Here is a 48,699-nt window from a genome sequence, read left to right as displayed (position 1 = left end):
CCACGGTGTCCCTGCGCGAGGGCTCGAATGGGAACCCACTGCGTCAGGCGTTCGCTCCAGGAAGAATCGATTGACGGAGCCCCGAGAGGCTGGAAGGTGTTCATGCACTGGACCGTAACACGGTGATCTAGGGTTTTCACTTAGAACCGACGGTGTCCCTGTTGCGACAGTACTCTTCAGCAGCTCGATACCGCGGTGCTCCCTCTATACTCACGGGCTGTTCCGAATTCCGGCCGGAGCAGGCCCGCGCAGGCGGGTTTGGCGCGCGAGAGGTTTCGGCATGCGTTGTCACGCAGCGCGGCATCCAAGAAGTTCCTCGTGCGCCTGGCCGGCCAACCTCCTCAACACACCTCCCATGAAGACCTTCAGCGCCAAACCGGCCGAAGTGACGCACGAGTGGTTTGTGATCGACGCAACCGACAAGGTCCTCGGCAGGGTCGCCAGCGAAGTGGCCCTCCGTCTGCGTGGAAAGCACAAGCCGATCTACACGCCTCACGTCGATACCGGCGACTTCATCGTCATCGTCAACGCCGACAAGATTCGCGTCACCGGCAACAAGGCGAACGACAAGATCTACTACCGCCATACCGGCTATCCGGGCGGCATCTACGCGACGAAGTTCAAGGACATGCAGTCGCGTCATCCGGGCCGCGCCTTGGAGAAGGCAGTCAAGGGGATGCTTCCGAAAGGCCCGCTGGGTTACGCGATGATCAAGAAGCTGAAGGTCTATGCCGGTGCCACGCACCCGCACACCGCCCAGCAGCCCAAGGCGCTGGAAGTCTAAGGAGCGGGAATGATTGGCAACTGGAATTACGGGACGGGCCGGCGCAAGTCGTCGGTGGCGCGTGTCTTCATCAAGAAGGGCTCCGGCCAGATCACGGTCAACGGCAAGCCGGTCGAGCAGTACTTCGGCCGCCAGACCTCGATCATGATCGTCAAGCAGCCGCTGTTCCTGACGAACAACGTCGAGGCCTTCGACATCAAGGTGAACGTGCATGGCGGCGGTGAATCGGGGCAGGCCGGTGCGGTACGCCACGGCGTGACCCGCGCGCTGATCGACTACGACGCCGCGCTGAAGAGCGAATTGAGCCGCGCCGGCTTCGTCACGCGCGACGCGCGTGAAGTCGAGCGCAAGAAGGTCGGCCTGCACGGCGCACGCCGTCGCAAGCAGTTCAGCAAGCGCTGACCGCCTCCTCTGCGCCTGCAAGCGAGCCGCCTCCGGGCGGCTTTTTCATGCGCGTCGTCGTCGAGTGCCGTGCTTATCAGCGGTTGCACATTCGGCTCGGCCGTGCCGGAGGCCCTCCTAAAATCGCGTGCTCGACTCCGGGATTGACATGCGTTGGAAACTGCTGCGCCGCAGGCTGTCGATCAGCGCGCCGCGCATGATCGTTCGCAGTCACCTACCTTGGCCCTTGCGCTGGATCGTCTTCGCGCTGGCGCTGGGCTTTTCGGCGGCGCTCGCCTTGTGGGCCTTCGAGTTCGGCAAGGACATCGCCGGCGTCGACCGCATCGGCAAAGCCGAGCTGCAGCGCTTGCGGCTCGACGTCGCCGAGCTGCGCAGCGAGCTCGACAAGGCCCAGAGCATCGCCAATACCGCCGAAAGCCGCATCCGCACCGAGCGCACCGCGCTCGAACGCCTGGCAAGTCAGGTTCGCTCGCTCGAGGCCGAGAACCTCGGCTTGAAGAACGATCTCGGCTTCTTCGAGCGCCTGCTGCCCGCCGGCGGCAAAGGCGATCTGGTGGTGCGTGGCCTGCAGGCCGAGGTGGTCGGCCAGGGCCGGCTGCGCTATCAGTTGCTGGTGATGCAGCAGGGCCGCACGCCGGCCGAGTTCAAAGGCCGGTACGAACTCACGCTGAGAGGGCAGCTCGATGGTCGGGCATGGTCGCAGGCGATCGGCGGGCCGGCACGATCGCTGCAGTTTCGGCAGTACCAGCGCGTGGACGGCACGCTGGAGTTCCCGCAACCGGTCACCGTCCAGGCGGTGCAGGTTCGGGTGCTCGATCCGCAAGGTGGCGTGCGGGCGAGCCAAGACCTGGCGCTGTAGCGTCGCGCCGTTCGACACCCCCATCGTTGGAGCAACACATGTTCGGCATGAACAAGCAGCCGCCGATTCGCACGCTGGTCGGCGAAGGCACGGTGATCGAAGGCGAGATCCGCTTCAGCGATGGCCTGCGCATCGACGGCCGCGTCGTGGGCAATGTGGTCGCGGTCGGCGAAGGGCGCAACCTTCTCGTCGTCGGCGAGAAAGCCAGCATCGTCGGCAGGGTCAGGGCTGGGCACGTGATCGTCAACGGCGAGGTGCGCGGCCCGGTCGAATCTGACGAGCTGCTGGAGCTTCAGCCCAAGGCCAAGATCGAAGGTCATGTGCGCTACGAGCGCCTCGAGATGCACCAGGGCGCGCAGGTCGATGGCGAGTTGCGCAGCCTCGCCTCCGCCGACGACCGCCCGCCGCTGCGACTCGCCGCGCAAAGCAACACGCCGGCAAGCGTCTCGACCCTCGGCCACAATCCCGTGCAGCAGGCGGCCGAGTGATGTGCCGCCAAGGAGCCCCCCATGAGTGCCGTCGCCGAATCCATCACCAGCCCCGCCGCGATGCCCACGCCGATCGTCTTCACCGACAGCGCGGCCGACAAGGTGAAGCAGCTGGTCGACGAAGAGGGCAATCCTGAATTGAAGCTGCGCGTCTTCGTCCAGGGCGGTGGCTGCTCCGGCTTCCAGTACGGCTTCACCTTCGACGAGGTCGTCAACGACGACGACACGCAGATGCAGAAGAACGGCGTGACGTTGCTGATCGACGCGATGAGCCTTCAGTACTTGACCGGCGCCGAGATCGACTACAAGGACGACCTCGAAGGCGCGCAGTTCGTCATCAAGAACCCGAACGCCACGACGACCTGCGGCTGCGGCTCGTCTTTTTCGGTCTGAGCCGCTGCAGCCGGACGAGCAAGCCGCCTTCGGGCGGCTTTCGTTTTTCTAGGCCGGGTAGCAGGCACCCAGCACCCGCGGTCCCGCAGCCGCGGTGACCGCGGGCCGGTTGCCCGCTTCCCGGCGAACGTGCGCACGCGCGAGCCAGGCGAAGGCGGTCGCTTCGACCTGGAGCGCCGGTACGCCGTGCGCATCGCTCGTTGTGACGCGGCAGCCGGGCAGGGCCAACTGCAGCCGCCGCAGCAATTCGAGGTTGAAGGCACCGCCCCCGCAGACGATCGCCTCGACGCTCCCCGGCAGCGACTCGCGCAAGTCGGCCGCAGCCGTCACGGCGGTCAGCTCGCACAGGCTCGCTTGCACATCGGCAGGATCGAGGCCGGGGTGTCGAGCCAGCACGCCGTCGAGCCAGGCCAGGTGGAAATCGTCGCGGCCGGTGCTCTTCGGCGCGCGGCGCGCGAAATAGGGGTGCGCACGCAAGTCGGCGAGCAAATCCGGCCGCACCCGACCTTGCGCCGCCCAACGGCCGCCATCGTCGAAGGGCTGGCCGCGATGCCGCTCGCACCAGCCGTCCATCAGCAGGTTGCCCGGGCCGCAGTCGTGGCCGCGCACGCTGCCGTCGGCACCCAGCAGGCTCACGTTCGCGATGCCGCCGATGTTGATCGCTGCGCGGTCCTCGCCGGCCCTGGCGAAGCAGGCCGCATGGAAAGCCGGCACCAGCGGTGCGCCCTGGCCGCCGGCGGCAACGTCGCGGCTGCGCAGGTCGGCGATCACGTCGATGCCGCTGCGCTCGGCGAGCCAGGCCGGATTCAGCAACTGCAGCGTGTAGCCGACGCCGTCGAACTCGCCGGGCCGGTGCCGCACCGTCTGGCCGTGTGCGCCGATTGCACGCACCGTCCCCGGCGCTGCCGCACGCAGCACCTCGACGACCTTCGCGTACACCGCCGCCACCGCGTTGGCGGCCAGCGCGGCCCGATGCAGTTCGTCGGCGCCGCACGTGTTCAGCGCGATCAGCTCGGCGCGCAGCCCACCGTCGTAGTCGTGGTGCGCGTCGGCCAGCACGCGCGGCGTGCCGTCGTCCGCGAACTCGGCGACGACGCCATCGACGCCGTCGGTCGAGGTGCCCGACATCAAGCCGATGTAACGATCCCGCATCGGCTTGCCGACGACTCGCTATTCGAAGCGCGCCGCGGCCGCCTCGGCCACCGAGGCGTCAATCGCGCCGTGGGCGAACCACTGCCGCGCGCTGGTCGCGACCGACTCGAAGCGCGACTTCGCCGTCGCCGGCAGGTTCACCGCCTCCGAAGCGCGGGCGATCGTCAACGGGTCCCGGACCGCGCCGCGCACCCGGAACTCGAAGTGCAGGTGCGGGCCGGTCGCCCAGCCGGTCGCGCCGACTGCGCCGATGTTCTGGCCCTGCTCGACGCGCGTGCCCTGGCGCACCGCGATGCGGCTCAGGTGCGCGTAGCGCGTCTCGCGCTCGCCGGCATGGCGCAGGATCACGACGTTGCCGTAGCCGTTCTGCCGGCCGGCGAAATCGACGATGCCGTCGCCCATCGCGCGCACCGGCGTGCCGGTCGGCGCGGCGTAGTCGACGCCGGCGTGCTGGCGCCAGGTGTTCAACACCGGGTGCAGCCGCATCGCGAAGCCCGAGGTCACGCGCGAGAACGCGAGCGGCGAGCCGAGGAACATCCGCGCGAGGCTCTTGCCCTGGAGGTCGAAGTAACTGCCTTTGCTCGCGACGCCGTCCTCGCGCGCGAACTCGAACCACACCGCGTCGTACGCCTTGCCGGCATTGACGAACTGCGCCGCCAGCACGCGCCCGGCGCCACCGCCCCAGGCCACCGGCTCGCCGTCGGCGGTGCGCGATTCGTACAGCACCGTGAAGCGATCGCCGCGGCGCAGCTCGCGCCGGAAGTCGATCTCGGCACCGAACAGCTCGGCCAGTTGCACCGTGACGTGGTCGGGCAGCCGCGCCTCGTCGGCCGCGGCGAACAGCGAGCTCTCGATCGTGCCGGACGCCATCCGTGCCTCGCTCTTCAACGGCACCGACTCGCTGTTCGACTGCCACGCCGATGCGCCGTCCGGCTGCGTGCGGCGCTCGACCGTGAGCCGCGTGAAATGCGTGCGCGCGCTCGCCTCGTCGGCATGCGGGTAGCGCGCGATGAGCTGCAGCAGCCGGCCGCCCTCGGCCAGCGCCTGCACCATCTTGCCGGCGCGGCCGTCGAGCAGCTTGTGCGCCGTCGGGTCGCGGCGCAGGAAGGCCGCGGCTTCCGGGTCGTCGACGCCGAGGCGCTGCAGCAGGCTGTCGACGGTGTCGGCGCTGCGGGTCAGGTCGCTGCGGTACAGCGCGGTCGCGTGCGTGCCGAGCGCCTCCAGCTGCGCTGGCACGTCCAGCGCCGCGGCCGGCGTCTCGGATACCAGCCGGCGCGGCAGCTCGGCTGCGTCGGGTGCGAGCGGCGCGATGCCGAAGGCGGTGACCGCGCTGCCCAGCAGGAGCGCGACGACGCCGCCCGTCAGCGTGCGCGGATGCCGGCGCAGCAGGCCGTCCAGGGCTGCGACCGCGCTGCGCGTCTGGGTCGCGATCGAATCGATGGTCTTCAAGGTCCGACGATCCTCGGTTCGGCGAAGCCGGCCGGGCCGGATCGCGAGGCTCGCTTCGCAAGCCGATGATTCATGGGCGTGGGTCTCGCGGCGCCGCGGCGCAGGCGGTGAAGGGTTCATCGAGACACCCCCTAAACTCGCCGCCGTTCGCGAGCGCGCGATGGTAAGGGCTCGGGGCCCCGCGGCCGTGGCTTTACCTGATGCGGTGTGCCTTCGATGACGACCCCCCTTGTCCCCCCCGTTTCGCCCGCCGCCGGACTCGACGCCGCCGGGCGGGAAGCCGTCGAAGCGGCCCTCGCGATCAGCCTGCGCGGCTGCGAGGAGCTGCTGCCGCGCGACGAATGGGCGCGCAAGCTGGCGCGCTCCCAGGCCACGGGCGTGCCGCTGAGGATCAAGTTCGGCTTGGATCCGACCGCGCCGGATCTGCATTTGGGCCACACGGTCGTCTTTACCAAGCTGCGCCAGTTGCAGCAGCTCGGGCACACCGTGATCCCGCTGATCGGCGACTTCACCTCGATGATCGGCGACCCGTCCGGTCGCAACGCCACCCGACCGCCGCTGACGCGCGAGCAGATCGAGGCCAACGCCTCGACCTACTTCGACCAGCTCAAGCTCGTGCTCGACGTCGAGCGCGCCGAGGTTCGCCGCAACAGCGAATGGAGCGACCCGCTCGGCGCGCGCGGGATGATCCAGCTCGCCGCGCGCTACACGGTCGCGCGGATGATGGAACGCGACGACTTCGCGAAGCGCTATGCGGCCGGCACGCCGATCAGCGTCCACGAATTCCTCTACCCGCTCATGCAGGGCTACGACTCGGTGGCGTTGAGGAGCGACCTCGAGCTCGGCGGCACCGACCAGAAGTTCAACCTGCTCGTCGGCCGCGGCCTGCAGGCCGAATACGGCCAGGAGCCGCAGTGCATCCTGACGATGCCGCTGCTCGAAGGCCTCGACGGCGTCGAGAAGATGAGCAAGAGCAAGGGCAACTACATCGGCATCACCGAGCCGGCGAACACGATGTTCGCGAAGGTGCTTTCGATCAGCGATGCGCTGATGTGGCGCTGGTTCACGCTGTTGTCCGCGCGTGCCGAATCCGAGATCGCGGCACTGCGCGCCGAGGTCGAGGCCGGCCGCAATCCGAAGGACGCGAAGGTGATGCTCGCCAAGGAGATCACCACGCGCTTCCACTCCCGCGCCGCGGCCGATGCGGCCGAAGACGACTTCCAGCGCCGCGCCGCCGGTGGGGTGCCGGACGTGATCCCCGAAGTCGCGCTCGCCGGTGCGCCGCTGTCGATCGGCGCGCTGCTCAAGCAGGCGAACCTGGCACCTTCGAGCAGCGAGGCGCTGCGCCTCGTGGAGCAGGGCGGCGTGCGCATCGACGGCGCGACGATCAGCGACAAGGGCCTGAAGCTCGGCCCCGGCGTGCTGGTCGTGCAGGTCGGCAAGCGCAAGTTCGCGCGGATCACGCTCACCGCCTGAGGCCGCCGCGATGCTGGCGCTCGCGCAGCGCGTCGCCGAGGCGCGGGTCGAGATCGCCGGCCGCGTCGTCGGCCGCATCGGGCGTGGGCTGCTGGTCTTCGTCTGCGCCGAGGCCGCGGACACCGAGGCCCAGGCGCCCAAGCTCGTCGACAAGCTGCTGAAGCTGCGCGTCTTCGCCGACGCCGCCGGCAAGATGAACCTCGACGTGCAGACCGTGCACGGCGGCGTCCTCATCGTGTCGCAGTTCACGCTGGCCGCCGACACGCGCAGCGGCAATCGGCCCAGCTTCTCACGCGCTGCAACCCCTGTTCACGCGAGGCGCCGATACGATCAGTTCGTCACCTGCATGAAGCAGCGTCACGGTGACGTGGCCTGCGGCGAATTCGGCGCCGACATGCAAGTGCATCTGATCAACGACGGCCCGGTCACGATCCCGATCGAGATCGGCGCCCTCTGACCGCACCGAGCCCTCTTGATGAGCAACCCCGTCCTGGTCGAACTGCGCCGCGGCAATGCGGTCGAGTCGATGCACCGCGGCGCGATCGCGGTGGTCGATGCCGACGGCGCGCTGCGCTGCGCGCTCGGCGACATCGAGCGGCCGATCTTTCCGCGCTCGGCCGTCAAGGCTTTCCAAGCACTGCCGCTGCTCACCAGCGGCGCGGCCGATCGCTACGGCCTCGTCGACGAGGAACTGGCGCTCGCCTGCGCCTCGCACAACGGCGAGGCCGAGCATGTGCGCGTCGCCGCGGCGATGCTTGCGAAGGCCGGGCTCGACGAGCAGGCGCTCGAATGCGGCGCGCACTGGCCGATGTCCGACGCCGCCGCCCGCGAACTCGCCGCGGTTGGCGGCTCGCCCGGCGCGCTGCACAACAACTGCTCGGGCAAGCATGCCGGCTTCGTCTGCCTCGGCGGCCTGCTGGGCGACGCCGATCGCCGCTGGCTTGCCGGCTACGTGCGCCACGAGCATCCGCTGATGCGCGAGGTGACGCATGCGCTGGTGTGCCTGACCGGACAGGACCTCGAACGCGCGCCGCGCGGCATCGACGGCTGCTCCATCCCCACCTACGGCATGCCGCTCGGCGCGCTGGCACGCGGCTTCGCGCGCTTCGCAAGCGGCGTCGGGCTCGCGCCCGAGCATGCGCAGGCGGCGAAGCGGCTGCGTGCCGCCGTCGCGGCGGCGCCGTTCATGGTGGCCGGCACCGGCCGCTTCGACACGCGGGTGATGGAGGCGCTCGGCGCGCGCGCCTTCGTCAAGGTCGGCGCCGAAGGCGTCTACGGCGCGGCGCTGCCGGAGCTCGGCCTGGGCCTCGCCCTGAAGATCGACGACGGCAACACCGCGCGCGCCGCCGAAGTCGTGACGGCCGCGGCGATCGAGGCGCTGCTGCCGCTCGACGACATGCAGGCACGCACGCTGCGCTCGCTGGCCGAGCCCAGGCTCGCGAACTGGAACGGCCTCGAGGTCGGCCGCCTCGCGCCCACCCCGCTGCTGCGCGACGCGCTGGCGCCGGCCACGCGGCGGCGCGCCGCAGGCCAGGCCGAGGCGATCGCGCCATGACGCTGCTGCGCCGCTGGCTCAACCGCATCGACCGCAGGCTCGACGGCGCGGCTCTGCACGCGCCGCTCGCCTTCAGCGAGAAGCTGCCCGGCGGCGGCGTGCCGGCGCTTGCCTCGCATGCGCTCGAACGCGCGGTGAGCGAGGCCCGCAAGCACGACCCCGACGCGCGCCTGAAGCATGTGCTCGCGCCCGCGGGTGTCGCGGCCGACGGTGCCGCCTCGCGCTGGGAGTTCGTCTTCGACCTGCCGTCGCGCCGCGCCAAGCTGCTCGCGCAGTGGTACCTGGACGGCGACACCCGGCACGGCCGCTTCGGCCGCGAGTGCTTAGACGCCAGCGTCAAGCCGTTTCCGCTGCCCGACAGCCCGATCGCCCGCGGCGTCGCCGAGGGCCGGATGCCCTACTCGACGCTCGCGGCCGCCTGGCGCGAGGAGCGCCGGCGCACGCCCGACCTGTCGCTGTCGATGCGGGACTCCGACGCGGTGATGAGCGACCTCCAGCGCCAGGGCCTCGCGGCCGGCTCGCGCTTCGTGCTGCGCAACGCGCTGAACGCGACCGGCGCGGCCATCTGGCTCGCGCAGGCCGACGGCTTGACCCTGCACTGCCGCTTCGCGTAACGCCTAGCGAGGCTCCTCCAGCAGCCGCCGCGGATCCGGCTCTGCCGGTCCGCCAGCGGCGCCCCCCTCGAGGGGGAGCGGCGTCAAGCCGCAACGGGGGTGGGCCAGATCAGTCGGCGTACTGGCCGGCGGCCTTGATGACGGGGCCCCACTTTTCGATCTCGGCGGCGACGAACTTCTTGTGATCGGCCGGCGCGGTGCGTGCGTCGGTGACGATCACCGCGCCGAGCGCTTCCTCGCGCTTGATGAACTCGGCATCCTTCAGCGCGACCTTTAAGGCCGCGTTGAGCTTGTCGAGCGCCGCCTTCGGCGTGCCCTTGGGCGCGTACAGGCCGTGCCAGATCGTCACGTTGAAGCCCTTCAGGCCCGACTCGTCGAGCGTCGGCAGCTTCGCGAGTGCCGGCGTCGTGAGCTTCTTGGTCGTCGTGACCGCATAGGCCTTGACCTTGCCCGATTCGATCTGCGGCGTGGTGTTGGTGGTCTGGTCGCACATGATGTCGACCTGGCCGCCGATCAGGTCGGTCATCGCGGGGCCGGTGCCCTTGTAGGGCACGGTGGTCATCTCGGTCTTCAGGCTCTGCTGGAACAGCAGGCCGCACAGGTGCGAGGCGGCGCCGAGGCCGGCGTTGGCGAGGTTGATCTTGCCCTTGTTCTCGCCGATCCACTTGGTGAGCTCGGCGTAGTTGTTTGCCGGCAGCGTGGAGCGGCCGATCAGCGTCATGGGCACCTCGTTGATCAACCCGAGGTACTCGAAGTCGTCGAGCGTCTTGTACGGAAGCGTGCGGTACAGCGCCGGCGAGGTCGCCATGCTGACGTGGTGCAGCAGCAGCGTGTAGCCGTCGGGTGCGGCCTTCGCGACCTTGCTCGCGCCCAGCGTGCCGCCGGCGCCGCCGACGTTCTCGATCACGATGGTCGCGTTCAGCGGCTTGCGCACCGCCTCGGCGAAGTCGCGCGCGACCTTGTCGGTCGGACCGCCAGCGCTGAAGGGCACGACGATCGTGATCGGCTTCTCCGGGTATTCAGCCCATGCGCCGCTCACGGCAAGGGTGGCCACGGCGGCGATAAGGGTGCGCTTCATCGGACGGTCTCCTGGTGGGGCAAGCAGGGCCGCATGCTAGGCGCGCGCCCTGGTCGCGGCCACGCGGAAAGTACGTAAGCCCGCTGCCCGCATGGATGCGTTCGGGGCGCTGGGCGCGCGGTTTGCCGGAGTACGCGCCCCTGAATCACGCGGGACCGACGATGCACCGTGCTGGCCAGCTGCCGCGCCTTGCGGCCGCGCTTGTTCCACTGACGCTCACCGTGGCGCTGGTCGCGCCTGCCCGCGGCGCGGACCCGGTGCTCGGCACCGGGGCGGCCAGCGGCAAGCGCCTGAGCAAGACCCAGTTGCGCCAGTGCCTCGAGCTGCAGGGCAAGCTCGAAGCGCAGGGCGCGCAGGCCAGGCGCGCACGCGCGGAGCTCGATGCCGCCAAAGCCGAGTTCGATCGCTTCGAGGCGCAACTGCAAAGCGAGCGCACCTCGCTCGATACCGGCAACAAGGCGGCGGTCGATGCCTACAACGCCAAGCTCGAGAAGCGCCGGCAGATGGTCGCCGACTACAACGCCAGGACACCGCAGGCCAGCGCGCAGCAGCAGAGCTACGTCGAGCTCGGCCGGAGCTGGAAGGGCGAGTGCGAGAACCGGCCCTACGACGAGGACGACTACGCCGAGCTCAAGTCGCCCGGCAGGGCCGGCAACTAGCCGACGCTGCGCAGGTCCTCGATCAGCTTGCCGTCGTTCGGCAGGCTGCCGCTGGGGTGCAGCTCGACCTCGGCGCGCAGCTTGGTGAGCTCGCGCACGCTCGTGGCGAGGCGATCGGCGAGGCCCTCGGCGGGGTCGGCGGACTCGGCCTTCAAGGTCATCCGGTCGTTCGCCATCTCGCCGCTGACCACCAGCCGCACGCGGCCGATCTCCGGGTGGCGCTTCATCAGCTCGGCGACCTGCGCCGGGTGCACGAACAGGCCGCGCACTTTCGCGGTCTGGTCGGCGCGCCCGAGCCAGCCGCGGATGCGCGGCGCGCTGCGTCCGCTCGGGCAGCGGCCGGGCAGCAGCGCCGAGAGGTCGCCGGTGCCGAAGCGCACCAGCGGGTAGTCGGCATTGAGCGCGGTGACGACGACTTCGCCGACCTCGCCCTCGCCCACCGGCTCGTGGGTGCCCGGGCGCACGATCTCGACGATCACCTGCTCGTCGAGCACCAGGCCTTCGCGCGGCTCGGTCTCGTAGGCGATCAGCCCGAGGTCGGCGGTGCCGTAGCTCTGGTAGGCCGCGATGCCGCGCTGCGCGAGCCAGTCGCGCAGCGCCGCCGGGAAGGCTTCGCCGCCGACCGAGGCCTTGCGGATCGACAGCGCCTGTCCCGCGGCCTCGGCCTTCTCGAGCGCGATGCGCAGGAAGCTCGGCGTGCCCGCGTAGGCCTCCGGCCGCAGCTCGGCCATCGCCTGCAGCTGCAGCTCGGTGTTGCCGACGCCGCCGGGAAAGACGGTGCAGCCCAGCGCGAGCGCGGCCGTCTCCATCATGGAACCGGCCGGCGTCAGGTGGTAGCCGAAGCTGTTGTGCACCAGGTCGCCGTCGCGAAAGCCTGCCGCGAACAGCGCGCGCGCGAACCGCCAGTAGTCGGCGCCATGCCCTTCGGGCTCGTAGATCGGACCCGGCGACTGGAACACCCGGCGTGCGCCGCGCGCACGGCCGGCCCCGCCGGCGAGCGAGCGCCAGCCGATCGCCGAGAAGCCGCCGAAGGGGTCGCCGCCGGCGGCCGAGCGCGCGAGCTGCTGGCGCGCGAGCAGCTCGCTCTTGCGCGTGACCGGCAACTGCGCGAGCGCCGCGCGCGAACCGACGGCCCGCGCATCGATGCCCGCGAGGATCGATGCGAAGGCCGGCGTGCGCTGCGCGGCGGCGACCTGCGCCGGCAGCGCCGCGAGCAGCGCGGCTTCGCGGGCATCGGCCGAGCGGGTTTCGAGCGCGTCGTAGAACTCAGTCATCGTCGGCGTTCCAGGCGGCGAACTGGCGCTTGAAGTCGTCGAGCCAGCGGCGCACCTCGGCTGCGCTGACGAGGCGCCGGGTCTGCCACTCGGGCGTGCGGATGGGCTTCCTGACCGTCTTCGCGACGATCGCTTCGCCGTCCACGCTCAGCTCGACCAGCGGTTGGCCCTTCCACTCCATGCGGCCGGCGCGTTCGAGCAGCCGGATGTCGCGCAGGTGGCGCTTGAGGTTCGCGAGTGCCTCGTCGGCCTTGAAGGCGGGCGGGGCGAAAAAGTCGTCGCTCATGTCATCGAACTAGAAATCAGGGCCGCACGCCGCGCCCGGCCTTGGGGGGAGCGGCGAAGCCGCCACGGGGTGGTCGTCATCCCAACCAGCGCTTGCGGCGCTTGTAGCTCTTGACGTCGCGGAAGCTCTTGCGATCGCCGCCCCCGACGCCGAGGTAGAACTCCTTCACGTCCTCGTTCTCGCGCAGCGCCTTCGCCTCGCCGTCCATCACGACGCGCCCGTTCTCGAGGATGTAGCCGTGATCGGCGTAGCGCAGCGCCATGAAGGTGTTCTGCTCGGCGAGCAGGAAGGTGACCTTCTCGCGCTGGTTCAGGTCCTTCACGATGCCGAAGACCTCTTCGACGATCTGCGGCGCGAGGCCCATCGAGGGCTCGTCGAGCAGCACCATCTTCGGGTTCGCCATCAGCGCGCGGCCGATCGCGCACATCTGCTGCTCGCCGCCCGAGGTGTAGGCGGCCTGGCTCGCGCGCCGCTGCTTCAGGCGCGGGAAGTAGCCATAGACCTTCTCCAGCGTCGCGGCCACCGCGGCCTTGCCGTCGCGGCGCGTGTAGGCGCCGGTGAGCAGGTTCTCCTCGATCGTCAGGTGCGCGAAGCAGTGCCGGCCTTCCATCACCTGCACCACGCCGCGCTCGACCATCTGCGCGGTCGAAAGCTTCTCGATACGTTCGCCGCGCAGCATGATCGAGCCCTTGGTCACCTCGCCGCGCTCGCCGGCGAGCAGGTTGCTCACCGCGCGCAGCGTCGTGGTCTTGCCTGCGCCGTTGCCGCCGAGCAGCGCGACCACGCGGCCCTCGGGCACCTGCAGGCTCACGCCCTTGAGCACCAGGATCACGTGGTTGTAGATGACCTCGATGCCGTTCACGTCGAGCAGCGCAGCAGACATCGTCGATCTCGCTAGCACCCCTCCCGCGCGGCGGGAGGGGCAGGGGTGGGTGCTGTCATGGCGGGCACAGCCAGCCTGAGCCGCTGGCTCAGGACTGACAGTCCTCGGGCGTGCGGCGCGTGAGCTTCTTCTCGGCGACGTACTTGTCCGCCGCGGCCTTCACCATCGGCTTCAGGATCTGGCCGTCGGCCTCGTACCAGTCGCTGCTGAAGCTCCACTTGCTGCCGTCCCAGGTGTGCACGCGGGCCCAGGTCGAGCCCTGGTGATCGGCACAGGAGGTCGACAGCGGCCGCAGGACGCCGGAGAAGCCGAGCGCGTCGAGCCGCTTCTGGTCGAGAGACAGGTTCTCCAGGCCCCAGCGCACCTGCTCGCCGGTCATCACCTTGCCCTTGCCGAAGCGCTCCTGCGCGCGCCGCACCGCTTCGATGCCGAGCGCCTGGATGATCACACCGCGCGTGTAGAGGACCGAGCCGACCTCGTCGCGCGGGCCGGTGCCCTGGCCCTTGTCGTGCACGAACTTCAGGATGTCCTGGATCACCTTCGGGCTCTGGCCCGAGGTGTTGAGGTTCAGCGCGTTGTAGCCCTTCGCGCCGTCGCCGACGTCCTTCACGTCGGGCTCGGCGCCGGCCCACCACACGCCGTACATCTTGTCGCGCGGGTAGCCGGTGGCCTGCGCTTCCTTCAGCGCGGTCGAGTTCATCACGCCCCAGCCCCAGAGCAGCACGAAGTCGGGCCGGCTCTGGCGCACCTGCAGCCACGCGGCCTTCTGCTCGACGCCGGGCGCCGTCACGGGGATCAGCTGCAGATCGAAGCCGTGCATCGCCGAGCGCTGCTGCAGCAGCGGGATCGGCTCCTTGCCGAACGGGCTGTCGTGGTAGACGAGGGCGATCTTCTTGCCCTTGAGCTTGTCGAAGCCGCCTTCCTTCTTGGCGAGGTGCTGGATCAGGATGTCGCTCGCGGTCCAGTAGCTGCCCATCAGCGGGAAGTTCCACTTGAAGGCCAGGCCGTCGGCGGCCTCCGAGCGGCCGTAGCCCAGCGTGAGCAGCGGGATCTTGTCGCCCGGCGCCTTCTCGGTCAGCGCGAAGGTGATGCCGGTGGCCTGCGGGTCGATCATCGAGGCGCCGCGGCCCTTCAGGCGCTCGTAGCACTCGACGCCCTTGTCGGTCGCGTAGCCGGTCTCGCATTCCTCGTAGCTGATCTTCACGCCGTTGATGCCGCCGTCGCGGGCGTTGATCATCTTGATGTAGTCCTGCTTGCCGTTCGCCCACGGCGTGCCGTTCGGCGCGTAGGGCCCGGTGCGGTAGACGAGCAGCGGGAAGAACTGCTCCTTCGCTTGCGCAAAGGCCGCGGGCGCGGCCAGCAGCGTGCTCAGCGCGGCGGCCGCAGCAGCGGCGGCGAGGACGAAAGACTTCAAGGGCATGGTCGGTCTCCAGTCGTTGTCGTTAAGGCGCACATGCGGTGCGAGAAAGAGCGCAGGCGAGCAGCCGCCGCGGATCCGGCTCTGCCGGGCCGCCAGCGGCGCCCCTCGAGGGAAGCGGCGAAGCCGCAACGGGTGGTTGCCATCAGTGGGGGAAGGGCCACAGGCGAAGCTTCTCCTTCCCGATCGACCACAGCCGCGCGAGGCCGTGCGGCTCGACGATCAGGAAGAACACGATCAGTGCGCCGAAGATCATGAACGTGAGGTGCGACGCCAGCGCGGTGTCGATCGGCACGCCGAACCAGTAGGGCAGGTTGTCGAGCACGATCGGCAGCACGACGATGAAGGCCGCGCCGAAGAAACTGCCCATGATCGAGCCCAGCCCGCCGATGATCACCATGAACAGCAGCTGGAACGAACGGTCGATGCCGAAGGCCGCCGGCTCCCACGAGCCCAGGTGCACGAAGCCCCACAGCGCGCCGGCGACGCCGACGATGAACGAGCTCACCGCGAAGGCGGTGAGCTTCGCGTAGACCGGCCGGATGCCGATGACGGCCGCGGCGACGTCCATGTCGCGGATCGCCATCCACTCGCGGCCGATCGCGCTGCGCACCAGGTTCTTCGCGAGCAGCGCGAACACGGCCACGAAGCCGAGGCAGAACAGGTACTTCTGCACCGGCGTGTCGATCGGCAGCCCGAAGAAGTCGAGCTGCCCGACGCTGACCGAACCCGAGGCCGAGTGGTTCGTCACCCACTTCAGGCGCAGGCAGGCCCAGTCGACGAAGAACTGGGCGGCCAGGGTCGCCACCGCGAGGTAGAGCCCCTTGATGCGCAGCGACGGGATGCCGAACAGCACGCCGACGATCGTCGAGCACGCGCCGCCGGCCAGCAGCGCGACGAGCAGCGGCATGCCCTCGACCCGCGCGATGCAGTTGTAGGCCGCGTACGCGCCGACCGCCATGAACGCGCCGGTGCCCAGCGAGATCTGCCCGCAGTAGCCGACGAGGATGTTCAGGCCGAGCGCCGCGAGCGACAGGATCAGGAAGGGGATCAGGATCGCGCGGAACAGGTACTCGGGTGCGGCCAGCGGCACGACGGCGAAGGCGAAGACGAGCAGCAAGCCGATCGCGGCGCGGTCCTGCAGGATCGGGAAGACCTGCTGGTCCGCGCGATAGCTCGTCTTGAACTGGCCGTTCTCGCGGTAGAGCATGGCGGCCTCTTCAGACGCGGTCGATGATCTTCTCGCCGAAGAGCCCTTGCGGCCTCACCAGCAAGAAGACGAGCGCCAGCACGTACGCGAACCAGATCTCGATGCCGCCGCCGAGCATCGGCCCGAGGTAGATCTCGGAGAGCTTCTCGCCGACGCCGATCAGCAGGCCGCCGACGATCGCGCCCGGCACCGAAGTCAGCCCGCCGAGGATCACCACCGGCAGCGCCTTCAGCGCCACGAGACTCAGCGAGAACTGCACGCCGAGCTTGCTGCCCCAGATGATCCCGGCCACCAGCGCGACGAAGCCCGCGACGCTCCAGACGATCACCCAGATGCGGTTCAGCGGGATGCCGATCGACTGCGCGGCCTGGTGGTCGTCGGCCACCGCGCGCAGCGCGCGGCCGGTGCCTGTCTTCTGGAAGAACAGGCTCAGCGCGGCGACCAGCGCGGCGGCGATGCCGGCGGCGTAGAGGTCTTCCTTGTTGACCAGCACGCCGCCCTGGAACGTGCCTTCGAGCAGGAACATCGGCTCCTTCGGCAGGCCGACGTCGATCTTGTAGATGTCGCTGCCGAACAGCGTCTGGCCGAAGCCGTCGAGGAAGTAGGTGATGCCCAGCGTGGCCATCAGGAGCGTGATGCCCTCCTGGTTCACGAGCTTGGACAGCACCAGCCGCTCGATCACCCAGGCGACGCCGACCATCAGCGCCATCGCGCCGGCGAAGCCGAGCAGGTTGCCGACGAGCCGGCTTTCGATGCCGAGCCATTGCGGTATCCAGACCGAGAAGCGCGCCATCGCGAGCGCCGCGAACAGCACCATCGCGCCCTGCGCGAAGTTGAAGACGCCGCTGGCCTTGTAGATCAGCACGAAGCCCAGCGCGATCAGCGCGTAGAGCATGCCGGCCATCAGGCCGCCGATCAGGGTTTCCAGAAAGAAGCCCATCGCGCGCTTCAGTGCGAGGTGCCCAGGTAGGCCGCGATCACGTCGGGATTCGCGCGCACCTCGGCCGGCGTGCCGTCGCCGATCTTCCTGCCGTAGTCGAGCACCACCACGCGGTCGGAGATGTCCATCACCACGCCCATGTCGTGCTCGATCAGCACGATGGTGGTGCCGAACTCGTCGTTCACGTCGAGGATGAAGCGGCTCATGTCCTGCTTCTCCTCGACGTTCATGCCGGCCATCGGCTCGTCGAGCAGCAGCAGCTGCGGCTCCATCGCGAGCGCGCGGCCGAGGTCCACGCGCTTCTGCAGTCCGTAGGGCAGGCGGCCCACCGGCGTCTTGCGGTGCGCCTGGATCTCGAGGAAGTCGATGATCTTCTCGACGACGACGCGTTGCTCGATCTCCTCGCGCTCGGCCGCGCCCCAGCGGATCGCCTGCTGGAACAGGTTCGACTTCATCTTGAGGTTGCGCCCCGTCATGATGTTGTCGAGCACGCTCATGCCCTTGAACAGCGCCAGGTTCTGGAAGGTGCGCGCGACGCCCATCTCGGCAACCTGCCGGCTGTTCATGCCGCGGAAGGTCTTGCCGCGCAGCGTGATCGAGCCTTCCTGCGGCTGGTAGACGCCGTTGATGCAGTTGAGCATCGAGCTCTTGCCGGCGCCGTTCGGGCCGATGATCGCGCGCACTTCGTGCTCGCGAACGTCGAAGCTGATGTCGGCGAGCGCCTTCACGCCGCCGAAGCGCAGCGAGATGTTCTTCACCTCGAGGATCGGCGCGCCGATGCGGCGGGGCTCGGTGGCTTCGGCCACCGCGGGCGCGCGTTCGAGCACCGCGTTCATGCGGCCTCCTTCATCGCGGCGGCGTCGAACACCTTCGCCTCGACGATCTTCAGGTCGGCCGACACCACGCCCTGGCGGCCGTCCTCGAAGCTCACCGTCGTCTCGATGAACTGCGAGCTGCGGCCGTCGTAGAGCGCGTCCACCAGCACCGCATAGCGCTCGCCGATGGTCGAGCGCTTGACCTTGCGGGTGCGCGTGAGCTCGCCGTCGTCGGCGTCGAGCTCCTTGTGCAGCACGAGGAAGCGGCGGATCTGGCAGGCGGCGAGCATCGGGTCGCGCGCCAGGTCGGCGTTCACCCTCTCGACGCATTCGCGCATCAGCTCGCGCACTTCGGCCTTGCCGGCGAGCTCGGCGTAGCCGCCGTAGGGCAGGTTGCGCTTCTCGGCCCAGTTGCCGACCGCCTCGAAATCGATGTTGACGAAGGCGCAGACGGCGTCGCGGCCGTCGCCGAAGGCCACCGCCTCCTTGATGTGCGGGAAGAACTTGAGCTTGTTCTCGACGTACTTCGGCGCGAACAGCGCACCGCCCTTCAGGCGGCCGACATCCTTCGCGCGGTCGATGATCTTCAGGTGCCCGCTCGCGTCGAGGAAGCCGGCGTCGCCGGTGCGGTACCAGCCGTCGGCGCCCAGCACCTCGGCGGTCGCCGCCTCGTTCTTGTAGTAGCCCTTGAGCAGTCCCGGCGAGCGCACGTGGATCTCGCCGCCTTCGGCGACGCGGATCTCCACGCCGTCGATCGGCACGCCCACCGTGTCGGCGCGCACCTCGTGGTCGGGCTGCAGGCAGACGAAGACCGCGGTCTCGGTCGAGCCGTAGAGCTGCTTCAGGTTGATGCCGATCGAGCGGTAGAAGCTGAACAGGTCCGGCCCGATCGCCTCGCCCGCGGTGTAGGCGACGCGCACGCGGTTGAAGCCGAGCGTGTTGCGCAGCGGCGCGTAGATGCACAGGTTGCCGAGCGCGTAGTGCAGGCGGTCGACGAGGCCGATCGCCTGGCCGTCCATGCGCCGTGGCCCGACGCGCCGTGCGAGCTGCATGAAGTGTGCGAACAGCGCGCGCTTCGCGCGGCCGGCGTCCTCCATGCGGATGGTCACGCTGGTCAGCAGCGCCTCGAACACGCGCGGCGGCGCGAAGTAGTAGCTCGGGCCGATCTCCTTCAGGCAGATCTGCACCGTCTCGGGCGACTCCGGGCAATTCACCACGTAGCCGCAGGCAAGCCACTGGGCATAGCTGAAGATGTTCTGGCCGACCCAGGCGGGCGGCATGTAGGCGAGCACCTCCTCGCGCTCGGTGAGGCGGTCGAAGGCCGCGCCGGCGCGCGCGCGATCGATCAGCGTGTGGTGGCTGTGCACCACGCCCTTCGGCTGGCCGGTGGTGCCCGAGGTGAAGAACATCGCCGCGACGTCGTCGGGCCGGCCTGCGTCGACGCGCGCCTTCACGAAGCCGGGCTGCGCGGCCGCGAAGGCGCGGCCGGCCGCGATCAGCGCATCGATCGACGCGAGCCCCGGCTGCGCGTAATGCCGCAGCCCGCGCGCGTCGTCGTACCAGAGGTGCGACAGGCGCGGGCAGGCCTCGCGCAGTTCGAGCAGCTTGTCGATCTGCTCCTGGTCTTCGACGACCGCGAACGCGACCTCGGCGTTCTGCAAGGGGAAGACCCATTCCGCGCCGGCCGCGTCCTGGTAGAGCGGCACCGGGATCGCGCCGAGGCATTGCGCCGCGAGCATCGATGCATACAGCCGCGGCCGGTTCTCGCCGACGACCGCCAGGTGCTGGCCGCGCTGCAGCCCGGCCGCCGCGAAGCCGGCGGCCAGCGCCTCGACGAGCGCGGCGAGCTCGCGCCAGCTCAGCGTCTGCCAGATGCCGTAGGCCTTCTCGCGCATGGCCGGCGCGTCGGGGCGCGCGGCGGCATGTTCGAACAGCAGGCGGGGGAAGGTGGTGGGCGTCATGGCGTTCGAAAGCGCAGGGCAAGCGCATCGCGAACGAAACGATCCTAGGGAAGACTTTGACGCTGGCGTGTCGTTCTATCGACAATCCTAGGGAGAGCCCGGGCCGGACTTTCCCGCCTCAACAGCGAACCTTTGCGGCCATGACGATGCGTGTCCCGTCCTCGCTCGCCGCGCCCGCGGGCCGCTCGGGGCCGCGCCGATGAACCCGCCGCGCCTGAGCGACCGGGCGCGCCAGCCGCGGCTGGACGAACTGGCCGGCGTGCCCTGGCTCGCGGTCGTGGCGGCCTCGGAGCGGCAGGCCGCGGCGCGTGCGATCCGCGTCGTCGAGGCCGAAGCCGGCGAGCGGGTGTGCCGCATCGGCGTGCCGGCGACCTACTGGTTCGGCGTGATCGACGGCCTGCTCAAGATGAGCAACGACAGCGCGCTCGGCCCGCCGATCACCTTCACCGGCATCCCGCCGGGCGCCTGGTTCGGCGAAGGCACGCTGCTCAAGCGCGAGACCTACCGCTACAACATCGAGGCGCTGCGGCCGAGCCTCGTCGCCGGGCTGCCGATCGACGACTTCCACCGGCTGCTCGAGACCAGCCTCGCGTTCAACCGCTACGTGCTCAACCAGATCAACGAGCGGCTCGGCCAGTTCATCGCCGCGCGCGAGATCGACCGGATGAACGACCCGGACACCCGCGTCGCGCGCAGCCTCGGCGCGCTGTTCCACCCGGTGCTCTACCCGGGCGTCGGCTCGCTGCTGCGGGTGACGCAGCAGGAGCTGGGCTACCTGGTCGGGCTGTCGCGCCAGCGGGTCAACCTTGCGCTGCGCACGCTGCAGGACGAGGCGCTGATCCGCATCGAGTACGGGGGCCTGAGGGTGCTCGACCTGCCGGGGCTGCAGCAGCGCGTGCGGCGCTGAGGCGGCGGCGGCTCAGAGGTTGGCGACACCGGCCGCCACGTGGCCGGCCGGCACGTGCGGGGCGGCGCCCTCGACGTGGCCGGTCTGGTCGTCGAAGAAGAAGTCCGGCTCGAACTCGCGCAGGAACTCGCCCTTCGCGAGGCCGCCGAGGAACATCGCCTCGTCGACCTCGATGTTCCAGCCCATCAGCGTGCGCACCGCGCGCTCGTGCGCCGGCGCGCTGCGCGCGGTGACGAGCGCGGTGCGCAGCCGCATCTGCGCGGTGCCTTCGCGCTGCAGCCGGTGCAGCGCTTCGAGCAGCGGCTTGAAGGGCCCGGCCGGCAGCGGGCTCGCGGCGCGCTCGCGTTCGTGGGCCTGGAAGGCGTCGAGGCCGGCGCTCTGGAAGACCTGCTCGGCCTCGTCGGAGAACAGCACCGCGTCGCCGTCGAAGGCGATGCGCACTTCGTGCGGATGCGCTTCCGAGGCCCGCGCCGCGTTCGGCAGCACCCGCGCGGCCGGCACGCCGGCATCGAGCGCGCTGCGCACGTCGGCCTCGTTCGCGCTGAGGAACAGGTTGGCCGCCAGCGGCTTCAGGTAGCGCCACGGCGAGCCGCCGCGGGTGAACACGCCGCGCTGGATCGGCAGGCCGTACTTCTGGCAGGAGCGGAACACGCGCATGCCGGAGACCGGGTCATTGCGCGACAGGATCACCACCTCGACCCGCCGGCGCGGCGCGAGCGCGGCGGCACGCGCCTCGGGCGCGATCTCCTCGGGCGGCGCGAGCGGCGCGTCGTTGAAGGCGAGCAGCTTCCTGACGAGCGAGAAGGCCACGCCGGGCTGCGCAGGGGCGTCGAGCCGTTCGAGCTGCAGCCGCATGTAGGCGCGGTCGTCGCTGGACTCGAACAGCAGGTTCTCTTCCTCGAAGTCGAACAGCGCGCGTGAGGAGATGGCGACGACGAGCTGGCCTGCGAGGGTGACGGGCATGGCGGGGATGCTAGCGGCGACGCTCCCGCGAGGCCGCGCGCAAGCTTCGACGGGCCGCCGCACGCGGCCGGCCGCGAGCCCTACTGCACGAAGCCGATCGGCGAGCGTCGCCCCTGGGCGTTCGGCAGGTCGCGCACCTCGACCACGCCGCGTGCCGCCAGCTTCGCGTTGCCGAAGCCCGTCATCAGCGCGCGTCGCATCTCGCGCGGCGCGAGTTCGGCCATCGCGTCGAGCAGGTCGTCGGCCGGCTCGGGCTCGAAGCGCTGGCCCCAGTCGTGCTGCGCACGGATGCCCCGGTAGAGCTTCGCGGCGATCTTGCGGGCCGCCTCGCGGTCGGGCGACTGGACCTCGAAGACGTTCATGCGGTTGAGGATCGGGTCGGGGATCGCACGCTCGTCGTTCGCGGTCGCGACCCAGATGACCTGGCTCGCGTCGATCGGGATCTCGGCGAATTCGTCGGTGAAGGCGCCGGCGGTGTCATGCTCGAGCAGGCTGTAGAGCGCGCCCAGCGGGTCGTAGGCGTGCTCGCCGCCGGTCTTGTCGATCTCGTCGACGACCATCACCGGGTTCGCGTACTGGCCGTCGACCAGCGTCTCGAAGACCTTGCCGGGCCGCGCGCCCTTCCACTGGCTGCTCGCGCCGCTCAGCACCCAGCCGGCGGTCAGCGAGCTCATCGACAGAAAGCCGCAGCCGGTGCCGAGCAGCTGGGCCATTTCGCGCGCGAAGTGCGTCTTGCCGACGCCCGGCGGGCCGAGCAGCAGCATCGGCGTGATCTCGAGCGCGTCACGGCTGTCGGCGCACAGCGCTAGCTGGCGCCGTACGTCGTCGAGCACCTCGTGGAAATTGGGCAGATCGTCGTAGAGCGGCTCCATCGCCGGCACGCCCGAGGGCTTGACCTGGAAGCGCTCCGGCCCCTTCTCCAGCATGCGCTCGTAGGTCGCGCGCAGGTTCTCGTGCTCCTTGTGCGGCAGCTTCTCGAGCCGGCGCTCGACGTCGTGAACGCGGTAGAGGCTTCGCAGGTGCGCGATCGGCAAACCCGAGCGCGGCAGGGTGACGAGATCAGTCTGTGGCGATGGCATGCACACCTCCGAAACGACGAACCTGGGATCGATTGCAGCAAAGCATGCCAAGAGGCAGCTCGCGATCAACACGGGAAACCTCCAGCAATTCGTGCGCCACCACGCGGTGCGCAGGGCGCGCCCCTTCGTGCTGCCAAAGCGAATCTGGTTCCGCCGGTCCGCCGGTGTCCCTTCGAGCGGGCACGGCGAAGCCCCGACGGGGGCAGGCCTACTTGACCCAGGTGTTGAGCTGGATGATCGGCAGCAGGACCGCCAGCACGATCAGCATCACGACGACGCCCATCACGACGATCAACAGCGGCTCGAGGATCGTCGCCAGCGCCATCGCGCGCCGCTGCACCTCGGCGCCGAGCTGCACCGCGGCGCGTTGCAGCATCACGGGCAACTGGCCGGTTTGCTCGCCCAGCCGCGAGAACATCGCCAGCAGGCCGGGAAAGCGCCGCTTGCCCGCAAGCGCGGAGGCCAGCGGGGCGCCTTCGCGCACCTGCACCAGCGCGGCCATCGCGTCGGCGCGCATGGCGCGGTTGCCGAGCGTCTCGGCCGCCGCCTGCAACGCCTTCAGGATCGGCACGCCGGCGCCGGCGAGCATCGCCAGCGTGCCGGCGAAGCGCGCCGCGTTGTAGCCGCGCGCGAGCCGGCCGACCAGCGGCAGCGTGAGCCAGAAGGCGTCGAAGCGCTCGCGGAAGGCTTCGTTGCGGCGCGCGGCCACGAGGCCGCCGGCCGCGCCGGCGATCGCGATCGCCAGCAGCCAGCCCCACGCGCGCACGAAGTCGCTGATGGCCAGCATCGCGGTCGTGAGGAAGGGCAGCGCACGCTTGCTGCCGGCGAACACGCTCGCGACCTGCGGCACGACGTAGGTCACGAGGAAGACGACGATCAGGATCGCCACCAGCGACACGATGGCCGGATACAGCGCCGCGCCGATCAGCTTGGCCTTCAGCGCCTGGCGTTCCTCGAGGTCGTCGGCGAGCCGTTCGAGCACGACGCCGAGCTGGCCGCTCTGCTCGCCCGCGCCGACCACCGCGCGGTAGACCTCGTCGAACTCGCGCGGCGACGAGCCCAGCGCGCGCGCGAACGGCGAGCCGGCGTTGACCTCGGCGCGCAGGTGCGCGAGCAGCTCGCGCTGGCGCGGGTCTTCGGCTTCGTCGGTCAGCGCGGTCAGGGCGCGTTCGAGCGGCAGCCCCGAGCCGACGAGGCCGGCGAGCTGCCGCGTCCAGATCGCGAGGCCGGTGCTGCCGAAGACGCGCCGGCCGCCGAGCGAGAACGCGCCGGTGTTCGCGGCCTGCGCGGCGACCGGCTGCACGTCGAGCGGCACCAGCTGCTGCAGGCGCAGCGCGGCGCGCGCGGCCTTGGCGTTGTCGGCTTCGAGCAGGCCCTTCTTGGGCTTGCCGGCGGCGTCGAGCGCCTCGAAGCGGTAGGCCGGCATGCTCAGCCTGCCGCCGGGCGGCCCCGAGGCAGGCATCGCCCGCAGAGCCACGACGGGGCGCCTTCGTGGCCCTGGCGGCCGGAGCGAAGCGACGTGGGGGCTTTCGTCATTCGCGCGTGACTCGAAGGAGTTCCTCGAGCGAGGTGACGCCGCTTTCGACCAGCCGCTCGCCGTCCTCGCGCATCGTCTGCATGCCGCCCTGCTCGGCGGCGACGAAGATCTGGCTTTCGGCGGCGCGGTTGTGGATCAGGCTTTGCACGTCCTGGTCGGCCACCATCAGTTCGTAGACGCCGGTGCGGCCCTTGTAGCCCGTCATGCCGCAGGCCGCGCAGCCGACCGGATGCCAGCGGCCCTGGTCGTCGCGCGTCTTGCAGTCGGGACAGAGCTTGCGCACCAGCCGCTGCGCCAGCACCCCGAGCAGCGAGCTGCTCAGCAGGAAGGGCTCGACGCCCATGTCGGTGAGCCGCGTGACCGCGCTCGGCGCGTCGTTGGTGTGCAGCGTCGCGAGCACCAGGTGGCCGGTGAGCGAGGCCTGGATGGCGATCTGCGCGGTCTCGTAGTCGCGGATCTCGCCGATCATGATGACGTCCGGGTCCTGCCGCAGGATCGCGCGCAGCGCCTTCGCGAAGGTGAGCTCGATGCGCGCATTGACCTGCGTCTGGCCGATGCCGGGCAGCTCGTACTCGATCGGGTCTTCCACCGTCAGCACGTTGGTCGTGCCGGTGTCGACCTGCCCGAGCCCGGCGTAGAGCGTGGTGGTCTTGCCGGAGCCGGTCGGGCCGGTCACCAGCACGATGCCGTGCGGCTGCGCCATCAGCTTCTTGAAGCGCGCGAGCGTCTCGCCGCTCATGCCAAGCGATTCGAGCGTGAAGCGGGTGCTGTCGCCCTTGTCGAGCAGACGCAGCACCGCGCGTTCGCCGTGCGCCGACGGCAGCGTGGACACGCGCACGTCGATCGCGCGCCCCCCGATGCGCAGGCTGATGCGGCCGTCCTGCGGCAGGCGTTTCTCGGAGATGTCGAGCTCGGCCATGATCTTCAGGCGCGAGATCAGCGCCGCATGCAGCGCCTTGTTCGGCTGCACCACCTCGCGCAGCGTGCCGTCGACGCGAAAGCGCACCGAGCTCGAACGCTCGTAGGGCTCAATGTGGATGTCGCTCGCGCCGTCCTTCGCGGCCTGCGTCAGCAGCGCGTTGAGCATGCGGATGATGGGTGCGTCGTTCGCGGCTTCGAGGAGGTCTTCGACCGCCGGCAGGTCCTGCATCAGCCGCGACAGATCAACGCCGCTTTCGACTTCGCCGATCACCGCCGCGGCGCTCGATTCGCCGCCGGCATAGACCTGCGCGATGCGCTGCGCGAGCGAGGCCTGCGCCTCGCGCTCCAGCGCATCGACCGCGTACAGCCGCAGCACCTCGCCGAGCACCGACGGCGAGACCGTCTCGGGCGCCCACAGCACGAGCTGGCTGCCGTTGTCCTCGAGCAGCAGCGAATGCGCCTTGGCGAAGGCGTAGGGGAGGGGGTGGCGGCTGCCCATCGCGTCGGCGTCCTAGTTCGTCGCCGGCGGCTGGGCCGGTGCGGGAGCGGGCGCCGGCGGCGGCGCGACCGAAGGCGCAACCGGCGCCGGCAACGGCGTGCTGTCGCCCAGCGGCGGCGGCGTGCCGCCGGGGCCGACGGCCTCCGGGCGGATCTGCGGCAGCACCGGCGACTCGTTGATCGGCAGCAGCACCCGCGGTGCCGGCTGCGCGCTCTGCTGCTGCGAGCGGATCAGGTCGTAGCGGTCGAGCGAAAGGCGGTTGGTCGCGTCGGCGTCGCGCATCACCACCGGGCGCAGGAACACCATCAGGTTGGTGCGCTCCTTCTTGCGCGACTCACTGCGGAACAGCGCGCCGAGCACCGGGATGTCGCCGAGCAGCGGCACCTTCGAGTTGTTCTCGGTGTAGCGGTCCTGCACCAGGCCGCCGAGCACGATCACCTGGCCGTCGTCGACCAGCACGTTCGATTCGATCGAGCGCTTGTTCGTCGTGGGGCCGGCGTTGGTGGTGCCGGGCGCGACGCTGTCGGCCAGCGACGAGGACTCCTGGTAGATCGTCATCTTCACCGTGCCGCCTTCGCCGATCGTCGGCTTGATGCGCAGCGTGATGCCGACGTCCTTGCGCTCGATCGTCTGGAAGGGGTTGGTCGTGCCGGTGCCGGTGCTGGTGAACTGCCCGGTGACGAAGGGCACGTTGCTGCCGACGATGATCTTGGCTTCCTCGTTGTCGAGGGTCACCAGGTTCGGCGTCGAGAGGATGTTGGTCTTGGTCTGGCTCTGCAGCGCGCGCGCGATCGCCGCGAGCGCGTACTGGCCGCCGAAGTTGCGCACCAGGCCGACCGAGAAGCCCGAACCGATCTGGCCGGCCACGCTGGCGATGTCGGTCGCCGCGGCGGCGTTGATGCCGATGATCCCGCCGGTGCCGCCGGTGCTCGGCAGGTTGCTCGCCGCGAACGGGATGTTGCGGTCTCCCTCGCGGCCCGAGGCGCCGAGCCACTGGAAGCCGAAGTCGGCCGCGTTGTCGCCGCTGACCTCGACGATCAGGCTCTCGATGTAGACCTGGGCACGGCGCGAATCGAGCTGGTCGATCACCGAGCGCAGCTGGCGGTACAGCGGCTCCGGGCCGGTGATGATCAGCGAGTTCGTGGCCGGGTCGGCCTGGATGAAGCCGCCGGTCTGCACCGAGGCGCTGGCGGAGATCGGCGCGGTGGCCTGCGGCGACGCGCCGGTGCTGCTGCCGCCGCCGCCGAACTGGCTGGTCTGCTGCGCGAAGTTCGAGGCCGCGTTGTTCGAGGTCGGGAAGGCGCTACCGCCGCTGCCCGCGCCGCCCGGCGTGCTGCCCTGCGTGCCGGGCGCGTTGTTCAGATAGGCCGCCCGCATCACCTGCGCGAGCCGCGTCGCGTCGGCGTTCTTCAGGTAGACGACGTAGATGTTGCTGCCGCCGGCGCCGCCGATGCCGGGCTGGTCGAGCTTGGCGACCAGCGAGCGGATCTGCGCGAGCCGTGCCGGGTTCGCCGCGCGCACCAGCAGCGCGTTGATGCGCGGATCGGCGATCACCGAGGCGGAAGCGGCCGCGGCCGGAGCGGCGCCGGTCGCCGCCGACGGGTCCGACAGCTTCTGCACCGCGGCCGCGAGGTCGGTCGCGATCGCGTGCTTCAGCGGGATCACTTCGACATCGGTGTTGCCCGGCACGTCCATCGTCGCGACGACCTTCGCGATGCGCTGGAGGTTGTCGGCGTAGTCCGTGATCACCAGCGTGTTGTTGCCGGGGTTCGCGTTGATCGTGTTGTTCGGGCTGATCAGCGGGCGCAGCACCGCGACGAGGTTGGCCGCGTTCTCGTGGTTCAGGCGAAAGATCTGCGTGATGATCTGGTCGCCCGTGCGGTTGACGTTGCCGACCGAGACGGTGCCGGTCTGCAGCTTCGCGTCGGCCTCGGGCACCACCTTCAGCAGCCCCGCGACCTCGACGACGGTGAAGCCCAGCCCGCGCAGCGCCGCCAGGTAGTTCAGGTAGGCCTCGCGCGGCGCGAGCGGCTGCTCGCTGTACAGCGTGATCTGCCCCTTCACGCGCGGGTCGACGACGATCTGCCGGTCGAGGATCGCGCCGATCGCGCGCGACACCCCTTCGATCTCGGCATTGACGAAGTTCAGCGTGACCGGCTCGCGGCTCGGGTTGCTGCCGGTCTTCGTGCCTTGCGCGAGAAGCGGCAGCGGCAGCGCGCCGAGCGTGAGGCTCAGCGCGCAGGCGGCGGCCACGCCGCGCATCGCGCGGCCTGGGATAACCCCGCGCATCGCGCGGTCCCGGCGGGGCGAAGAGGGAGTTCGCTTGGAGCGCGGCAGAAACATGGTCATCCGATCGCAATGACGGAGCGTGCGCCATTGCGCCGTCCGATGATATTGAGCAGGTTGTTCAGCGCGGCCTGGTCGGCCTCGTCGGCCTGCGCCTCGCCGCGAAAGCGCAGGCCGCCCGGGCCGAGCGCGCCGGTACCCGACAACTTCAGCGCGCCTTCGAGGGTGGTGAGCTCGAGCAGCGCCTGGCCCGGCGCGGCTGGGTTGCTGCCGAGGTTCAGCCGGTAGCTGCCAAGCCTGGGCAACGTCGAGACCCGCGACGCCGCGTTCAGCACCTCGAGCGCGGCGCTGCCTTCGATGCGCCAGCGGCCCTGCGCCGACAACAGCGTCAGCCCCGGCGACGTGAGCCGCAACGCGCCGCCGAGCTCGAGCGTGTTCCACGGCGTGCCGAGGCCTGCGAGCCAGGCCGCGGGCCACTGCCCGATCCAGCCCGGCGCGCCTTGCATGCTCACGGCGAGCGTGCCGAGGCCGGGCCGCACGCGGACCTGCGGCCTGCCGTTCAGGCAGCAGGCGTGCCGCAGGTGGAGCGCGAGGCCGAGGCCCGCGGGCCGCAGCGTCCAGTCCATCCGGCCGGGCAGCGCGCGCGCGTCGCGGCTGCCGGTGCCGCCGGCGAGCACCACCACCGCGCTGCCGCGCCACAGGCTGCCGCGCGCATCGGCCAGCAGCAGCCGGCCGTCGGTGGCGCGCTCGACCGCCGACGCGAGCCAGGCGGCCGGTGCGAAGACGATCAGGCCGACCATCGCACCCAGCAGCGCGCCCCAGATGGCCCACCGCCGGCCGGCCGCACGGGCGCGCTGCCAGCGCAGGCCCTCGAAGGTCGATTCACCCCACTCGGTGGCGCGGCCCGGCGCGCCGCGGCCGCGCAGCAGCGACGCGCGCCAGGTCGAGGGGCGCCAGACGGAAGCTTGGAAGGGACGGGCCATGGCGGTCGCGAAAAAAGTCGGCGTGGCGCCGGGCTCAGCCGGCGCGCGGCAGGCTCAGCACGACCGTGCCGCTGTAGCCACCGGCACCGCGCGAGAGCTTTGCCTCCTCGGGCCGCGCACGCGCCGCGCTGCGCACCTCGCCTAGCCAGGCGACCAGCGCCTCGCCGCTGATGCCCGACAGGCTCAGCGTCGCACGGTCGCCGGTGATGGTGAGCTTGGCGTTCGCGCCGAGCCGTTCGGTCGCGCCGCGCAGCGCGGCTTCAGCCTGGCTCGGCTGCACCTTCGGCAGCCCGCGCAGCTCGCGGCTTTCGTTGGCGAGGCGCTGCATGTGCTGCAGTTGCAGCTCGACGGCGTCCAGCTGTGCCGGCGTCTGGTCCAGGCTGCGCCAGGCGGGCTGGATCGCGACCATCCAGACCAGGGCCAGCGCGATCAGCGTCGCGGCGCCGCCGACCAGCAGCCGTTCGCGCGGCGCCAATCCGCGCCAGCGGGCGCGGGCCTGGTCGCGCGCCGAAGCCAGCGCGGGGGGCAGCAGCGGGCGTTCGGCCTTCATGTCTGCCCTCCGCAGTCTGCGGCGTCTCCGCGCGAGGGGGAGTTCGCGCTCGGGAGACGCGCGCCGCTCATCGTTGCCCCGCGGGGCCCGTCGCTGGTCCGCCCAAGAGGGAACTGGCGCTCGGGAGACCCTCGCCGGCTCATGCGCGCGGCCCCGCGGTCGAGGCGCGGCTCAGGGTCAGGCGGCCGTCGGCGGCTTCGACATCCCAGCCGGCGGCCCGCACCGCGTCGCGAAAGGCGCTGATCTGCACCTCGCTCCAGCCGGGCACGGCCAGCGTCAGCCGGCCGTTCTCGTACGAGAGCGTCTGCACCGGCTGGTAGGCCGGCCAGCCGAGCGCGGCGGCCTGCAGGGCGGCCTCGAAGTCGGCTTCGCCCGGCCGGCCGGCCGCGGCACGCAGGGTGTCGGTCTCGCGCTGCATCTGCACCGGCGCGTCGAGCACCACCTTCACCTGCGGATGCGCGGCCAGCAGCAGCTCGCTCATCGAGCGGCGTTTGGCCTCGAGCGTGGAACGCTGCTGCCAGGCGTAGAGGTTGAGCCCGAACAACTGCACCGCGAGCAGCGCGGCGAGCCCGACGTGCACCGGCCGCCAGGCGCTGCCGCGAAACCGCCGCCATCCTTCGCGCAGCGCCGCGAGCCCGCGGTGCCGCGGCGCCAGCCCGAACTGGCGCAGGTTCCACAGCGAGCGTGCCGCCTGCAGCGCGTGCTCGGCCGGCGACAGCACCCGCACCCGCGCGCCGAGCCAGCGCTCGGCCGGCGCCGCCACCGCGGGCGTCGCGGTGAAGCGGGCATCGCTCGGCAGCGGCTGCGGCAGCAGCGCACGCGCCAGTCCGCCGCGCAAGGGCCACTGCGCGACGCCGTCGGCATGTGCCCACACCAGCGCCAGCTCGACCGCGCCGGCCGGATCGGCGCTGTCGCCGGTTTCGAAGAAGTGGCCGCAGGGCGGCTCGTCGGGCCAGGCGGCAGGAACGACCCGATCGACGTGCAGCCCGGCGCGCTCCAGCGCGGCCAGCTCGGCGGTGAGCCAGGCGCGATCGGTCGCACAGACCCAGGTGGTTTCGCCGCCCTTGACGCCCGGCGCCAGCGCCAGATGGAGCTGGGCGCTGTCCTCGAGCATCGCGTCTTCCAGCACGCCGGCCAGCGCCGCGGCCATCCGCGCGGCGGGTGCCTTCGGGCAGACGATGCGGTGCCAGCTGACGTCGCTGGCCGCGACCATGGCCACGACCTGATCGGCCTTCGGCAGCAGCGCCGCGGCCGCATGCCCCTGGCGCTGGGCGGTGAGACCGTCGGTGCTGAGCGCGTAGGCCAGCTCGCGCTCGGCGGCGGAGGCCGGCGCGCCGCCGCCGGCACGCAGCCGGGGGCGAGGAGGAAGGAGGACGACGAGCGTGGCCATGGACGGGGAATGATCGCGCGGGATTGTAAAAGTCGGGTTTCGCGCGGCCCGACGAATCAAGGACTTACATCGAGTTCTTTGCGTTACCGCGAGGCTTCGGAACCGAGCGCCTCGATGCCGGCGACGCGCTGCCGCCGCAGCGGCACGATCTCGAGGTTGCGCCGCTCCACCAGCGCGCGCTCCTCGACGATGCGGTCGTCGAGCCGCAGCCGGCCGCGCACCTCGAAGAAGCTGGAACTGGTCGACAGCCGGTCGGAGCCCGGCGGCGGCGTGCCCTGCGGCAGCAGCTGCTGCAGCTCGCCGATGTTGCGGAAGTGTTTGCGCTGGCGCGCCTGCACGATGCGTTCGGCCGACGACAGGTCGATGCCCAGCACGCCGGCCAGCACTTCCTTCGGCGCGGTGTTCACGTTGACCGGCGTCCTCACCGGCAGCAGCGTCAGGTAGGGCTCGAGCAGCGCGATCGACGCCGGGTCGACGCCGAGCCAGACGAGCTGGTCGATGCGTTCGGGCAGCAGCGGCGCATCGCCGCGGGCGGCGGTCGAGGACGCCACCACGATCGTCCCGCTCGCGGCATCGGCCGGCGCACCGGGTGCGGCCGGCGCCGTGGGGGCGATCGGCGCGGCCTGGCGCAGGCCGGCGGCGACCCGCGCGGCCAGGTCGCCCGACACGCCCGCCGCCTCGAACATCGACTGCAGCGTTTTCTGCTCGGCGAGCTCGGCCACCGGCGTGGTCGCCTCGATCAGGTGGCGCAGGTTGTAGCGGCCGGTCACGTCGGCGATCGAGCCGGACAGGAAGGCTTCGGGCGCATCGTCGGTGTTGTCCTTGTCGGCGGCGAGGAAGGTCGACAGCTTGGCCTCGGCCAGCGGCACCGCCCAGGGCTCGCCCAGGTGATCGGCGCCGCCGGTGCGGGCGTCCTCACGCAGGATCAGCCGGGCCCAGTCGATCGCGCCGGTGAGGATCCACTGGGCCTGCGCGCGGGCGCGCTCGGCGGCCTCGACCTGCACCGCACGCCACTGCTGCCAGACCATCGCCGCGGCGAGCGTCGCGACCAGCGTGACGATCACCATCGCGGTCAGCAGCGCGGCGCCGCGCTCGGAACGGGAAGGGCGGCCCATCGCGGCTCAGCTGGTCGGCGCGAGCCGCACGTCGCGGGTCAGGGTGCCGGCCAGGCCGCTGCCTTCGGTGAAGGCCAGCACGAGCCGCACGCCACTGGGCAGCAGCTGGCGCAGGTTGCCGGCGCTGGTGGTCGCGGTGTCCGCGCTCGACTGCGCGTTCGACCATGCGTTGCCCCGCCACAGGTAGAGCTGCCAGGCGCCCACGCCAGTGAGCGCGCGCAGCGAGCCGGGCTCGTTGCCGAGCAGCTGCTGCGACTGCATCCACTGGTCGGACAAGGCCTGCGAGCGGGTGACGACCGGCCCGGCCCAGCGCGTCACGCTGTCGCCGCGCAACGACCACACGACCAGCTGCATCCCCTGCGCCGAGCGGCGCGTCAGACGCAGGCTGGCGCCGTCGAACTGCAGCGCCGGCACCACGCCGGTGTCCTGCACTTCCTGCAGGTCGGTCTCCCACTGCGCGATCACCGTCTGCAGCCGCAGCTGCCGGTCGACGCGCTGCGCGGCGATCTCGCGGCTGCGCAGCATCGCGTCGATGCCCTGCCACGCCATCGCGGCGACGACGGCAAGGATCAGCAGCGCGACCAGCACCTCGACAAGTGTGAAACCTCGCATGGCGCGGCCGCACGAGTGGCCGCCTCGGGCCGGCTTTGCCGGACCGCCACCGGCGCCCCTTCGGCAGAGAGCGGCGAAGCCGCAACGGGGGGGGGACATCAGTAGCGCGCCAGCACGGTCGACAGCGTCAGCACCGGCCGGCCGTCGGCATCGGCGACGACCGCATCGGCACGGCGGAAGTTCGGGTTCGGCGTCGGCCGCACGATCATGCGGCCGCGGTAGGTGACGCCCAACTCTTCGCACAGGAACTCGGTGTCGCCGACGCCGGGGAACTGCTTCATCAGCTTCATCGCGGTCAGCTGGTTGTCGGCGCACCACTGGGCGGCGGTGATGTCGGTCAGCCGCTGCGCGCTGGAGGTAAGCGCACCCGAAGCCTTGATGCCCGCGGCCAGCGCGACCGCGACGATCGTCAGCGCGACCAGCACCTCGATCAGCGTCAGGCCGCGCTCGGCGCGCGGGCGCTGTTCAGCGCGCGACGGCGCCATCGCCGGCCTCGGTGACCGGCCCGAAGGGGCCGAGGCCATCGGTCGCGAGCGCGATGCGCTGCTCGTCGAGCCGCAGCACGATGGTCTGGGCGCCGATCAAGGGTTCCGGGCCGAGCACCACGCCGCGCGCCGGGCCACGGTCGTCGCGCACCTCGGCGACGACACCCGGCGTCAGCCAGCGCTCGGGCAGCCCGGAGTTCGCCGGCAGGCCGACGAAGCGGAACGCGGCGGCGGCCGGGTCGGCATTCGGCACCCAGACCACCGCGAGGCCCGCTGCCCGTGCTTCGGTGCGCGCGCTTTCAAGCAGCGCCGCCAGCCGCGCCGCTTCGCGCTCGAGCTGCGTCGAGGCCGGGTCGCGCAACGCGAGCGTCGCGGCGGCCGAAGCGATCGCGATCAGCGCGACCACCACGAGCAGCTCGATCAGCGTGAAGCCGGCCGGGCGGCGCGCGCCATGGCCGCCAGCCCGCCTACTGCCAGGAGCCGACGTCCGCATTGAGGCCCTCGCCGCCGGCCTGGCCGTCGGCACCGAAGCTGAAGACGTCGATCTCGCCCTTCACGCCCGGGTTCACGTATTGGTAAGGCGAGCCCCAGGGGTCCTTCGGCAACTTCTCGAGGTAGGGCTTCCAGTTCGGCGGAATCGGGCCGGTGCCCGGCTTCGCGACCAGCGCCTGCAGGCCCTGGTCTGCGGTCGGATAGCGCTGGTTGTCCAGCCGGTAGAGCTTGAGCGACTGCATCAGGTTGTTGACGTCGGTCTTCGCGGCGGTGACGCGGGCGTCGTCGGCCCGGTTCAGCACGTTCGGGACGATCAGCGCAGCCAGCACGCCGATGATCACCAGCACGACCATCAGCTCGATCAGCGTGAAGCCCGGGCGCAGGTGCATGCCGGGCGCCGCACGGCTGCCGAAGCCGCATGCGGCGCGCGGAGGGAGGCGATGCGAAGGGGCGGTAAGGCGCATGGATCGAAGCGAGGATGCGCCCGCGGCGGGGTTGCCGCAGGGCGAATGGCAAGGATTTGTTCGTGGGGCCGGCCAGGGCGCGCTCGGGGCTCGAAGGCGGCGAGGGCCATCATAAACTTCGTCGATGTCTGCACGGCTCGTCGCCTTCTTCGTCTGGGCCGTCGCCGCGGCCTGCGCCGCCTACTGGGGCTTGCGGCTGGTCATCACCCCGCGGCCGGTGCCCAGCCAGGCGCAATCGGTCTCGATGAGCGCCGCGCAGCGCGGCGACATCGCCCGGCTCTTCGCGACCGCACCGGTCGCGGCCGACACGCCGGTCGAGCCCGGGCTCGCCGCGCGCTTCAAGCTCGTCGGCGTGATGGCGCCCGGGAGCGCCGAGGCCGGCCAGGGCGTCGCGCTGATCTCCATCGACGACAAGCCGCCGCGCGCCTACCGGGTCGGCGCGCGGGTCGATCAGTCGCTGGTGCTCCAGTCGGTCGCGAAGCGCAGCGCGTCGATCGGGCCGGCGCAAGGCGCCGCGGCGGTCAAGCTCGAACTGCCGGCCCCGGCGCTGCCGGCCACCGGCAACCTGCCCAGCACGCAATCGATCCTCGGCGCAGGCACCTTGCCCGCGAGCCCGCCGCCGTATGCGCCGCCGGTGCCGCCGGCACCCGGCGTGGCGGCACCGCCGATCGCGCCGACCTTGCCGCCTTCGGGCAACCCGGACCCTTCGCTGGGTGGTGGTGGCGCGAACCTGCCGCCCGCGGCCCAGCCGCAAGACCCGCTCAACGATCCCTCGACGCGGCGCTGAGCGCGCCGGCCCCGGTCAGGGCCGGCTGCTCTGCGCGACGACGGGGGCTTCCTCGACCGCCGCCTCCAGCGTCGGGATGTCCGCCGGGCTGACGCTCGGCGTCGAGGTGGCCGGGCCGACGTTGGTGGCGCCGGGCTCGTCGCCCTCCGCGACTTCGGTCAGCAGCGCCGCGGCGCTGTGGATCAACGGCCAGGCCAGGGTGGCGCCGGTGCCGTCGGTGCTCTCCATGCCGAGTTCGAGCAGCGCGCTGGCGCGAAACAGCGCGAGCGCGTGGTCCAGCCCCTGGTGGCTGTGGCTGCGGCAGAACACGACGTAGTCGGTGACCGGCGCGGCAATGCGCGCGGCGACCAGCAGCGCGGCACAGGCCGGCAGGCCATCGACCATGATCAGGTGGCGCTTGCTCGCCGCGACCAGCATCGCGCCGACGAGCATCGCGATCTCGAAACCGCCGAAGGCGGCAAGCACCTCGACCGGGTCGGTCACGTCGCGGTGGCGGGCGAGCGCGGCTTCCAGCACCTCGAGCAGCTTGCGCTCGGCTTCGGGCGTGATGTCGGGGCCGGAAACGCCGAGGTCGCGCACCGGGACGTCGGCCAGCCGCGAGATCACCAGCGCCGCGCTCTCCTGCGAGCCGATGCCGATCGCCGCGCAGGCGAGGGCGTTGCCGGACAGCGTGTCGCCGATCTCCATCCCGGCGCGGATCGCCGCGTGCGCCTGGTCGACCGACATCGCGCTGGTGACCTTGGCGTTGCGGGTGCCGAAGCCGATCTTGCGCTGCAGCAGGCTCGGGTGCGGGTTCATCGGCTCGGCGAGGCCGGCATCGACGATCGTCAGCCCCATGCCCTGGATGAACGAGAACACCGCCATCGGCAGGCGGCCCTGCAGCAGGTGCAGCACCTGGGTGACGGTGGAGTCGCCCGGCGGCGTCAGGCCCTCGACGACGATGCCGTGGTCGCCGGCGAACACCAGCAGCTGCGGCGATTTCAGCCGCGGCTTCAGCGTGTTCTGGATCAGGCCCAGCCGCACCGCGAGCGGCTCGAGCTCGCCGAGGCTGCCGGCCGTCTCGGCGCGGCGGTGCAGCTTCTGCCGCAGCGCTTCTTCGAGGCGCGGGTGGTTGGTGGGAGCGATCAGCGAGCGTTGGACGGCCATGGCGGTGCAGAGCGTTGGATGGCGGTGCCGTAAGCCGGCGCAGCCGTGGCTACGGGTAAACGCGAGAGACGCGAAGTGTGCCTTTAGCGCAGGAACAGCCGGTAGACCGGGTTGCGCGTCTCCTCGACCGCCGGGTAGCCGAGCGTGCTCAGGAAGTCACGCAAGGCGCCCTGGGCGCCGCGTGGCACCTGCAGGCCCACCAGGATGCGGCCGTGATCGCCGCCTTGGTGGCGGTAGTGGAAGAGGCTGATGTTCCAGTCGGGATGCAGCTCGGACAGGAAGCGCATCAGCGCGCCCGGCCGCTCGGGGAAGACGAAGCGGAACAGCCGCTCGTCGCGCGCCAGTTCGGAGCGCCCGCCGACCAGGTGGCGCACGTGCGTCTTCGCGAGCTCGTCGTGCGTCATGTCGATCGCGGCGAATCCGTGCGCTTCGAAGCGCGCGGCGATCTCGGCCGACTCGCCGCGCTGCGAGATCGCAAGGCCGACGAAGACGTGGGCGATGCTCGCGTCCGAGATCCGGTAGTCGAACTCGGTGACGCTGCGCGGGCCGATCAGCGCGCACAGCCGCTTGAACGAACCGCGCTCCTCGGGCAGCGTCACCGCGAACAGGGCCTCGCGCGCTTCGCCGACCTCGGCGCGCTCGGCGACGAAGCGCAGGCGGTCGAAGTTCATGTTCGCGCCGCAGGTCACCGCGACGAAGGTCCGGCCCGCGCCGCCGGTGCGCTGCGCGTACTGCTTGACCGCCGCGACGCCCATCGCGCCCGAGGGCTCGAGCACCGAGCGGGTGTCCTCGAAGACGTCCTTGATCGCGGCGCACACGGCGTCGGTGTCAACGATCTCGAAGCCGTCGACCAGCGCGCGGGTCAGCCGGAAGGTTTCCTCGCCGACCAGCTTGACCGCGGTGCCGTCGGCGAACAGGCCGACATCCTTCAGCGTGACCCGCTTGCCCGCCTTCACCGAGCGGGCCATCGCGTCGGAATCGGTCGTCTGCACGCCGATCACCTTGATCTCCGGCCGCAGCGACTTGATGTAGGCGGCGACGCCCGAGATCAGCCCGCCGCCGCCGACCGCGACGAACACCGCGTCGATCGGCCCCGGGTGCTGGCGCAGGATCTCCATCGCGATCGTGCCTTGGCCGGCGATCACGTCGGGGTCGTCGAAGGGGTGGACGAAGGTGGCGCGCTGCTTCTTCTCGAGCGCGCGCGCGTGGGCGTAGGCGTCGGAATAGCTCTCGCCGTGCAGCACGACCTTGGCGCCGCGGCCGCGCACCGCGTCGACCTTGAGCTGCGGCGTCGTCACCGGCATCACGATGGTCGCGCGGCAACCCAGGCGCTGCGCCGCCAGCGCGACGCCTTGCGCGTGGTTGCCGGCCGAGGCGCAGATGACGCCGCGTGCCAGCTGCGCCTCGGACAGCCGCGCCATCTTGTTGTAGGCGCCGCGCAGCTTGAAGCTGAACACCGGCTGCTCGTCCTCGCGCTTGAGCAGCACCGTATGGCCGAGCCGGCCCGAAAGCGAAGGCGCGAACTGCAGCGCCGTTTCCTGCGCGACGTCGTAGACGCGCGCGGTGAGGATGCGCTCGAGGTAGTCGCCGATCGGCTTGCGACGCCCGTTCGATGCGCGCGTGCGGCGCGCTACGGTCTGCGCTGCGGCGCGTGCCATCGAAGCCCTCCCCAGGGAAAAGGGCGCGATCATAAGTGGCCGCCCCGGCATGCCGCACCCATGAAAAAGGCCCGAAGCCGTGAGGCTTCGGGCCGAATCCACCTTGGGGTGGAGGAGACAAGCGGCCGACCGCGCCGGAGCGTCGATCGATGGCCGCGATGGTAGACGGCCCGATGTGGCGTCGCAACAAACCTTCGGTCATGTCTTCATGCGCGGCCGGCACGTCCTGCGAGTCAGCGGCGGCCGGCACGCAGCGCCAGAATCGCGCCTCACGAGGAGACGAGCATGGAGTGCACCGTTCGCTGGCAGCCCGAGGTCGGCATGGCCTTCAACGCCGAGACCGGCAGCGGCCACCTGATCGCGATGGACGGTGCGCCCGAAGGCGGCGGCCGCAACCTCGCGCCGCGGCCGATGGAAACCGTGCTCGCCGGCACCGGCGCGTGCATCGCCTACGACGTCGTGCTGATCTTGAAGCGCGGCCGCCACGACGTGCGCGGCTGCGAGGTCAAGCTCGACGCCGAGCGAGCGACGACCGACCCGAAGGTCTTCACCAGGATCCACATGGGCTTCGTCGTCCGGGGCCGTGGCGTGCCGGCGGCCGCGGTCGAACGCGCCGTGCAGCTGGCGCACGAGCGCTACTGCTCGGCCAGCGCGATGCTCGCGAAGACCGCCGAAATGACGACGGGCTTCGAGCTGATCGAAGTCTGAGCCCGCGCCGCCGCGTCAGATGCGGTGCGCGACGGTGGTCATCAGCTTCGCGCCGGCGCGCATCGCCCAGCGCGCCGGGGCCGGCAGCGGCGAGGCGCCGGCCGCTTCGGCGTCCTGCGCATGGCGTGCCTCGTCGAGGCGCATGGCCTCGACGATGGCGCGCGACGCCGTGTCGGCCGCGGGCAGCCGGTCGAGGTGCCCGGCCAGGTGCTGCTCGACCTGCCGTTCGGTCTCGACGAGAAAGCCCAGGCTCGCGCGATCGCCGAGCCGGCCCGCGACCAGCCCGAGCCCGAAGGCGCCCGCGTACCACAGCGGGTTGAGCAGGCTCGGCCGCGCGCCGAGCTCGTCGAGCCGCTCGGCCGTCCACGCGAGGTGATCGGTCTCCTCGCGGCCGGCGGCCTCGAAGCGCGCGGCCAGCTGTGCATCGCGCGTGCTCAGCGCCTGCGCGTCGTACAGCGCCTGTGCGCAGATCTCGCCGACGTGGTTGACGCGCATCAGCGCGCCCGACAGCGCCCGATCCTCCTCCGACAAGGGCGCCGCTTCCACGGCCGCCCGCGGCCGCGCGCGCGCCGCGCTTGGCCGTGCGAGCAGCGTGCGCAAGGCGCGGTCGAGGGAACCCAGCAGGCGGTCGCTGGAGCGGGGGGTCTCGGTGGGAAACGGGTGCATCTTGGCCTTCCTGGCTCAGGACGTCGGGACGACGCCGGCGTATCGGCGTGTCGGGACGATGAAACGCGAAACGACGGGCCGCGAGTTGTCCCACGGCAACAGAAGCAGGGCAAGTGCTGGGGCGACTCTAGCCGGCGCGCCACTGCCTCTGGTGCAATCCGTCCGGTCTGCGAAAAGCAGCTCGTCCGTGCTTGCGCAAGTCGTCGCAGCCGGAGCCTCGCTATCAACACTCCCAGGAGATGGTTCGAATGAAGAAGTCAATGATCGCTCTCGCGGTGCTCGCGTCGTTCGCAGGCGCCGCAGCGGCGCAATCGTCGGTCACGCTGTACGGCCGGGCCGAAGTCAACGCCACCTATTCGAAGCCGGGCGATGCCGTCGGAGGGGGCGACGAAAGATGGCTGATGAACGACGGCGGCGACAACTCCGGCATTGGCGGCTCGCGTTGGGGTCTGCGCGGCACGGAGGACCTTGGCAGTGGCCTGAAGGCTTATTTCGTGCTTGAGTCGGGCTTCCGCACCGACACGGGTGCTGCTGGCGACAACGCGAAGTTTTTTAACCGTCAGGCCTACGTCGCCCTTGGTTCAACGAGCCTTGGCGATGTACGTCTAGGCCGCCAGGAGACGATCTCGCGCTTGATCAACGCTGGCTACACCGACGCCTCGGGTATCGGCGAACTGAAGGTGGACGAAGGCGTTGGCGGTGGCCGCCAGCTGTTCCAGACCTTCGGCCAGCGCGTAGACAACACCGCGACTTACATCACCCCGAACTTTGGCGGCTTCCAGGTGCAAGCGATGGTTGGCGCCGGCGAAGGGGCGAACGCTCGTTACCAGGGAATCATGGCTTCTTACAGCGCCGGTCCGCTGAAAGTGGCAGTGGGGTACGAGGAGTACGACAGCTTTGGCGTCTTCTCCGACCCGTACAACAAAGTCATCAACGTCGGTGCCAACTACAACTTCGGCTTCGCGACCTTGTTCGCAGGCTATCAAGACGCCACAGATGTCGGGAGCAACAACGTAACGGCGCCGTTGGCCGCCACAGCGGTGCGCGACCAACAAGCTTGGAACGTCGGTGTGCTCGTCCCGATCGGCGTACTTCAACTTCGTGCGCAGTACACCAACGTCGACTACGACCTCGTCAGTGGCGCGGGTGCCGACCAGCAGAAGTACGGCGTCTCGGTGCGTTATCCGCTGAGCAAGCGCACGACGCTCTACTCGGCCGTTACTCAGCGTGATGGGGAAAATCCGGGTGGCGTCGATGCGACGCGCAATTTCACCGCGAAGCGCGAAATCACGCTGCTCGGCGTCGCCCACACCTTCTGATCCGGCTCGAAGGTTCCCGCGTGACAAGGGCACCCCTCGGGGTGCCCTTTTTCATGAGGCGTCGCGATCCGGCGCCGCGGCACGCGAGCACCTTGAAAAGCATCAAGACACCTGGTCTGCGCGCCTGGCTGACAGCCAGTGCGTTGATCGCATCGGCCGGATGCGCCACGGCGCCGCCCGAGCCGGCGATGGTCGATCCCGGCGGGCTGCTCGCAGCGCTGCCGGCGGGCTGCGTCGCTGAGTGGCAGCCGCAGACGCTGCCCGGCAAGCGCGCGACGCGCTATGCCGTCGCGCCGGCCGAGGATGGCCGCCCGGTGGTGCGCGCGCAGGCCGACCGCTCCGCCAGCCTCGTGCGGCACAAGCTGCGCCTCGAGCCGGCGCAGTTCGCGCGCCTGCGCTTTTCGTGGCGCGTGCCGGCGTTGATCGCCGACGGAGACGTGCGCGGCCGCGACACCGAAGACGCGCCGGCGCGCATCGTCCTTGCCTTCGACGGCGATGCGCGCCGGCTCGGCGAACGCGACCGGCTCCTGTTCGACCTGGCCGAAACCCTGGGCGGCGAACGCCCGCCGTTCGCGACCCTGATGTATGTCTGGGACGCGCAGGCGCCGCTCGACAGCGTCGTCGTCAACAGCCGCACGGGCCGGGTGCGCAAGATCGTCGTCGAGTCCGGTGCCGAGCAGCTCGGCCGCTGGCGTCTGCACGAGCGCGACATCGCGGCCGACTACCGGCGTGCCTACGGCGAGGCGCCGGGAGCGTTGATCGGCGTGGCGCTGATGACCGACGCCGACAACACCGCGAGCCGCGCCCAGGCCGCCTACGGCCCGGTCTGCTTCATCGCGGCCGACGGCCCGGGCGCCGCGCGACCGCCCTGATCGAGGCCGCGGCGATGCGATCGTTGTCCCGCGGCATCGGACCGGCAGCCCCGCTCGACGGCAGCGGCTGAAGCTCGTGCCGAAGGACTCGGCGCGCACGAGCGCCGTCGGCGCGTCGCGCCTACGACCGTCGCCCGCCTCGGCTGTCGTCCAGGAGTGCGCGATGCATCCACGCCTTGGGTCCGCTGCCGTCGCGCTTCTCGCCGCCGTGCTTGCCGGCTGCGCGACCACCGAGTACTCGCAGCTCACCGGCCGGCGCTATTTCTTCGCGCGGATCGACACCTACCCGGTGGTCGTCCTCGATGTCGACGGCCGCTCCACCGCGAGCGACCCGGTGCTGGTCGATCCCGGGACGCGCGTGGTGCGAGTGCAGGCGCCGCCCGGCGGCGCTGGCCTGCAGGAAGTGCGCAGCATCACGCTCGACGTGCCGGCGTGCACGCGGATCTACCTTGTCGCGGTCAAGACGAACCGGCTTGCAAGCGACTTCCAGGTGAGCGTCGATCACCGGGAGCCGCTCAGCCCCTGCGTTGCCAAGGCGGCGCAGCGGCGAAGCTGCCGGCGCGCCTGCTCGCGCAAGGCGCGACACCCGGCGGCATGCCGAGCGCGGCCCTCGCCGGCTTCAGCGACGCTGAAACGAAGCAGCGGCGACGGTGGTGAGAGCGTCGGGCGCGAAGCTGGGTTGAGCCTGCCGGCTCATCCGCCGCGGGGCAGCAGCGTCTCGCCGCGAAACAGCTCGGCCACCGACTCGCGCTCGCGCACGAGCGTCGCGCGCTCCCCCTCGACCATCACTTCGGCCGCGCGCGCGCGGCTGTTGTAGTTGCTGGCCATCGACATGCCGTAGGCGCCGGCGGCGAGGATCGCGAGGCGGTCGCCGGCGGCCGCAGCCAGCATGCGGTCTCGGCCGAGCCAGTCGCCCGACTCGCAGACGGGGCCGACCACGTCGTAGCGCAGCGGCTCGCCGTCGCGCAGCGTGCACGGCACGATGCCCATCGTCGCCTGGTACATCGCCGGGCGCATCAGGTCGTTCATCGCGGCGTCGACGACGCAGAAGTTCTTCGCGTCGCCCGGCTTCAGGTACAGCACCTCGGTGATCAGCACGCCGGCCTCCGCGACCAGCGAGCGGCCCGGCTCGAACATCAGCCGCCGATGCCCGTGGCCGCGTGCGTCGATGCGCGCGACCAAGCGGCGGATCAGCGCTTCGACGTCCAGGGGCGTCTCGTCGGTGTAGCGCACGCCGATGCCGCCGCCGAGGTCGAGGTGGCGGATGCGCAGGCCCTCGGCCTCGACGGCTTCGACCAGATCCAGCATGCGTTCGAGCGCGTCGAGGTAGGGCCCGGCGTCGGTGATCTGCGAGCCGATGTGGCAGTCGATGCCGACGACCTCGAGGCCGGGCAGCGCGGCCGCGCGGCGGTACACCGCGACCGCGCGGTCGTGCGCGATGCCGAACTTGTTGCCCTTCAGCCCGGTGGAGATGTAGGGATGCGTCTTCGCATCGACGTCGGGGTTGACGCGCAAGCTGATCGACGCGGTCTTGCCGAGCGAGGTCGCGACGTCGCTCAGCACCTCCAGCTCGGCTTCGCTCTCCACGTTGAAGCCGTGCACGCCGGCTTCAAACGCGCGGCGCATCTCCGCGCGCGTCTTGCCGAGGCCGGAGAAGACGGTCTTGGCCGCGTCGCCGCCGGCCGCGAGCACGCGCTCGAGCTCGCCGCCGGAGACGATGTCGAAGCCGCAGCCGGCTTCGGCGAAGGTCTGCAGCACGGCGAGGTTCGAGTTCGCCTTCATCGCGTAGCAGATCAGGTGCTCGCGTCCGGCGAGCGCGCGCTGGTAGGGCGCGAGCGCCGCGAGCATCGCGCCGCGCGAGTAGGCGTACAGCGGCGTGCCGAAGCGCGCGGCGAGGTCGTCGGCTGCGATGCCACCGATGAACAGCCGGCCTTCGCGGTAGTGGATGTGCGGGTCGCCGGGCAGCGTGTTCATCGCACCGCCCCACTCGCCGGGGCGGCCGGAGCCGACGCGGCTTTCGCGGCCGGCGCCAGCACCAGCGGGCCCTTCTGGCCGCAGCCGGTGACGACGAGCAGCGCCGATGCACCCACCACGAACGCGGTCAAGCCGCTCCCTAGAATTCCGTGCATCCGCACGCGCCTCGTCTTCTTCATCGCCGAATTCTAAGAATGAGCTTTTCGCCGAACGCCCCTGCCGAAGCCGACGCGCTGAGCGATGCCGACTATCACGCGCTCGCGCGCAGCCTGCTCGCATCGATCGAAGCTCAGATCGATCGCTGGCTACAGGATGACGTGGTCGACATCGACGGCGCGCGCACCGGCGGCCTGCTCGAGATGAGCTTCCCGGGCGGCAGCAAGATCGTCGTCAATACGCAGCCGCCGCTGCAGGAGATCTGGCTGGCGGCGCGCGGTGGCGGCTTCCACTACCGGCGCGTCGGCGGACGCTGGCTCGACACCAAGACCGGCGACGAGTTCTTCGCAGTGCTGTCGCGCTGCGCGAGCGAGCAGGCCGGCAAGACACTGCACTTCGAGGCATGACGACGAGCCGCTGCGGCGCCTCGCCCTTCGCCGCCGGTCTCAGTTCTTGAACAGATCGAGGATGCCCTTGCGCTCGTCCTCGGTCGCTGCGGGCGGAGCCTGAACGTCAAGGCCGAGGCTCGCGACGCCGTGGCCGGGGCCGTGCTCTTCGTAGTACCACTCGCCGCCGACGTTCATCAGCCCTTCGGCGGGCGGCTTGATCTCGTCGGGCTTCGTGTTCTTCAGCGCAAAGCTCATGTAGTCGATCCACACCGGCAACGACAGGCCCCCGCCGGTTTCGCGATCGCCGAGCTTGCGGGGCTGGTCGTAGCCGATCCACACGACGCCGACCAGGTTCTTCGTGTAGCCGGCGAACCAGGTGTCCTGCGAGTCGTTGGTGGTGCCGGTCTTGCCGTAGAGGTCGGGGCGCTTAAGGGTGGCCTGGGCCCGCGCGGCGGTGCCGCTGCGCGTCACCTCCTGGAGCAGCGAGCTCGTCACGAAGGCGTTGCGCGCGTCGATCGTGCGCCTCGATTCGTCGAGCGTCGCCGGCTCGACCTGCGTGACGATGCGGCCCTTGTCGTCGGTGATCTTCGTCACCAGCACCGGGTTGACGCGGTAGCCGCCGTTGGCGAACACCGAATAAGCGGCGGCCATCTGCAGTGGCGTCACCGATCCCGTACCCAGCGCCATCGGCAGGAAGGGGAGATGCTTCTCGGCGTCGAAGCCGAAGCGCGCGATCCACTTCTGCGCGTAGGCGGTTCCGATCGCCTCGACGATGCGGATCGACACCATGTTCTTCGACTTGGCCAGCGCGCGGCGCATCGACATCGGGCCTTCGAAGGTGCCGTCGTAGTTCTTCGGCTCCCAAGGCTGGCTGCCGGTGGCGGCGGCGTCGAAGAACAGCGGCGCGTCGTTGATCACCGTGGCCGGCGTGAAGCCCTTCTCCAACGCGGCCGAGTAGATGAAGGGCTTGAAGCTCGAACCCGGCTGGCGCCAAGCCTGGGTGACGCGGTTGAACTGGCTCTTCGCGTTGTCGAAGCCGCCGACCATCGAGCGGATCGCGCCGGTGCGCGGATCCATCGAGACGAACGCACCTTCGACCTCGGGCACCTGGGTGATCGACCACAGTTCCTTGCCGGCCTTGTCCTTGCCGGTCACGATCACGCGGATCACCGCGCCGCGGCGGATCGCCGTCTTCGGGTTGCCCTTCGGCGCGAGGCCGGAGGTCGCCGGCTTCAAGCCCTCGCCGGTGATCGTCAACGTGTCGCCGCTGTGCAGCGCGGCGACCACCTGCCTGGGGTTCGCTTCGAGCACGACGGCCGCCTTGATCTCGTCGTTGTCGGGATGCGCGTCGAGCGCGTCGGCGACTCGCGTGTCGAGCGCCTTCGGGTCGGCCGGCAGGTCGACGTAGGCCTCGGGACCGCGATAGACCTGTCGGCGTTCGTAGTCGGTGATGCCCTTGCGCAGCGCGCGGTACGCGGTCTCCTGCTCGGTCGCGCTGATGCTGGTGTAGACGTGCAGGCCACGCGTGTAGGCACTGTCGCCGTACTGGCCGTAGATCAGCTGGCGCGCCGTCTCGGCCACGTGCTCGGCATGCAGCGGCACCTGGATGTTGCGGCGGTAGACGAGCTTCTCCTTGCGCGCCGCCTCGGCCTGCTCCTCGGTGAGGAAGCCGTTCTCGTACATGCGATCGATGATGTATTGCTGGCGCACGCCGGCGCGCTTCGGATTCGCGATCGGATTGAAGCTCGAAGGTGCCTTCGGCAGGCCGGCGAGCATCGCGGCCTCGGCGGCGCTGATGTCGCGCAAGGGCTTGCCGAAGTAGATCTCCGCGGCGGCCGCGAAGCCGTAGGCGCGCTGGCCGAGGTAGATCTGGTTCATGTAGACCTCGAGGATCTGGTCCTTGGTCAACTGCCGCTCGATCTTCAGCGCGAGCAGGATCTCGTAGAGCTTGCGCGACAGCGTCTTCTCGGTCGGCAGGTAGAAGTTGCGCGCCACCTGCATCGTGATCGTCGAGGCGCCCTGGCTGCGCGATTCGCCGACGTTGGCGAGACCGGCGCGCACGATGCCGATGTAGTCGACGCCGCCGTGCTGGTAGAAGCGCGCGTCCTCGATCGCGAGCACCGCTTCACGCATCACCTTCGGGATCTCGCCGATCGGCGCGAACTGGCGACGCTCTTCGCCGTACTCGCCGATCAGCACGTCGTCGGCGGAATAGATGCGCATCGGCAGCTTCGGCCGGTAGTCGGCGAGGCTGCTGATCTCGGGCAGGTTGGGGTAGGCCACCGACAGCGCAATCGCCGCGAGCACCAGCGCTGAGAACACCAGCGCAAAGCTCAGTCCCAGCAGCGACGAAAGCACCAGCAGCGGCCAGCGGACGCCAGGGTGCAGCGCGCCGAAGCGCGCGGACCATCGGCCCATCCAGCGTGGCGTGGAGCCACCGTTTTCGGAAGTGCTCATGAGTCGGCCGTGAATTGCTGACGATTATAGAAATGGGGTCCGCGCCCGCTTCGCAGCAGCGCGAGCAGCCACTGCATCATCGTCGTCACTTCGAGCGAGAAGGGCGCTGTGCGGTTTGCAACGACCCTATCGCAACGCGGCGTCCAAGGCGGTAGGAAGTCCTTATGAAGCAAGGACCTTGCTGCTAGCATTTAAGTGACTTCTTAATTCTTTACAGCCGTGAAGCGGCGACCGGGAGCCCACCGTGAGCTTTCTTGACGGGTTGATGGGAGGCAAGCAGATGCCGCTCGTCGGACTGGATATCAGCTCGTCGAGCGTCAAGCTCGTCGAACTGGGCCAATCCGGATCCGGCGGCTATGTGGTCGAGCGCTTCGCGACCGAAAGCTTCGAGAAGGGCTGGATCTCCGACGGCCAGATCGAGAAGTTCGACGAGGTTGCCGACGCCGTGCGCCGCGTCGTCAGCAAGAGCGGCACGCGAACCAAGCGCGTCGCGATGGCGATGCCGCAATCCGCGGTCATCACCAAGAAGATCATGCTGCCTGCCGGCCTGCGCGAGGAGGAACTCGAACTGCAGGTCGAGAGCGAGGCCAACCAGTACATCCCGTTCTCGCTCGACGAGGTCAGCCTCGACTTCTGCGTGATCGGCCCGAGTCCGGCCTCGGCCGGCGACGTCGAAGTGCTGATCGCCGCGTCGCGCAAGGACCGTGTGCAGGACCGCCAAGGCCTCGCCGAAGCGGCGGGCCTGAAGCCGGTGGTGCTCGACATCGAATCGCACGCCTCGCGCCTTGCGATGACGCGGATCATCGGCGCCTTGCCCAACGAGGGGCGCGATGCGCTGGTCGCGCTGTTCGAGATCGGCGCCGAGACCACCAGCTTGAAGGTGTTGCGCGACGAGGAACTGCTCTACGACCGCGACCAGGCCTTCGGTGGCTCGCAGCTCACGCAGATGATTTCACGCCAGTACGGCTTCTCGTTCGAGGAGGCCGAACAGAAGAAGCTGGCGAGCGACCTGCCCGAGGACTACGAGAGCTCGCTGCTCGTGCCCTTCGTCGACAGCCTCGCCCAGGAGATCGGCCGAGCGCTGCAGTACTTCTTCACCAGCACGCCGCACCACAAAGTGCATTACGTGATGCTCGGCGGCGGCACCGCGACGCTGCCCGGCCTCAAGGAGCGCGTGACCGAGCTGACCGGCTTCGCGTCGATGGTCGTCAACCCCTTCGACGGCATGAAGCTCGGCTCCGCGGTGCGCGAAAGCAAGCTGCGTCGCGAGGCCCCCGCTTACCTCACCGCCTGCGGTCTGGCGATGCGGAGGTTCTTGTCATGATCCTGATCAACCTCCTGCCGCACCGCGAGGAGCGACGGCAGCGGCGCAAGAAAGCCTTCTACGCGGGGCTCGGCGTTTCCTTTGTCGTCGGGCTCGTGTTTGCGGGCCTCTGGTACCTGGTGCTGCAGCAGATGATCACTTCGCAGCAGGAGCGCAACGCCTTCCTGCGCGCCGAGATCGCCAAGCTTGAAGAGCAGATCAAGGACATCGCCACGCTGAAGGCCGAGATCGACAGCCTGAAGGCGCGGCAGAAGGCCGTCGAGGACCTGCAGGCCGATCGCAACGTGCCGGTGCACCTGCTGAACGAGCTCGTGAAGCAGACGCCCGAAGGCGTGTACCTGACGACGATCAAACAGGACGGCAACGTCGTCGGCGTCACCGGCATCGCGCAGACCAACGAGCGCGTCTCCGAATTCCTTCGCAACACCGCCTACAGCTCGACCTGGCTCGAGAAGCCCGACCTCGTCGAAATCAAGGCCGCGAATCTGGTGACCGCCGGGCGCGAGCAGAAGCGGCTCTTCGAGTTCAGCGTGCGCGTGAGCTTGAAGCGTTCGCCGGAAAGCGCGAAGCAAGACGGCGGCATCCCGGCCACTCCTGGCGGGGCTGCTTCGGCGCCCGCCGTGAAGCGCTCCTGAGGTGACGCGATGGCGACCAGGAACATGAGTTTCGATCTGACGACCGTCTTCCAGGACGCGGTCGGCCAGTTCCGCGGACTGAACCCCAATGAGCCCGGCCAGTGGCCCTGGCTTCCGAAGCTAGCGGCCTTTGCCGGCATCGTCGCGCTGGTGCTGATCGGTGGCTGGTTCGGCTTGCTTTCTTCGACCAGCGACGAGCTGCAGGCCGAGCGCGACCGGGAGCCCGGGCTGCGTCAGGAATACCGCTCGAAGCTTTCGCAGGCGGTGAACCTGAACGAACTGCGCAAGCAGAAGATCCAGGTGCAGGAGTACGTCACGCAGCTCGAAAAGCAGCTGCCCGGCAAGGCCGAAATGGATGCGCTGCTGTCCGACATCAACCAGGCAGGGCTCGGTCGAGGCCTGCAGTTCGAACTGTTCCGACCCGGTCAGGTGAGCGTGAAGGACTACTACGCCGAGCTGCCCATCACAATTCGCGTGACGGGGCGCTATCACGACATCGGGTCCTTCGCGGCTGACGTCGCCAATCTGTCGCGCATCGTCACGCTGCACAACATGAACATCGGCTCCGGCAAGGATCAGGGCGGCGTGCTCTCGATGGAGGCCACCGCGCGTACTTATCGCTACCTCGAT

The 48,699-nt window shown here is 70.3% G+C and carries 50 protein-coding genes; 19 read left to right on the top strand and 31 right to left on the bottom strand.

Annotation, left to right across the window (positions count from 1 at the left end; all coding sequences use genetic code 11):
• Positions 1 to 355 precede the first annotated feature (355 nt).
• The 5 genes from rplM to erpA all read left to right on the top strand — a co-directional run bounded on the left by rplM (position 356) and on the right by erpA (position 2,926).
• Complete coding sequence (rplM, locus tag VFR90_RS08925) at positions 356 to 784, top strand: 50S ribosomal protein L13 (RefSeq protein ID WP_326405761.1); 429 nt, start codon at positions 356 to 358, stop codon at positions 782 to 784.
• 9 nt (positions 785 to 793) lie between these two features.
• Positions 794 to 1,186, top strand: coding sequence for a 30S ribosomal protein S9 (rpsI, locus tag VFR90_RS08920; RefSeq protein ID WP_011830732.1), 393 nt, complete (start codon positions 794 to 796; stop codon positions 1,184 to 1,186).
• A 148-nt stretch (positions 1,187 to 1,334) separates the two neighbouring features.
• A complete protein-coding gene (locus VFR90_RS08915) occupies positions 1,335 to 2,045 on the top strand; it encodes a DUF6776 family protein (protein WP_326405760.1) in 711 nt (236 codons plus the stop codon).
• 47 nt (positions 2,046 to 2,092) lie between these two features.
• Positions 2,093 to 2,533: a bactofilin family protein gene (locus VFR90_RS08910; RefSeq protein WP_326405759.1), complete on the top strand. Its 441-nt coding sequence runs from the start codon at positions 2,093 to 2,095 to the stop codon at positions 2,531 to 2,533.
• A gap of 21 nt (positions 2,534 to 2,554) precedes the next feature.
• Positions 2,555 to 2,926 (top strand): iron-sulfur cluster insertion protein ErpA, encoded by a 372-nt coding sequence (gene erpA, locus VFR90_RS08905; protein WP_326405758.1) that lies wholly within the window; start codon positions 2,555 to 2,557, stop codon positions 2,924 to 2,926.
• A gap of 48 nt (positions 2,927 to 2,974) precedes the next feature.
• Here the strand turns inward: erpA and VFR90_RS08900 are convergent, their stop codons facing one another.
• Entirely contained in the window at positions 2,975 to 4,078 is a 1,104-nt protein-coding gene (locus VFR90_RS08900) for an anhydro-N-acetylmuramic acid kinase (RefSeq protein WP_326405757.1), read from the bottom strand.
• An 18-nt stretch (positions 4,079 to 4,096) separates the two neighbouring features.
• A complete protein-coding gene (locus VFR90_RS08895) occupies positions 4,097 to 5,518 on the bottom strand; it encodes a M23 family metallopeptidase (protein ID WP_414676517.1) in 1,422 nt (473 codons plus the stop codon).
• A gap of 225 nt (positions 5,519 to 5,743) precedes the next feature.
• Between VFR90_RS08895 and tyrS the strand changes: the two genes are divergently transcribed.
• Genes tyrS through VFR90_RS08875 form a run of 4 tightly spaced genes read left to right on the top strand, consistent with a single transcriptional unit; the run spans position 5,744 to position 9,172 of the window.
• A complete protein-coding gene (tyrS, locus tag VFR90_RS08890) occupies positions 5,744 to 7,003 on the top strand; it encodes a tyrosine--tRNA ligase (protein WP_326405755.1) in 1,260 nt (419 codons plus the stop codon).
• Between the two features lie 10 nt (positions 7,004 to 7,013).
• The gene (gene dtd / locus VFR90_RS08885; RefSeq protein ID WP_326405754.1) at positions 7,014 to 7,460 is read left to right on the top strand and encodes a D-aminoacyl-tRNA deacylase; all 447 of its coding nucleotides are present in this window, start codon (positions 7,014 to 7,016) and stop codon (positions 7,458 to 7,460) included.
• Between the two features lie 18 nt (positions 7,461 to 7,478).
• The gene (locus VFR90_RS08880; protein ID WP_326405753.1) at positions 7,479 to 8,558 is read left to right on the top strand and encodes an asparaginase; all 1,080 of its coding nucleotides are present in this window, start codon (positions 7,479 to 7,481) and stop codon (positions 8,556 to 8,558) included.
• Positions 8,555 to 9,172, top strand: coding sequence for a hypothetical protein (locus VFR90_RS08875; protein WP_326405752.1), 618 nt, complete (start codon positions 8,555 to 8,557; stop codon positions 9,170 to 9,172). Before VFR90_RS08880 ends, VFR90_RS08875 begins: the two co-directional genes overlap by 4 nt.
• Before the next feature lie 109 nt (positions 9,173 to 9,281).
• On the opposite strand, the gene VFR90_RS08870 is transcribed toward VFR90_RS08875, so the two are convergent.
• Complete coding sequence (locus VFR90_RS08870; RefSeq protein WP_326405751.1) at positions 9,282 to 10,250, bottom strand: tripartite tricarboxylate transporter substrate-binding protein; 969 nt, start codon at positions 10,248 to 10,250, stop codon at positions 9,282 to 9,284.
• Between the two features lie 161 nt (positions 10,251 to 10,411).
• Between VFR90_RS08870 and VFR90_RS08865 the strand changes: the two genes are divergently transcribed.
• Positions 10,412 to 10,909 (top strand): efflux RND transporter periplasmic adaptor subunit, encoded by a 498-nt coding sequence (locus VFR90_RS08865; RefSeq protein WP_326405750.1) that lies wholly within the window; start codon positions 10,412 to 10,414, stop codon positions 10,907 to 10,909.
• On the opposite strand, the gene VFR90_RS08860 is transcribed toward VFR90_RS08865, so the two are convergent.
• The 8 genes from VFR90_RS08860 to VFR90_RS08825 all read right to left on the bottom strand — a co-directional run bounded on the left by VFR90_RS08860 (position 10,906) and on the right by VFR90_RS08825 (position 19,695).
• Positions 10,906 to 12,183 carry a phenylacetate--CoA ligase family protein gene (locus VFR90_RS08860; RefSeq protein ID WP_326405749.1) on the bottom strand — a complete coding sequence of 426 codons (1,278 nt, stop codon included), beginning with the start codon at positions 12,181 to 12,183 and terminating at the stop codon, positions 10,906 to 10,908. The two genes, VFR90_RS08865 and VFR90_RS08860, sit on opposite strands and share 4 nt — an antisense overlap.
• Complete coding sequence (locus tag VFR90_RS08855; protein WP_326405748.1) at positions 12,176 to 12,469, bottom strand: hypothetical protein; 294 nt, start codon at positions 12,467 to 12,469, stop codon at positions 12,176 to 12,178. The genes VFR90_RS08860 and VFR90_RS08855 overlap by 8 nt, the downstream gene beginning before the upstream one ends.
• Before the next feature lie 76 nt (positions 12,470 to 12,545).
• Positions 12,546 to 13,352, bottom strand: coding sequence for an ABC transporter ATP-binding protein (locus VFR90_RS08850; RefSeq protein ID WP_326405747.1), 807 nt, complete (start codon positions 13,350 to 13,352; stop codon positions 12,546 to 12,548).
• 88 nt (positions 13,353 to 13,440) lie between these two features.
• On the bottom strand, positions 13,441 to 14,772 hold the full coding sequence (locus VFR90_RS08845; RefSeq protein ID WP_326405746.1) for an ABC transporter substrate-binding protein: 1,332 nt from the start codon (positions 14,770 to 14,772) through the stop codon (positions 13,441 to 13,443).
• 142 nt (positions 14,773 to 14,914) lie between these two features.
• Positions 14,915 to 15,979 (bottom strand): branched-chain amino acid ABC transporter permease, encoded by a 1,065-nt coding sequence (locus VFR90_RS08840; protein WP_326405745.1) that lies wholly within the window; start codon positions 15,977 to 15,979, stop codon positions 14,915 to 14,917.
• 10 nt (positions 15,980 to 15,989) lie between these two features.
• The gene (locus VFR90_RS08835; protein ID WP_326405744.1) at positions 15,990 to 16,919 is read right to left on the bottom strand and encodes a branched-chain amino acid ABC transporter permease; all 930 of its coding nucleotides are present in this window, start codon (positions 16,917 to 16,919) and stop codon (positions 15,990 to 15,992) included.
• Between the two features lie 8 nt (positions 16,920 to 16,927).
• Positions 16,928 to 17,755 carry an ABC transporter ATP-binding protein gene (locus VFR90_RS08830; RefSeq protein WP_326405743.1) on the bottom strand — a complete coding sequence of 276 codons (828 nt, stop codon included), beginning with the start codon at positions 17,753 to 17,755 and terminating at the stop codon, positions 16,928 to 16,930.
• Positions 17,752 to 19,695, bottom strand: a complete 1,944-nt coding sequence (locus tag VFR90_RS08825; RefSeq protein ID WP_326405742.1) for an AMP-dependent synthetase/ligase — start codon at positions 19,693 to 19,695, stop codon at positions 17,752 to 17,754. The genes VFR90_RS08830 and VFR90_RS08825 overlap by 4 nt, the downstream gene beginning before the upstream one ends.
• Positions 19,696 to 19,894: 199 nt before the next feature.
• Between VFR90_RS08825 and VFR90_RS08820 the strand changes: the two genes are divergently transcribed.
• Complete coding sequence (locus VFR90_RS08820) at positions 19,895 to 20,602, top strand: Crp/Fnr family transcriptional regulator (protein ID WP_326405741.1); 708 nt, start codon at positions 19,895 to 19,897, stop codon at positions 20,600 to 20,602.
• 12 nt (positions 20,603 to 20,614) lie between these two features.
• On the opposite strand, the gene VFR90_RS08815 is transcribed toward VFR90_RS08820, so the two are convergent.
• From VFR90_RS08815 to gspG, 13 genes are all read right to left on the bottom strand, one after another.
• Positions 20,615 to 21,565: a 5'-nucleotidase gene (locus tag VFR90_RS08815; RefSeq protein WP_326405740.1), complete on the bottom strand. Its 951-nt coding sequence runs from the start codon at positions 21,563 to 21,565 to the stop codon at positions 20,615 to 20,617.
• An 80-nt stretch (positions 21,566 to 21,645) separates the two neighbouring features.
• Entirely contained in the window at positions 21,646 to 22,644 is a 999-nt protein-coding gene (locus VFR90_RS08810; protein ID WP_326405739.1) for an AAA family ATPase, read from the bottom strand.
• 208 nt (positions 22,645 to 22,852) lie between these two features.
• A complete protein-coding gene (gene gspF / locus VFR90_RS08805) occupies positions 22,853 to 24,070 on the bottom strand; it encodes a type II secretion system inner membrane protein GspF (protein WP_326405764.1) in 1,218 nt (405 codons plus the stop codon).
• Positions 24,071 to 24,176: 106 nt separating this feature from the next.
• Positions 24,177 to 25,601 (bottom strand): type II secretion system ATPase GspE, encoded by a 1,425-nt coding sequence (gene gspE, locus VFR90_RS08800; RefSeq protein ID WP_326405738.1) that lies wholly within the window; start codon positions 25,599 to 25,601, stop codon positions 24,177 to 24,179.
• Between the two features lie 12 nt (positions 25,602 to 25,613).
• Entirely contained in the window at positions 25,614 to 27,719 is a 2,106-nt protein-coding gene (gene gspD / locus VFR90_RS08795) for a type II secretion system secretin GspD (protein WP_414676516.1), read from the bottom strand.
• Positions 27,720 to 27,946: 227 nt separating this feature from the next.
• Positions 27,947 to 28,870 (bottom strand): type II secretion system protein N, encoded by a 924-nt coding sequence (gene gspN, locus VFR90_RS08790; RefSeq protein ID WP_326405736.1) that lies wholly within the window; start codon positions 28,868 to 28,870, stop codon positions 27,947 to 27,949.
• 34 nt (positions 28,871 to 28,904) lie between these two features.
• The gene (locus VFR90_RS08785) at positions 28,905 to 29,420 is read right to left on the bottom strand and encodes a type II secretion system protein M (protein WP_326405735.1); all 516 of its coding nucleotides are present in this window, start codon (positions 29,418 to 29,420) and stop codon (positions 28,905 to 28,907) included.
• Positions 29,421 to 29,559: 139 nt separating this feature from the next.
• The gene (gene gspL, locus VFR90_RS08780) at positions 29,560 to 30,810 is read right to left on the bottom strand and encodes a type II secretion system protein GspL (protein WP_326405734.1); all 1,251 of its coding nucleotides are present in this window, start codon (positions 30,808 to 30,810) and stop codon (positions 29,560 to 29,562) included.
• An 83-nt stretch (positions 30,811 to 30,893) separates the two neighbouring features.
• The gene (gene gspK, locus VFR90_RS08775) at positions 30,894 to 31,925 is read right to left on the bottom strand and encodes a type II secretion system minor pseudopilin GspK (RefSeq protein WP_326405733.1); all 1,032 of its coding nucleotides are present in this window, start codon (positions 31,923 to 31,925) and stop codon (positions 30,894 to 30,896) included.
• 6 nt (positions 31,926 to 31,931) lie between these two features.
• The gene (locus VFR90_RS08770) at positions 31,932 to 32,537 is read right to left on the bottom strand and encodes a PulJ/GspJ family protein (protein WP_326405732.1); all 606 of its coding nucleotides are present in this window, start codon (positions 32,535 to 32,537) and stop codon (positions 31,932 to 31,934) included.
• Between the two features lie 98 nt (positions 32,538 to 32,635).
• Positions 32,636 to 33,022 carry a type II secretion system minor pseudopilin GspI gene (gspI, locus tag VFR90_RS08765; protein WP_326405731.1) on the bottom strand — a complete coding sequence of 129 codons (387 nt, stop codon included), beginning with the start codon at positions 33,020 to 33,022 and terminating at the stop codon, positions 32,636 to 32,638.
• Positions 33,003 to 33,515, bottom strand: a complete 513-nt coding sequence (locus tag VFR90_RS08760) for a prepilin-type N-terminal cleavage/methylation domain-containing protein (protein WP_326405730.1) — start codon at positions 33,513 to 33,515, stop codon at positions 33,003 to 33,005. Before VFR90_RS08760 ends, gspI begins: the two co-directional genes overlap by 20 nt.
• Positions 33,490 to 33,903, bottom strand: coding sequence for a type II secretion system major pseudopilin GspG (gene gspG, locus VFR90_RS08755; RefSeq protein WP_326405729.1), 414 nt, complete (start codon positions 33,901 to 33,903; stop codon positions 33,490 to 33,492). Before gspG ends, VFR90_RS08760 begins: the two co-directional genes overlap by 26 nt.
• 199 nt (positions 33,904 to 34,102) lie before the next feature.
• Between gspG and VFR90_RS08750 the strand changes: the two genes are divergently transcribed.
• Positions 34,103 to 34,765: a hypothetical protein gene (locus VFR90_RS08750; RefSeq protein WP_326405728.1), complete on the top strand. Its 663-nt coding sequence runs from the start codon at positions 34,103 to 34,105 to the stop codon at positions 34,763 to 34,765.
• A 15-nt stretch (positions 34,766 to 34,780) separates the two neighbouring features.
• On the opposite strand, the gene VFR90_RS08745 is transcribed toward VFR90_RS08750, so the two are convergent.
• Both VFR90_RS08745 and ilvA read right to left on the bottom strand, forming a co-directional pair.
• The gene (locus VFR90_RS08745; protein WP_326405727.1) at positions 34,781 to 35,911 is read right to left on the bottom strand and encodes a nicotinate-nucleotide--dimethylbenzimidazole phosphoribosyltransferase; all 1,131 of its coding nucleotides are present in this window, start codon (positions 35,909 to 35,911) and stop codon (positions 34,781 to 34,783) included.
• Between the two features lie 83 nt (positions 35,912 to 35,994).
• Positions 35,995 to 37,569, bottom strand: coding sequence for a threonine ammonia-lyase, biosynthetic (ilvA, locus tag VFR90_RS08740; protein WP_326405726.1), 1,575 nt, complete (start codon positions 37,567 to 37,569; stop codon positions 35,995 to 35,997).
• A gap of 285 nt (positions 37,570 to 37,854) precedes the next feature.
• On the opposite strand from ilvA, the gene VFR90_RS08735 reads away from it, so the two are divergent.
• Positions 37,855 to 38,277 (top strand): OsmC family protein, encoded by a 423-nt coding sequence (locus tag VFR90_RS08735; RefSeq protein ID WP_326405725.1) that lies wholly within the window; start codon positions 37,855 to 37,857, stop codon positions 38,275 to 38,277.
• Between the two features lie 15 nt (positions 38,278 to 38,292).
• Here the strand turns inward: VFR90_RS08735 and coq7 are convergent, their stop codons facing one another.
• On the bottom strand, positions 38,293 to 38,943 hold the full coding sequence (gene coq7, locus VFR90_RS08730; RefSeq protein ID WP_326405724.1) for a 2-polyprenyl-3-methyl-6-methoxy-1,4-benzoquinone monooxygenase: 651 nt from the start codon (positions 38,941 to 38,943) through the stop codon (positions 38,293 to 38,295).
• A gap of 248 nt (positions 38,944 to 39,191) precedes the next feature.
• On the opposite strand from coq7, the gene VFR90_RS08725 reads away from it, so the two are divergent.
• Positions 39,192 to 40,262, top strand: coding sequence for a porin (locus VFR90_RS08725; RefSeq protein WP_326405723.1), 1,071 nt, complete (start codon positions 39,192 to 39,194; stop codon positions 40,260 to 40,262).
• Between the two features lie 92 nt (positions 40,263 to 40,354).
• Positions 40,355 to 41,134, top strand: a complete 780-nt coding sequence (locus VFR90_RS08720; RefSeq protein WP_326405722.1) for a DUF3047 domain-containing protein — start codon at positions 40,355 to 40,357, stop codon at positions 41,132 to 41,134.
• Positions 41,135 to 41,255: 121 nt separating this feature from the next.
• Here the strand turns inward: VFR90_RS08720 and VFR90_RS08715 are convergent, their stop codons facing one another.
• From VFR90_RS08715 to lptM, 3 genes are all read right to left on the bottom strand, one after another.
• Positions 41,256 to 41,639, bottom strand: a complete 384-nt coding sequence (locus tag VFR90_RS08715; RefSeq protein ID WP_326405721.1) for a hypothetical protein — start codon at positions 41,637 to 41,639, stop codon at positions 41,256 to 41,258.
• A gap of 188 nt (positions 41,640 to 41,827) precedes the next feature.
• A complete protein-coding gene (lysA, locus tag VFR90_RS08710) occupies positions 41,828 to 43,108 on the bottom strand; it encodes a diaminopimelate decarboxylase (RefSeq protein ID WP_326405720.1) in 1,281 nt (426 codons plus the stop codon).
• The gene (lptM, locus tag VFR90_RS08705; RefSeq protein ID WP_326405719.1) at positions 43,105 to 43,287 is read right to left on the bottom strand and encodes an LPS translocon maturation chaperone LptM; all 183 of its coding nucleotides are present in this window, start codon (positions 43,285 to 43,287) and stop codon (positions 43,105 to 43,107) included. Before lptM ends, lysA begins: the two co-directional genes overlap by 4 nt.
• 15 nt (positions 43,288 to 43,302) lie before the next feature.
• On the opposite strand from lptM, the gene cyaY reads away from it, so the two are divergent.
• Complete coding sequence (gene cyaY / locus VFR90_RS08700) at positions 43,303 to 43,671, top strand: iron donor protein CyaY (protein WP_326405718.1); 369 nt, start codon at positions 43,303 to 43,305, stop codon at positions 43,669 to 43,671.
• Positions 43,672 to 43,710: 39 nt separating this feature from the next.
• Here the strand turns inward: cyaY and VFR90_RS08695 are convergent, their stop codons facing one another.
• Positions 43,711 to 46,071 carry a penicillin-binding protein 1A gene (locus VFR90_RS08695; RefSeq protein WP_326405763.1) on the bottom strand — a complete coding sequence of 787 codons (2,361 nt, stop codon included), beginning with the start codon at positions 46,069 to 46,071 and terminating at the stop codon, positions 43,711 to 43,713.
• A gap of 304 nt (positions 46,072 to 46,375) precedes the next feature.
• On the opposite strand from VFR90_RS08695, the gene pilM reads away from it, so the two are divergent.
• The 3 genes from pilM to pilO form a co-directional block, all read left to right on the top strand.
• On the top strand, positions 46,376 to 47,434 hold the full coding sequence (pilM, locus tag VFR90_RS08690; RefSeq protein ID WP_326405762.1) for a pilus assembly protein PilM: 1,059 nt from the start codon (positions 46,376 to 46,378) through the stop codon (positions 47,432 to 47,434).
• Complete coding sequence (locus VFR90_RS08685) at positions 47,431 to 48,069, top strand: PilN domain-containing protein (RefSeq protein ID WP_326405717.1); 639 nt, start codon at positions 47,431 to 47,433, stop codon at positions 48,067 to 48,069. Before pilM ends, VFR90_RS08685 begins: the two co-directional genes overlap by 4 nt.
• Positions 48,070 to 48,078: 9 nt before the next feature.
• Positions 48,079 to 48,699: type IV pilus inner membrane component PilO (gene pilO, locus VFR90_RS08680; RefSeq protein ID WP_326405716.1), on the top strand; the 621-nt coding region annotated here is incomplete at its 3' end.

The organism is Methylibium sp., from assembly GCF_035762065.1.
Lineage (GTDB): Bacteria > Pseudomonadota > Gammaproteobacteria > Burkholderiales > Burkholderiaceae_C > Methylibium.
Note: the sequence above shows the minus strand (reverse complement) of the source record. Positions and strands in the feature narration are given on the sequence as shown.

What these genes read in the sequence shown, in the direction of transcription:
- VFR90_RS08810 (WP_326405739.1), bottom strand. Translation starts at nt 22,644, where the DNA reads ATGCCATCGCCACAGACTGATCTCGTCACCCTGCCGCGCTCGGGTTTG.
- VFR90_RS08830 (WP_326405743.1), bottom strand. Translation starts at nt 17,755, where the DNA reads ATGAACGCGGTGCTCGAACGCGCGCCCGCGGTGGCCGAAGCCACCGAG.
- VFR90_RS08840 (WP_326405745.1), bottom strand. Translation starts at nt 15,979, where the DNA reads ATGCTCTACCGCGAGAACGGCCAGTTCAAGACGAGCTATCGCGCGGAC.
- gspN (WP_326405736.1), bottom strand. Translation starts at nt 28,870, where the DNA reads ATGGCCCGTCCCTTCCAAGCTTCCGTCTGGCGCCCCTCGACCTGGCGC.
- VFR90_RS08785 (WP_326405735.1), bottom strand. Translation starts at nt 29,420, where the DNA reads ATGAAGGCCGAACGCCCGCTGCTGCCCCCCGCGCTGGCTTCGGCGCGC.
- VFR90_RS08870 (WP_326405751.1), bottom strand. Translation starts at nt 10,250, where the DNA reads ATGAAGCGCACCCTTATCGCCGCCGTGGCCACCCTTGCCGTGAGCGGC.
- rplM (WP_326405761.1), top strand. Translation starts at nt 356, where the DNA reads ATGAAGACCTTCAGCGCCAAACCGGCCGAAGTGACGCACGAGTGGTTT.
- VFR90_RS08875 (WP_326405752.1), top strand. Translation starts at nt 8,555, where the DNA reads ATGACGCTGCTGCGCCGCTGGCTCAACCGCATCGACCGCAGGCTCGAC.
- coq7 (WP_326405724.1), bottom strand. Translation starts at nt 38,943, where the DNA reads ATGCACCCGTTTCCCACCGAGACCCCCCGCTCCAGCGACCGCCTGCTG.
- VFR90_RS08910 (WP_326405759.1), top strand. Translation starts at nt 2,093, where the DNA reads ATGAACAAGCAGCCGCCGATTCGCACGCTGGTCGGCGAAGGCACGGTG.
- VFR90_RS08695 (WP_326405763.1), bottom strand. Translation starts at nt 46,071, where the DNA reads ATGGGCCGATGGTCCGCGCGCTTCGGCGCGCTGCACCCTGGCGTCCGC.
- VFR90_RS08835 (WP_326405744.1), bottom strand. Translation starts at nt 16,919, where the DNA reads ATGGGCTTCTTTCTGGAAACCCTGATCGGCGGCCTGATGGCCGGCATG.
- VFR90_RS08760 (WP_326405730.1), bottom strand. Translation starts at nt 33,515, where the DNA reads ATGCGGACGTCGGCTCCTGGCAGTAGGCGGGCTGGCGGCCATGGCGCG.
- VFR90_RS08770 (WP_326405732.1), bottom strand. Translation starts at nt 32,537, where the DNA reads ATGCGAGGTTTCACACTTGTCGAGGTGCTGGTCGCGCTGCTGATCCTT.
- gspE (WP_326405738.1), bottom strand. Translation starts at nt 25,601, where the DNA reads ATGGGCAGCCGCCACCCCCTCCCCTACGCCTTCGCCAAGGCGCATTCG.
- VFR90_RS08855 (WP_326405748.1), bottom strand. Translation starts at nt 12,469, where the DNA reads ATGAGCGACGACTTTTTCGCCCCGCCCGCCTTCAAGGCCGACGAGGCA.
- VFR90_RS08845 (WP_326405746.1), bottom strand. Translation starts at nt 14,772, where the DNA reads ATGCCCTTGAAGTCTTTCGTCCTCGCCGCCGCTGCTGCGGCCGCCGCG.
- VFR90_RS08745 (WP_326405727.1), bottom strand. Translation starts at nt 35,911, where the DNA reads ATGGCCGTCCAACGCTCGCTGATCGCTCCCACCAACCACCCGCGCCTC.
- ilvA (WP_326405726.1), bottom strand. Translation starts at nt 37,569, where the DNA reads ATGGCACGCGCCGCAGCGCAGACCGTAGCGCGCCGCACGCGCGCATCG.
- VFR90_RS08820 (WP_326405741.1), top strand. Translation starts at nt 19,895, where the DNA reads ATGAACCCGCCGCGCCTGAGCGACCGGGCGCGCCAGCCGCGGCTGGAC.
- gspK (WP_326405733.1), bottom strand. Translation starts at nt 31,925, where the DNA reads ATGGGCCGCCCTTCCCGTTCCGAGCGCGGCGCCGCGCTGCTGACCGCG.
- erpA (WP_326405758.1), top strand. Translation starts at nt 2,555, where the DNA reads ATGAGTGCCGTCGCCGAATCCATCACCAGCCCCGCCGCGATGCCCACG.
- cyaY (WP_326405718.1), top strand. Translation starts at nt 43,303, where the DNA reads ATGAGCTTTTCGCCGAACGCCCCTGCCGAAGCCGACGCGCTGAGCGAT.
- dtd (WP_326405754.1), top strand. Translation starts at nt 7,014, where the DNA reads ATGCTGGCGCTCGCGCAGCGCGTCGCCGAGGCGCGGGTCGAGATCGCC.
- VFR90_RS08725 (WP_326405723.1), top strand. Translation starts at nt 39,192, where the DNA reads ATGAAGAAGTCAATGATCGCTCTCGCGGTGCTCGCGTCGTTCGCAGGC.
- VFR90_RS08685 (WP_326405717.1), top strand. Translation starts at nt 47,431, where the DNA reads ATGATCCTGATCAACCTCCTGCCGCACCGCGAGGAGCGACGGCAGCGG.
- gspF (WP_326405764.1), bottom strand. Translation starts at nt 24,070, where the DNA reads ATGCCGGCCTACCGCTTCGAGGCGCTCGACGCCGCCGGCAAGCCCAAG.
- VFR90_RS08825 (WP_326405742.1), bottom strand. Translation starts at nt 19,695, where the DNA reads ATGACGCCCACCACCTTCCCCCGCCTGCTGTTCGAACATGCCGCCGCG.
- VFR90_RS08750 (WP_326405728.1), top strand. Translation starts at nt 34,103, where the DNA reads ATGTCTGCACGGCTCGTCGCCTTCTTCGTCTGGGCCGTCGCCGCGGCC.
- VFR90_RS08880 (WP_326405753.1), top strand. Translation starts at nt 7,479, where the DNA reads ATGAGCAACCCCGTCCTGGTCGAACTGCGCCGCGGCAATGCGGTCGAG.
- lptM (WP_326405719.1), bottom strand. Translation starts at nt 43,287, where the DNA reads ATGAAGAAGACGAGGCGCGTGCGGATGCACGGAATTCTAGGGAGCGGC.
- gspL (WP_326405734.1), bottom strand. Translation starts at nt 30,810, where the DNA reads ATGGCCACGCTCGTCGTCCTCCTTCCTCCTCGCCCCCGGCTGCGTGCC.
- VFR90_RS08915 (WP_326405760.1), top strand. Translation starts at nt 1,335, where the DNA reads ATGCGTTGGAAACTGCTGCGCCGCAGGCTGTCGATCAGCGCGCCGCGC.
- tyrS (WP_326405755.1), top strand. Translation starts at nt 5,744, where the DNA reads ATGACGACCCCCCTTGTCCCCCCCGTTTCGCCCGCCGCCGGACTCGAC.
- rpsI (WP_011830732.1), top strand. Translation starts at nt 794, where the DNA reads ATGATTGGCAACTGGAATTACGGGACGGGCCGGCGCAAGTCGTCGGTG.
- VFR90_RS08735 (WP_326405725.1), top strand. Translation starts at nt 37,855, where the DNA reads ATGGAGTGCACCGTTCGCTGGCAGCCCGAGGTCGGCATGGCCTTCAAC.
- lysA (WP_326405720.1), bottom strand. Translation starts at nt 43,108, where the DNA reads ATGAACACGCTGCCCGGCGACCCGCACATCCACTACCGCGAAGGCCGG.
- VFR90_RS08850 (WP_326405747.1), bottom strand. Translation starts at nt 13,352, where the DNA reads ATGTCTGCTGCGCTGCTCGACGTGAACGGCATCGAGGTCATCTACAAC.
- gspI (WP_326405731.1), bottom strand. Translation starts at nt 33,022, where the DNA reads ATGGCGCCGTCGCGCGCTGAACAGCGCCCGCGCGCCGAGCGCGGCCTG.
- VFR90_RS08865 (WP_326405750.1), top strand. Translation starts at nt 10,412, where the DNA reads ATGCACCGTGCTGGCCAGCTGCCGCGCCTTGCGGCCGCGCTTGTTCCA.
- VFR90_RS08900 (WP_326405757.1), bottom strand. Translation starts at nt 4,078, where the DNA reads ATGCGGGATCGTTACATCGGCTTGATGTCGGGCACCTCGACCGACGGC.
- pilM (WP_326405762.1), top strand. Translation starts at nt 46,376, where the DNA reads ATGGGAGGCAAGCAGATGCCGCTCGTCGGACTGGATATCAGCTCGTCG.
- VFR90_RS08860 (WP_326405749.1), bottom strand. Translation starts at nt 12,183, where the DNA reads ATGACTGAGTTCTACGACGCGCTCGAAACCCGCTCGGCCGATGCCCGC.
- VFR90_RS08815 (WP_326405740.1), bottom strand. Translation starts at nt 21,565, where the DNA reads ATGCCCGTCACCCTCGCAGGCCAGCTCGTCGTCGCCATCTCCTCACGC.
- gspG (WP_326405729.1), bottom strand. Translation starts at nt 33,903, where the DNA reads ATGCACCTGCGCCCGGGCTTCACGCTGATCGAGCTGATGGTCGTGCTG.